We start from the raw sequence: 57,671 nt of genomic DNA on the forward strand, positions 1-57,671 counted from the left end.
GCCCGATACAGGCGCCGTGAGTCGCTCCGGAGAAACGCCCGTCGGTGACCAGCGCGACCGACGAACCGAGGCCGCGCCCCATGATATACGAAGTCGGGGCGAGCATCTCCTGCATGCCGGGACCGCCCTTCGGTCCCTCGTAGCGGATCACCACCACGTCGCCCTCCCTGACCTTGCCGCCGAGGATGCCTTCGCAGGCCTCCTCCTGGCTCTCGAAAATGACCGCCGGCCCCTTGTGGACCAGCATCTTCGGGTCGACTCCGGCAGCCTTGACCACACAGCCGTTTTCCGCGAGATTGCCGAAGAGGATCGCCAGGCCGCCCTTTTCGCTGTACGGGTTGTCGAGCGTGCGGATGACCGTGCCGTCCGCGTCCGGCGCGGCGGCGTACTGCTCGGCCAGCGTTTTGCCGGAGACCGTCGGCGCGGAGCCGTCGATCATGCCCGGCTTCTTCGCGATCTCTTTCAGGATCGCCATGATCCCGCCGACGCGGTTGCACTCTTCGACGATATGGAATTCTCCCCGCGACGGAGCGAGGCGGCAGATGTTCGGCGTCGCCTTCGAAATTTCATCGAGGTCTTTGATATCGACCTTCAGGCCCGCTTCATTCGCAACCGCCAGCGTGTGCAGCACGGTGTTCGACGAGCCTCCCATGGCCATATCGAGCACGAGGGCGTTGCGGAACGACTTCGCGGTGACGAAATCCTTCGCCCGGGGCGGATTCTCCATCTTCGCAAGCTCGACGATCCGGCGCGCGGCGCGCCGCCAGTACTCGACGCGCTCCGGCGAATCGGCGGCGATGGTGCCGTTGCCGGGCAGCGCGATGCCGAGCGCTTCGCAGAGGCAGTTCATGCTGTTCGCCGTGAACATCCCGGAACAGGAGCCCGGGCCGGGGCAGGCCGTGCATTCGAGCTCATGGAGCTGCGCATCGTCGATCTTGTCGACCACCCGCGCCGCAACGCCTTCGAAGATCGAGTTCAAATCGGTATTGTGAGAGACGCCTTCGGTCTTTCCGGCGCGCATCGGGCCGCCGGAAGCGAAGATGGTCGGGATATTCAGCCGCATCGCCCCCATCAGCATGCCGGGGACGACCTTGTCGCAGTTCGGAATGCAGATCATCGCGTCGAACGGATGAGCGGAGCCCATGGTCTCGACGCTGTCGGCGATGATCTCGCGGCTCGCAAGCGAATATTTCATGCCGGAGTGGCCCATCGCAATGCCGTCGCAGACCGCGATCGTATTGAACTCGTACGGAACGCCGCCCGCCTCGCGGATCGCGTCGCAGATGATTTCGCCGACCTTTTTCAGGTGGCAGTGGCCCGGAACGATGTTCGTGTAAGAGTTGCACACTCCGATGTAAGGCTTCTTGAAATCCTCGTCGGCAAGCCCGGTTGCACGCATGAGGCCGCGATGCGGCGTGCGCTCCAGCCCCTTCTTCATGATATCGCTGCGCATAGCTGTTCTCCTGATGTTCCCCGAAAAGCCGCCCCCTCCGGCCACGGACCTCGGCTCTTCCGGGCCGATTGCCCGAAAGCGTCGGGTGCTTTTCCGGGCCCCTTCTCCGAAGAGACCGTGCTCGTCTCCGGCGTTCCGCGCGGCTCCGCCGTACTCACGCCTCCGGGAAAGGCATTGTTAATGTTTCAATGGCATGAACCCGCCATCTCCTTGCTGTATTTTCGCATTGTCATATAAAATACCATGAATACCGGCCGAAAGCAATCGAATGTACCGGATTTTTCAAACGTTCTCTTGACGTTGAACGGGAATCAAGATATATTAAACGCTGTTATGATGAAATAATGTGTTTTATTAATAGGAAAGAAAGAAAAGGTATGTTCGAGTCCTTAAGCGACAAGCTGCATGATGTTTTCCGCAAACTGCGCGGACAAAGCACCCTGACCGAAGCCAACATCACCGATGCAATGCGGGAGATCCGCCTCGCGCTGCTCGATGCCGACGTCAACATCAAAATCGCCTCCGAATTCATCGAGGGGGTCAAGGCCGAATGCGTCGGGCAGGAGGTCATCAAAAGCGTGACGCCGGGCCAGCAGGTCGTCAAAATCGTCAACGACAAGCTCGTCGAGCTCCTCGGCGGCGGCGCCTCCGAGCTCGAATTCAAGTCGAAACCGACCGTCATCATGCTGGTCGGCCTGCACGGCAGCGGCAAGACCACCACGGCGGGCAAACTCGCGCTGCTGCTGAAGCGGCAGGGCAAAAAGGTCCAGCTCGTCGCGGGCGACGTCTACCGCCCCGCGGCCATCGACCAGCTCGAAATCATCGGGCGCGAGATCGGGGTGCCGGTCCACGCCGAACGCACGAGCGTGAACGTCGCCGCGATCGCGGTCAACGCGGTCGAACAGGCGCGCACGGCCGGAACCGATGTGGTCATCATCGACACGGCAGGCCGGCTGCAGATCGACGAAACGATGGTGCAGGAGCTGGTCCGCATCCGCCAGGCGGTGCGGCCGGATGAGGTGCTGCTCGTGGCCGACGCCGCGCTCGGGCAGGAGGCGGTTTCGGTCGCCGAACACTTCCACCGGGCGCTCGACCTGACCGGCTTCATCCTGACCAAGCTCGACGGCGACGCCCGCGGCGGCGCGGCGCTTTCGATCCGCAAAGTGACCGGCTGCCCGGTCAAGTTCATCGGCATGGGCGAAAAGCTCGACAGCCTCGAGGTGTTCTACCCGGACCGCATGGCGAGCCGCATCCTCGGCATGGGCGACGTGGTCTCCCTCGTCGAAAAGGCCGCGGCCGAAATCGACGAGGAGGAGGCGAAGAAGCTGCAGGAGAAGCTGCGCGCCAACAAGTTCGATTACGATGATTTCCTCTCCCAGCTGCGCCAGATCAGGAAGCTCGGCGGCATGGAGAGCATTCTCAAATTCCTGCCCGGCGGCCGCCAGCTGGCCGGCGCGATGAACGAGGTCGACCCGCGTCACTTCGCCCGGATGGAGGCGGTCATCCTCTCGATGACCAAGGCTGAACGCGCGAATCCGGATCTGATGGACTTCCCGCGCAAAAAGCGTATCGCCAAAGGTTCCGGCGTCCCGGTCGAAATGGTCAGCGGGCTCGTGAAGCAGTTCGAGGGCATGCGGAAAATGATGAAGCAGAGCGGTCCGCTCGGCCGGCTTATGGCCGGCGGGAGCCTCCCCGAAAACAACGGCGTCCCGGGAACTTTCGGCGGACTCTTCGGCGGACCCGCCCCGCTGTCCCGCAAGGAGCAGGACAAAAAACGGCGGCTCGCGAAGCTGGCCAAGAAACAGCGCGCCAAACAGCGCAAGAAGCGGTAAGGAGTTCCGGACGTGTACAGTATCATCATCGCAGTCGCCGCGGCTTTGCTGACCGGCTTTGTAACCGGGCGCGACCTCGGCACCGCCTGGGGGATTGTCTGCGGCGTCGCCGCCTTCCTCATCGCGCAGCTCATCATCATGCTCGTGCTGCGCAAAAAGCTCAACAAACTCCAGCTCGGCATGCAGCAGACCATGCAGGCGGCGCAGGTGCGCATCCAGCGGCAGGTCCAGAATTTCCAGCAGCGTCCGGTCGGCAGTCCGAAGCTCATGCAGCAGAAGCTCGAAGCGATGCAGAACGACGCGCTGCATGAAACGCTGCGCCTGACCGCGGCGTTCGACCCGTACTACCGCTGGAACTGGATGCTGGCGCGGCAGATCAACACGATGAAAATGCAGCTCTACTTTCAGCTCCGGGATTTCGCCCGGACCGACCAGCTTCTGCCGAAGTGCCTGCTGATGGACGCCCGCTCGATCGCGATCAAGCTGGTCCGCATGTACAGGAACGAGGACCCGAAACTCGACAGCTTCTACCGGAAGAAGTGCCGCCGGGCAAAAGGCGAGGACGGCGCTTTCCTGGCCTGCGTCTACGCTTGGATCAAGCTCAGGCAGGATGATCCGGCCAAGGCGATCGCGGCACTGGTCGAAGCGAAGAAGAACTCCGACAACCCGGCTCTGATCGCCAATTACGAGAATCTGGCCAACAACCGGCCCAAACACTTCTCGAACGCCGCCTTCGGGGACAACTGGTACGCACTCTACCTCGAAGAACCGAAGGTCCGCCCGCAGAAGGTGCAGCAAAGGATGTACTGACGATTTGAAGCATCGCGTGGAACAGCTCAAGGCGATCAGCCGCCGTTTCCGCCCGCTCCTGCAGGACGGCACCCGTCCGGTGGAGTTCATCGGCCGGGTGGCGGCGGAAGTGCCGCCGCTGCTGCGCCACGGGATGCGCCGGCGCGATTTCCGGTACTACATGGATCTCTGCGGCGTTCAGGCGCTGCCGATCGTGCTGCTGATCTGCCTGCTGATGGGTATGGTCATGGCGGTCAACGGGCAGATCCAGCTCTCGAAGCTCGGCCAGGAGATTTTCGTGGTCGACGCGGTCGGTTTCGTGGTGCTGAAGGAGCTCGGGCCGCTCATGGTTGCAATGGTGCTGACCGGCTGGGCCGGCTCCGCGTTCGCGGCCGAGATCGGCACGATGAAGCTCGACGAACAGATCAGCGCGCTGGAGACGATGGGAATCCGCCCCGAATCGTTCCTTGTGTTTCCGAAACTCACGGCCATGCTGATTTCGATGCCGGTGCTGACTGTTTTCGGCAATGTGGCCGGCATCGTCGGCGGGATGCTCATCGGCGTCACGATCATGAAAATTCCGTTCGTGGCCTACTGGACGCGGACGATCGAGGTGCTGGATGTCACGACCTTTCTGCTCGGCACGGCCAAAAGCATTCCGTTCGCAATCCTGATCACGCTGGCGGGGTGCTACTGCGGCTTCAACGCCGCGAACAATTCGCAGGGGGTCGGGCGCGGAGCGACGAAGGCGGTGGTCGCGTCGATTTTTCTCGTGGTGGTCGCCGACGTGCTGATCACGGTGCTTTATTCGTTTATCGGTTACTGAAACGGAGCGGAAAGCTTATGGAAAAAAGAACGGGGCCGGAAATCGAAGTCAGGAGCCTGACCATCGGCTACGGCAATAAAGTCGTCCTCAAAGACCTGAATTTCCAGGTTGAGAGCGGCGAAATTTTCTGCATTCTCGGCGGCTCCGGCTGCGGCAAAAGCACGCTGCTCAAGCATATCATCGGGCTCTATGCGCCGCAGAAGGGAGATATTCTGATTCAGGGCGACAGCATCGTGCAGGCCGATGAGCGGCACCGCCGCGAGATCATGCGCCGGTTCGGCGTCACCTACCAGGGCGGAGCGCTGTTCAGTTCGATGTCGCTGGCCGAGAACGTCGCGCTGCCCCTCGAGGAGTATACGCAGCTCTCGGCGAAGGAGATCGCCCGGACCGTCGAAGAGAAGCTCAGGCTCGTCGATCTGGCCGGATTCGGCAACTACATGCCGGCCGAACTCTCGGGCGGCATGGCCAAACGGGCCGGTCTGGCGCGGGCGCTGGCGCTGAATCCGAAGCTGCTCTTCTTCGACGAGCCGTCGGCCGGACTCGACCCGATCACGTCGGCCGAACTCGACCGGCTGCTGCTGCGGCTGCGCGACCAGTTCGGTTCGACCATCGTCGTGGTGACTCATGAGCTCGACAGCGTATTCACGATCGCCGACCGGGTCATCATGCTCGACAAGGAGACGAAATCGATCGTGGCGGATGGTCCGCCCGTACTTCTGCGCGACACTTCTCCGAACGAAAAAGTGCGCGCGTTCCTGACCCGCGACGGGCTCAAGAGCGACGTTCCGCGCGAGCCGCAGATAACGGAGGTGAGCTGATATGGCAAACGATTCCTTTCAGAAAATCAAAATCGGACTTTTCGTGATCGGCGGCCTCGCGCTTCTGATTGCGATCCTCTTCTTCCTCGGCATGACCGACATCTTCACGAACAAGGCGACGGTGCAGACCTTCTTCAGCGAGTCCGTGCAGGGGTTGACCGTCGGATCGGCGGTCAAATACCGCGGCGTGCCGATCGGCAATGTGACGAAAATCTCGATCCGCGTCACCGACAAGCTCGTGCAGGTCGACATGGCGGTCGAGCTCGAGCATTTCGTCAGCGGCGGGGAAAAGGGGCAGCAGCGCAGCGACTTCCGGCGCTTCTTCCAATCCGAGCTCGAGCAGGGGATGCGCTGCCGGCTCGAATACGCCGGAATCACCGGAATGCGCTACATCGACTTCGACTATTTCGCGACGCCCGGGCAGACGCTGCCCGAGCCGCCGGCCGGAATGCTCGAACCCGGAACGCTCTACATTCCGGCGGTGCCGTCGCCGTTCCGCGACATCCTGAAGGCGATCGGAACCTCGCTCGACCGCATCTCGCGGATTCGTTTCGAGGAGATTTCGGACGGGCTCGAACGAAGCCTTTCGGAACTCTCCGGGCTGCTCGGCGACCCGGCGCTCAAATCGACCATCGTGCGCATCAACGACGCGGCGGAAAATCTGGAGCTCGGCAGCCGCACCCTCTCCCGCGTATTCAGCGAAGAGCGGCTGAACCGCCTCATGACGGTGCTGGAAGAGGATCTCGACAACGTCAACAAGCTGACCGGCCAGCTGATCCGGGAGACGCGCGACGCGAAGCTGCCGGAGAGCGCCGCCGCGTTCCGCGACGCATCGAACGCAATCTCCTTCAGCCAGGATGAGCTTGCCAACACGCTGACCAAGCTGAACCAGACGCTCGACGCGCTGACCGAGCTGGCGGACTCCCTGTCGGCCGATCCGAGTTCGATCGTCTCCGGCAAGAAGAAACCGCAGTTCAAAGGCGAATAAAGACCATGGACGCGGCGGATATCAAAGCGAAAATCGAGGCGATCATGCGGGAGGAGCCCCGTTTCGCCGAAGAAGCGTACGCCTTCGTGGCGAACGCCGTGACCTTCACGGTCGGCCGGCTGCCGGCGCACCGGCACGTTTCGGCGCTTGAACTGCTCGGCGGCGTCCGCGATTACGCCCGGGAGGAGTTCGGCGTGCTGGCTTACGAAGTGCTGTACGAGTGGGGAATCCGCAGCGCCTCCGACGTCGGGCGGATCGTCTACCTGCTGATCGGTTCCGGGCTGCTCTCCGCGTCGAAGGACGATGCGCCGGAGGATTTCGACATTGAATTCAAGCTGGCCGATCCTCCCGCCGACGCCGCCGCTCCGGCGGCGAAGCTGCCCAAAATCGATTGAAGAATAAGCGAGGTGCCATGAGATTTTATCGAAACGTCGTGTCGCGGACGCTGGAGAACGGGGTCCGGATTTTCGTGTTTCCGCAGCCCGGCACGGCGGTCGAAGTCGAATGCTTTGTCCGCACCGGCAGCATCCACGAAGGCGCCCGCCTCGGCTACGGGCTGTCGCATTTTCTCGAACACATGCTGTTTCAGGGATGCCGCGACTATCCCGGAACGGCGGCGGCCGACGCGATCGACCGGCTCGGCGGCTCGATGAACGCCTACACAAGCTACGACCACACCGCCTATCACGCGAATCTCGCCGGCCGGCACCTGCCGGAAGCGGTGCGGATTCTTTCGCGCATGGTCCGCTTCCCGGAATTCCCGGGAGCGCGTTTCGCGGAGGAACGCGAAGTGATCCTGCGCGAAGAGGAGATGGGGCGCGACAACCCGGACCGGCTGCTCTACACGCGGCTCAACGCCTCGATCTTTCAGGAGCACCCGCTCCGGCACCCGATCATCGGCTACCGCGAGCTCATCGCCGGCGTCACCCGCGACATCATGGTCGACTATTACGCCGAACGCTACACGCCGGGGCGCTGTTTCTGGGTCATCGTCGGCGACACCGAGCCCGAACGCGCCTTTGATCTCGTCGAAGCGGAGATGGCGGACTGGGAGCGGCGAAGCCTCGCGGAGCCGGCGATTCCGCCGGAACCGGCGCAATGCACGGCGCGCAGCGACGCCTTCTCTTTCGCAGATCCGCTCGCCCGGCTCGCCTGCGGCGTGCGGATTCCCGAAATCTCGCATCCGGACATCGCCGGCTGCGACGTGCTGGCCGGCATTCTCGGCATGGGAGACGGTTCGCGCCTCGTCCGCCGCCTCGAGCTCGAATCGCAGCTGGCGGTCAATCTGCGCAGCTTCAGCTGCAGCCAGGGAGCGGGCGGACTGCTGGCCGTGACCGCCAGCGCCGTTCCGGCCAAACTCGGCAAGCTCGAATCGGCGTTGAAGCGCGAACTCGAAGCCATCCGCAAAGGAGCGCTCTCGAAGGCGGAAGTAGAACGCGAAAAGACTCAGCAGTACGCCGAACACCTGCGCGAGCTGCGCGGCATCCGCGAGATCGCGGCGAACATCGGCGGCGGCGTGATTGCGAACGGCTCGCCGGATTTGAGCGACATCTATCTCGAGCGCCTCGAAAAGCTGACGCTCGACGACATCAACCGGATCGCAGCCGAATATCTCGAACCGGACCGCTTCTCCCTCGTCCGCCAGCATCCGCAGTCGCGGAAGCGGAAGGCGGCCGCCTCCGCGAAGAAGCCGCAGCTCGTTCCGCAGCTCACGACGCTCGGGAACGGGGCGCGGCTGGTCACCTTGTCCGACCGCCGTCTCCCGATCGTGGACTTCGCGCTCGTCCTGCCGGGGGGCACGATTTTCGAACGTCCGGCGGAGAGCGGCGTTTCGGGGCTCGCGGCCGACCTGCTGACGGCCGGTGCGGGCCCGTGGTCCGAAGGAGAATTCCTGACCCGGCTTGACGCATGCGGCGCCAGTTTTTCGGTCAACGCCGGACTCAATTCGTTCATGATCGAGTGCAGCTGTCCGCGCCGCCATTTCGCTGAAATGTTCAGGCTGCTCAAAGCGGCCATCGCCGCTCCCGCCTTCGGGCAGGCGGAGTTCGACCGCGAAAAGGCGAACCGCCGCGAGCTGCTGAAAAGCCGCGAAATGTCGCCGCGCGCCGCCGCCGAAGACCGCTGCCGCCGCCTGATGTTCGGCAGCCATCCCTACGGCTGGGGAACGACGGGGCTGCCGGAGCAGCTCGACGCGCTCACCCGGGAACAGGTTGCGGAATTCTACTTCTCGCGGCTGGTCCCGGAGCAGGTCATTTTCGGCTGGGGGGGCGACTGCACACCCGAAGAGACGCAGAAGTGGACGCGGGAGCTGGCCGCGGAAATTCCGTGGCGCCGGGAACGCATCGACCTGCCGCCGGAACCGGTATTTCCGGAACGGCCTCAGACGGCTGAAATCGCCCTGCCCCGCGAGCAGACCATGGTGATCCGCGCCGTGCCGGGCCCGGCGCTGAACGACGGGCGGCTGTCGATGTGCGAAATTCTGTTTCAGGCGGAAAACGGTCTCTCCAGCCCGATTTTCAAGCTGGTGCGCGAAGAGAACTCGCTCGCCTATTCGACCGGCATGCGGCTTTCGGGCGGCTTTCATCCGGGCTGGCTGCTCTTCTATGCCGTCACCACGGCGGAATCGGCGGAACGAGCTCTCGAACTGCTCGGAAGCGAGCAAAAGCGGCTGGCCGTGAACGGGCTCTCCGAAACCGAATTCGATGCGGCGCGGGAGGGAGCGGCCTTCACCGCCGCCCGCGGCGCGGAATCGGTCGCCGCCGCCCTGAACTCGACCTTGCTGTCGCTGCATTACGGGCGCGACCTCAACGAATGCTTCCGCCACGAAGCGGAGCTGCGCAACACCGGGCGCGAAGAGCTGAACGCACTCCTGGCGTCTTATTTGTCCAACCCCGCCGCCGTCCGGGTTCTGGCCGGCCGGCTGCCGAACCGGAAGGAAACAGAGAAATGAACTTCCCCCGCATCGAATCGACCGCGCTGCTGGTCGTGGATCTTCAGGAACGGCTGGTCCCCGCCATGAACAACCCCGGCCCCGTGCTGGATCGGAGCAGGCTCCTGCTCCGCGGAATGGCGGAACTCGGCGTCGACGTGCTGGTCACGGAACAGTACCCGAAGGGACTCGGCGGGACGGTTCCCGAAATCGCGGAACTCCTGCCGGAAAGCCGCCCTCCCATAGCGAAAACCGGTTTCTCAGCCTTCGTCGAACCGGCTTTCCGGACGGCGCTCGCCGCAAAGCCGCGAAAAACGCTGGTCGTCGCCGGAATCGAAGCGCACGTCTGCGTGCTGCAGACCGTCTTTGACGCATTGAACGAGGGATTCGAGGTCATTCTCGCCGCGGACGCGGTCACGAGCCGCAAGGCGGCGGACCGGGAGCTCGCGCTCAAAGCGGCGCGCCATGCCGGTGCGCAGGTGCTCCCGGCCGAAGCCGTCCTGTTCCTGCTGCTGCGCGATGCGAAACACCCGGCCTTCAAAGCCGTGTCGAAGCTGGTCCGCTGATGAAAAAGCCCGCGCTCCTTCTGCTGTGCCTTCTGCTGGCGGCGGCCGGATTCGGCGCGACAATCACTCTGGAGCCCGGTACGCCGGTCTTCCGGACCCCCGAACTGCCGTCGGAGGTCATTGCCGTGGCCTCCGCACGGACCGAGCTGCCGGAGACCGGTTCGAAGCTGGTCCTGATCCAGCGCCATCCGCTGGCGCGTTACTACCGGCTGAGCGAGGTGCGCCTGCCGGACGGCCGAAGCGGTTACACCCATCCCCGCATCCTGCTGACGCCGGACGGGAACCTCGACTTCGGCAATATGCTCGAGTGGTGGCGCTATCCGCTGGCCGTGCTGCTCTGCGGAGGGCTGGCCGCTCTGGCCGTCACGCTCTGGAAAAGGCGCAGGGAGGAGGACCCGTGGCGCCGGCTCGAACTCGGGCTGCTGCCGGTACTCCTGCGCATGACGCTGCTTGTCCTCCTCGTCAATTCCGCCCAGAACATCATCGCCGCTCCGGCAGACGAGACCGGCTACTATTCGAACCTGATCCATTTTCTGGCCGGGGATTTTTCGGAACGGTGGCACTTCACGGTCGGCACCTCGATCTTCTATCTGCCGTTCGAACTGCTTTCAGGCACGCGGCAGCTGGCCGACCTGCTGATCCCGGTATCGTGGGCGGAAGGGTTCCTGATCGCGCCGCTGTCGCTTTTCCTCGGTTATCTCATCGCGCGCAAACTGACCGGGAGCGACCGCAAGGCGTGCGCGGCCATGCTGATCTGGGCGGTCCTTCCGTTCGTCTGGCACCATCGGCCCGATTTCACCGGCAGGCTGTTCGTCGCCTTCTTCGAATTCCCGAGCGCGGAGTTCTCCTACCGGCACTACATCAACCTGATCGCCTGCGGCTTCTCGGCCATGAGCGACACGCCGTCAACCATGCTGGTGCTGCTCTGCATGACGATCCTGCTCTACTGCCGGGTCAGCCGGCGCAGCGCGGCCCTCGCGGCATTCGTGTTCGGGGTAAGCTGCATGTTCCGCATCAACAACATCCTGTTCCTCCCGGCGATTGCGGCCATTGTCTGGCTGCGGCAGCCGGAGTATCTCGCGGGAGTGCGGCGGACGCTGACCAACGCGGCGGCCGGAGCGGGGGCGTTCCTGCTCGGCTTCCTGCCGCAGATGCTGGCGAACTGGAAATTTTTCGGCAGCCCGCTGAAGTTTTCGTATACGAACTATGCGGAGGGGGCGCATACCTATCTCCACTGGAGCTTCATCGAGCTGAACAGCGCATTTTACGGAACCGTGAACCAGCTGGTCTGGATTCCGGGTCTCCTGTCGCTTCTTTTCCTGAAGGACCGCAAACTCCGGATCATACTTGCTCTCTGGGCGGTTCCGGTCATCTGGTTCTTCTTCGGCTACAGTCACGGCACCGACGACCCGATCCGCTTTATCCTGACCAGCTACCCGGCTTTCTTCATCGCGATCGCGGCCTGCGGGGTGTGGGATAAGCTCACGCGCAGCCAGATCGGCTGGCTGCTGCTGATTCTGGCGGGCTGGATCGTCTGCATTCCGAATGCAAGCTACGGTTCATTCGGCTGGTACTTCGCGGAGCCGCATCATCTGCTTTGGAGAACAGGATTGTTCCCGCCGCTGCAAGCGGCGGGAACGGCTGCCATGGCAGCCGGCTCGGTCGCGCTGTTCCTGACCAGGCGGAAACTCGGCATTTTCACCGCGCTGGCAAGCGTGCTTTACCTGCTCGGCAACGCCTACTGGCTTGCGCTCGGACTCGCTGCCGTACTTCTGCTGGCGGTATGGGACATGGCACAGATCGGGTGCCGAACCTGGAAACTCCGGCAGCCGCATGGGGAGTGAAGCGGCCGGATTCCGGTGCGGCCCTGACGGGATTCTTAAGGGCGCGGAGCGGTCAAAGAATCTGCCGCACTGCAATTCCGCCGAACTTTGCCGATGCCGGGGACGCTTCACCGCCTTGATGCACGTGCAGGCATGCACATCTTTATTTACAGTGCAAACTCTTCCGGGCGCAGCGCGTAGCCGCGAATCTGCCCCTTGTCCAGCGCGTCGTCGACAATGTAATTCACAATATAAAGCTCCCCGTCCGGAAACTGAACCCAGCCGGAATACCCGAGATCCGACAGCGGTGAACGGTCGTAATCGATCGGCATGATCCGCGCCGTCGACTCGTCGCGCCTCGATGCCAGCACCGATTCCCGATCGGTCAGCGCCCCGAAGAAATTCTGCGTCCACGCCCCCAGCCATCCCTTGCCGCCCTGCATGAAACGGTAGGTGATGAAAATCCGCCCGTCCCGCAAAAAACCGGCGACCGGACGGTGGCATCCCGGCAGCGGGAAATCGATCACCGGCCCCCAGGTCTCCCCGTTATCGTGCGAAATCGTCTTTTTGCAGTCGTACCCCATGGCGCTGTTTTCGCGGAGAAAGGCAACCAGCGTCCCCTTTCCCATCGGCAGAATCGAGACTTCGCAGAGATTCAAAGCCGGATCGAGCCCGACCGTGACCGGGTCGCTCCAGCTCTCCCCGCCGTCGTCTGAATAACGCAGGAACTGGGCGAGCTTGCCGTTCACGTGATGGTGGGCCGAGATGATCCGGCGCCCGTTTTCAAGTTCGAGCAGCTTGTCGGGAACGATGCCGCAGAGCGGCGTTCCGACCGGTCCGCTCCAGCTCTCCCCGTCGTCGGCTGAAAAGTAGAGTACGTTTTCGGCCCGGGCCGCCCGGCTCTCCCCGCCGTCGGCCGGAATCCGATCGACGACAACGACGAGCCTGCCGTCCCGCAATCGGCTGATCCTGGCGCAGTTGTAATAGTAAGGAAGCCCCCGGGTCCCCTCCGTCAGCGGCCGTTTCGGAGACCAGTGCCGCCCGCGGTCGCCGGAATCCGACAGCATGATGCGGGTGTAGTCGCGATTGCCGTGATGCGTGCACTCGCTGAAAACGCAGACCAGCTTGCCGGAACCGGTGAGCACAACATCCGGCCACGCTTCGTACATGGCCGGATCGTTACTGATGGAAAATTTCTGAATCATGGCCGATCTCTCCTGGGTTTACCATAAAGTATACCACGGTCCGGCCGATTCGGCAATCATACAAATGCGTTTAAAATAATACTTTTTTAACAAGCTGCGACGTTTCCGCCCCTACCGTCTCCGCACATCGCCGGAGTATGGTAGGGACGGGGGCGCGGCTCAGTCGAAGACGACCAGCGGGAAACGTTCGAAATTCTTCCATTCGCTGACGCCGGGCGCGAGCTGGATGAACCCTTCCCGGAGATTCCCGTCATTGTCGTTGATCAGCAGATTGAACCGGATTCCCTCGGTCAGCATGCGGTCGTCGAGGCCGAAGGCGTCGAGCTTCAGCCGGGCACGGTAGGCGGTTCTCCTGCCGGCTTCATCCCGGTGCGTCGTCAGCGTGATCGCCTTTGCGGCGGCCTTCGCGTCAAGGCCGGACGGGGATTCCCAGACAAAGCTGTCCGGCCTGCCGTTGTCGAGACGGGCCAGTCCGATCTTCCAGGCGCCGCTCCGGCCCGGGACGACCAGGGCGAACTGAATGCCGTCCCCCTTCCAGATGCCGGTCCCCTGCTCCTTCTGAACATGGACGTCGTCGGAAACCGCGGTGTAAAGCTCCAGCACGCCCGGTTCGCGGCGCAGGAAGATTGCGGCGGAGAGGTCGTCTTTCCCCTGCCAGACCAGGTCGCGCAGACTCGGGTCGCCTTCGCAGAAGGAGACGACCTGTTCCGGCCGGTCGAGCACGAAATCCGGCTTCCGGCGATACTTGCCGTCTCCGGCCGGAATCCGGGCGGCGGGGCGGAGAGGCACGGCCAGCGTACCGGAAAACGGCGTTCCCGGGATTTCATAGTCGAGCCGGACGGCCCCGGCCTTCGAGCCGCGCCGGGTCAGCCCGGTGAACTCCAGCGTCTTGCGTTCGCCGGGAGCGAGCGTGACAGCCGCCTCGCCCGGAGTGACGGCAACACCGTTCTCAGGCACAAACCGCAGCTTGAACTCCGCCCGCCTCGCCAGCGGGTTCGCCACCGTCGCCGCCAGCCGGAACGGCTGCTCCGGAACCGCCGCGCCCGCGGTGAAGGTGAACGGCGGCTCCCGCAGTTCGGAGCGGGCGGCTTTGACCAGGCGGATGACCATCGGCTCGGCGGTGATCCCGGTCAGCACGGCGCCGTCCGAAAGCGTGAGCGGCGTCGCATTGCCCATCATATCGATGCGTTCCGCTCCGGCAGCATCGGTCGAAACGGCGATGATTCCACCCGCCCGGTTCGCCTCGTTCCAGACCGCCAGCAGCCGGTCGCCGCCGTTCTCGAAGACGAAGCCGTCACACCCCTCCGGCAGCTCAAGCTCCCCGATGTATTTCGCGCCGCGGAAGTACCGGGCCAGCATATGATAGACACTGAGCACCGGCTTGGCCTGGAAATCGGTGGTCAGCAGCCCGAAATGGTGTTCCGGGTCGTTCGGCGCATAGCCGTCGTTCCGCAGGTCGTACCAGTTGTAGCCGACCGCGCCGCGGCTCCATGAGAACAACAGTTTCTTGAACAGCGCAGCGGCCTGCTCGCGCTCGGTTCCACCGATGGCGCTGACGGCGGTTTCGTTCGCATACCACGGAATCTGCACACCGGCCTTTTCCCGCAGCGGCAGCAGCCGTTCGTCGATCTGGCGCGCATAAGTCGCGTAATTCGCATGTCCGTGATAGGCGTGGACATCGAAGAATTTCCAGCCGTCGCGCATCGCCTTGAACTGAAAATCGGGATCACGCCGGCCGGGATGGCTGCCGAGCCCGGCAAAACCGCCGGTAAAGATGACAAGCTCCGGATCGGTGCGGCGAATCGTTTCGCTCGCCGCCTTCGCTAGATCGAGATAGTCCTCCACGCCGAAGTGGCTGAAGGCGTAGAGGTCCGGTTCATTCCAGATCTCCCAGATCCGGATGCGGCCCCTGAAGTGTCTCGCGGTGGTCTCGACATAGCGCTTCCACGCTTCGAGCTCAGGTTTCGCGCGGCTCCAGGCGTGATAGCTCGGCGCGTTCCGGGTCTCTTCCGGAGCGGCCCAGCGGGCGCAGAAGCCGAACATCCCCTGCACTTCGATGCCGTACCGGCCGAAGAGATCGACGATGCGGTCGAAGCGGTCGAAATCGAAACGTTCCGCCGTCGGCTGAATCTGGTTCCAATCAACGCCGGACCTCAGATACCGCACCCCGAGCCGGGCGGCCGCCTGCGCTTCGAGTTCCTGCTTCCCCGCCGCCCAGCGGTTCGGGTGCGAACACACGCCGAATGCAAAGTCGCCCTTCCGAGGCCGGTAGGGCGGGAGCTCCGGCAGAACGGCGAAACCGGCTTTGCCGCCTTGCGAATCCCCGCCGGAACGAATCGTCCAGTCGATCGTCCAGTGGCCGTTCAGCGGCAGCTTCTCCGCAACGTCGAACACCGCGCTTTCGCCGGGCGCGAGCGTCTGCTCCCGCCGGAACGGAAGGGAGGTGCCGTAAAAAGCGGTCAGTTTTCCTTCGAGGACGAACGGCAGCGGCCGATCCGCGCGATTGGTCACCCGAACCCGCACAGGATCGCCGGGAGAGAACAGCGCGAGGCGCGCCGGGAGATCGAGCCCGACCTCGAACGCTCCGGCCGGAGCGGTTTCGGCGAGAAGCGCGGCATTGTGAAGCGTCAGGTCGACGCCGCTGCCGTCGGAAACCAGCTCGATGCCTTCGAACTTCACCGCGCCCTTCCGGTCAAGAGCGATCCGGCAGAGGTTGTCGCCCGGGACAAGCGGAACGACCTCCGTCTTGAATGCGGCGCCGTCGGCGGTGCCGAGCAGCCGGATACCTGCCTTGCCGGCCGAATGGAGCGTGCAGCGGATCGCCGCGCCGGCGGGAGAGCGGTGAAAGACCAGCGAAAATTTACGTTCGCGCAGAATGATGTTCCGGGCGTTTCCCCGGACCCGCATGCCCGGCTCCGCCGGTTCGGCCGTCCCCTTGCCGGAATAGAACGAATTGTTGTAAAGCTCATACCGGTCGAAGCCGAGCCACGGGAACTCCGCCGGAACGGCAGGACAGACAGCCGGCAGAAGGCAGAACAGAAGAGCGAGAAAGCGCATAATGAGATTCCTTTCCGGGTCAATACAGATAGAGTTCCCACGCCACCTTCTGCGGGGTGACGAATTCGACATGCAGATCGAACATCAGCGCATTCTTGCCGTCATGCCGCAGATCGGGAAACGTGTCGCTCGAAACACCCATGTAATACCCGCGGTTGCGGATCGACGGGTGCGTATAGCCCTTTTCATTGGTCAGGTGGCGGCCGAGTTCGCTGACGAAGATGATCTTGCTGTTCGCAAAACGCGGCGAACGGGTTTCGGGGCGCACCATATAATTCGATGTCGTGGTCGGGGCGGCATCCACGCACTGCGACGGCTTGAAGCCGAAATTCTGCGAGAGATAGCTGAAGGCGTTCATCGCGTACGAAACCGTGTCGGAAAGCCCGTTGCTGCCGTAAACCACCTCGGTGGCTTTGCAGAACAGCGCTCCCTCCCGGGCGACTTCAGTCGCCCGGGTCCAGTCGGCCGGCACCTCGTGGCTGCCGAGGTAGGGGCGGATGCGGTGATACCAGCGCTGCTGGTTCCGCGCCTCCCCCTGCGGCTGGTCGGCGGGCGGAAAATTCTGCTGGTCGCCCGCGTACATGGCGAGCGCGGCGCCGATCTGCTTCAAATTGTTGATGCAGGCGGTTTTCGTCGCGGAAGAGCGCGCCTTCTGCAGCGCCGGCAGCAGCATGGCGGCGAGAATCGCGATGATGGCGATGACGACAAGGAGTTCGATCAGGGTGAATGAATTGCGTTTCACGATACGGCTGCCTTTCCTGGTTTCAAGTTGATGTCGGCGACACTTTTATATTCGAGAATTTCGGGTTTGATGCTGATCTGGCAGGGAGATGCAAGGTCTCCGCAAAGCTGGCGGTCGATGATGTCGAGAACGGCGGCGGCCTGCTTCGGCAGCGGAGAATCGACCGAGCTGATGCGCGGCGTCTCATCCGGAATCGAGTCGAAACCGTAACTCAGCAGGCTCAATCTGCCGGGGACGTCGATTCCGCGGCGCTCCAGGAAGGCCAGCGCCTCCCGCGCGGTGGCATAGCTGCAGACGAAAAGGGCCGAGATGCCGCTGCCGGCGATTTCACCGCAATTGCGTTCGAGATAAGCCCGCGTCTGGATGCAGGAATCGACCCCCTTCCGGATTTCCGCATCGAAAAAGCGGACCTCGCAGCCGAGCGTGGCGGCGCAGAGCCGCAGCGTCTCGGTCATGGTGGAAAGCGTGTAGCTGCGGCCTTCGCTCAGCAGGACGCCGATCCGGCGATGCCCCTTGCGGTAGAGATAGTTGGCGGCGGTCATGCCGGTCTCCATCAGGTGCGAGCCGACGCACTTGATGTTGAATACCGGCAGCGTCGAACGGCAGAGCACGACCGGACGCACCGAGCTGGTCAGAATCTGAAGCTGTTCGGCCGTGAAGCTGTCGAACCGGATCGGATCGAGAATCACCGCATCCGCTTCGAAATCAGGCAGCTGCCGGTAGATGTCCGCATCGACCGGATAGCGGACCACCTCGCAGCAGTAGCCGCGCGAAAGCGCCTCCCCGGTCATGCCGCGTTCCATCGCTTCGATCGAATGCGAGGGCCAGTCCGGGCGCAGATAGAGAATCCGCGCGCCTTTTTTCGGAGTCGCGCCGCGAATCACGAAGCTGCCGCGGCCGACATGGGAGGCGATCAGGCCGTTCCGCTGCATCCGCTTCAGGGCCGGAGCCGCCGTGAACTGGCTCACACGATACTCGCTCATGATCTCGCGCAGGGTCGGAAAGCGGGCGCCGTCTCCGAGCTGGGAGGCCCGTTCGGCCAGCAGCCGGTACAGTTGTTCGGACTTCGAAGTTTTATTCATACTTGAATCCTTTTCCGATGCAATAGAGCGAAATAAAAAAGCTGATTGCATCTTTTCCCGGATAAATTGCATTGTTTTAAGATACATTCTGATTTTATTATGATCGATTCCACCCCGAATGTCAAGAGCCGTCCCGAAAAAAGTCGTAATTTTATCTTTTCCGGAGGAGTGTCTCTTCTTCAGCCCCCAACCAAAAACAACCTGTTTTTACAGAAACCGGCAGCCCCGAACCAGATTTCATCAGGGACTCTCTGAAATATCGCGCCGGAACAGAAGTAGAACAAGGCATATTCTTTCCAACATCATGGTTTTCTGCCGGACGGACGGTAACCATTCGGACAAAAAAATTCCCGGAGGAGGACAGGGTCTGTCCATCTCCGGGAGTTTTGCGCTGCGGTCAGCGGGTCAGCAGATAGACCATCACGCCGCCCGGACGCGAAGCGGTGTCCGCCGTAAAACGGAGCCTGCCGTTTTCATAAGTCGACGGGACGCTGCCGTTCGGGGAGCCGTCGAACTTCAACGCTTCGACCTTCATCCGCGGCAGAGCAAGTTCGACGTCGGTCCGGCATTTTTCGAGCAGGATCGGCAGCTCTCCCCAGCTTTCGAGCAGGTTGCGGCGCTCGTTCGCAAACTTCTGCTTGGTTGCACCGAGGTTTGGCATCTGGATAAACAGGAGCTTTTTACTTTCGGCCAATTTCTTCCCGTCGAGCGACAGCAACGCGGCCGTCTGGTAACGGTCACCGCCGGAAAGTCTCATCACTTTGCCGGACATATTGCCGGAGAAGGTCATCCCTTCGCACTGCGGAGCGACGATCTTCAGCGTCTTCGCCTTCGAATCGAGCGTGATCTGTCCGCCGGCGCTCGTGATGACTCCGGTTTTTCCGAGCTTGCCGAGAGCGGCGCGGGCGGCGGCGGGAAGCTGCTTCTCCCAGTTGTCATTGAGTGCATCGACCTTCTGCACGCCGGGGAACGAAACGGCGGGAGAGAGCGTGCCGATCCGGCCGTAGAGGCCGAGTTCGGAGAACGCCGCCGGATAATCACCGTCATTCTCCGGAGGCCCCGCCAGCGCGCGGAGCTGTTCCGGTGTGCAGCTGAAGGCGAAGGCCGGTCCGGCCGGACGAACATAACCGCGCATGAAAAGCAGGTAAATGATGCGCTCCGCCAGCTGCGCCTGCGGATCGTTGACGATATCAAAACCATATGGCACATCGACCTTACCCATATTGTAACGCCCGTGCGACCAGGCGAACCGATAGAGAGCGTCCCAATCCTGCAGCCCGGCATAGCCGCCGATCAGCAGAGCCGCCTCGACCCGGTACGGGTTTGGGTTGCAGAAGTTGAATTCGGTGACCGTGTACGGCTTGCCGAAAATCCGTGCCGGCATCAGATACCGCGGATGTTCCGCGCGATTTGCGATGGACGACTTGTTGGAAAACGCATATGGTAAGTGCCAGTCCCGCACCGGAAACCAGGGATGATCCCAATACTGATGATTATCCACGAAATCCAGATGCTCACGTACTTCATTCATCGTGAACTTGCTGATCATATTGAGGTCGGTGACCAGCGCGGTCAGCTTCAATTCATCCTTCAGGAACCGCTTCTGCTCTTCGATGCTCCTGATCTGAAGATCGTTCAGGAACTCGATGAAAAGACCGCCGCGGGAGGCGCGATTCTCCGGCGTGTCGAGTCCTTTCTCCTTCAGGTATTCGACATACCTTTCTTCGAAAAGCGGAATAAGAGCGGGATCCCATCCCTGCCAGGTAATGACCAGCGGATTTTCGTTCACAAGATTCAGCGCATAGAGCGCCGGGTCCTCCGCATAAGTCAGCCCGGTATACGGATTCCGGTGAGTCAGCAGCCGCCGGGCGAATTCCTTCCAGTTATCCATCGCCGATTCACTGATCGGAATCAACCTCTTCAATATGAATTTCTCTGGGCTGCTGCGTCCTTCAAGCTCTTTTATATTGTCGCCCGGCTTCAGCTCGCGGCTTGCATAAAGATCGAGACAGGAATAGATTCCGTGTTTTTTCAACTCCGCGAACAGATAATCAAACTGATCGAGTGCTTTAGGATCAAAAGTCAGAGAATCAGATGCATTCGGATCAATAAGTCCGTTGTCGAAGTGATGAAAACGCACAGTATTATAACCGAGACGGGTTGCCTTAGTCACAAAATCATCGGCAAGTGCTTTGTCGAGATAGTTTGCGGTGCCGACCAGATTCGGGCCGAAGAAGCGGATCCTTTTTCCCGGGGCGTCACGAAATGAGAAATGTCCGTCCCGGTTGATTATCACCGGTCCGTACTTGCCGGCCGGTGCGTCAAGATAGACCGAAAAATCAAGCGGAGACCCCGCCGTAGTATTACCGTTATATTCGACCGGAACCCAATCTTTATTCGCAACGATATACGGCAAAGTTTCGGGCCGTCGGAGGTTCAATCGACGTTCTCCGAACGTGCCGCTGACGATCATCCAAACGGAATTACTGTCGGCCGCCGCTTTAAAAGTCAACTTTGCCGGAATGGTCCCGACAGGGAACTGTGACAGATAAAGACCGACAAAGGTTTCTGCATTTTCTCCGGTCCAGGCGACAACGCCGTTCGCAACACCATAGGGCTGGTACCAGTTGCCGACATCGCGGCCGGCAAGCACAGGAAATTCCTTTGTACTGCCGTCGGCATATTCAGCAATGAGCATACCGACCGGCATAGACGCACTCGGCGTCCAGGCAGAAGCATGCAGCAGATACAGATACTGGAACTCCTTGCCGGCTCCATCGAGCACAACGCTTTTCTCCGCCGGGAATTTCCGTTGCCGGGAGGAAAGCACAAGGCAGGAGCGTCCGTCGTTGCGTCCCGGATTGACGATATCGAAATCGACGCCAAGGGCGGAAAGCCGCCCCGGCTTCATCATACGCAGATCGTTGGTCGGCCCCTGGTCGGTCCAGCCGCCCTGCCCGTCGTTTGGCTTCTCGTCCTTGAATCCCATATTGAACACATTTTTCAAATCGGCGGGAACAGTGAACGGCGTCTCAAGCCGTATGCGAACCTTCAAGACGGCATCGTCAATTTTTCCGGCAGATGGAGTCGATCCGATCCGGAATACAAAATATTGATTATCCCATTTCCGGTCATCCTGAATCAGCAACGCAAAATCGCCTTCAACCGTGACAATCCTTCCATCGCTTCCGAATTGGAGGGAACGGACGTTCCCGTTGAAGATGCAGCTTTCTTTGTACACCTCAGGCAACTCCAACTTTTTACCGTCAACTACAACGTCACCCGACTCCCCAAGCGGCATGTTCATAGTCAAAGCAAGCGCTGAGGTTTCGACGGAGGAAGCAGCCTTGAAACGGGCATGATAGTCAATTACGCCATCAGAAACGGCAACCGCTGAGATCTTTGTCCGGAACCCGTTCCATTCCCCGGAGGTTTCGAACCGATCAGAACTGAACCGCGGAAATCCCGTATCCATCTTGAAACTGTCAGCGGCAAGAGCTTCTGCATGCCAATCCGGTGCATACCAGTTCCAACGAAGTACGCGCGTACCTATTCTCAAGTTTCCACAGTCGTCGATCACAGGGCAGGCTGGCAGCATTTCTCCGGAAACAGAAGGCAGCAATCGGAAATCTGCCGCAAGCTGCCAATTGGAAACTTCCCTCCCCATGCCTTTCGGCATCAGCCGAATGGTAAACGTCTTGAGGTTGAAAGCACGATTATCCTGAATATAAACTTTGAAATCACCACTGATCCTGATTTTCTGTTCCGGCAATACAACCATGACAATTCCAGCTTCGCGATCAAAACTGCCGAATTCCCTCTCCCCGTCAGGAAAGCAAATCTCGTCTCCATCGACATTCAAGGCGACACCGGATTGCCCGGCCGGGATATCGATTGCCAGCGCCAGAGAATTGGTTGCAATCGGAGTTGCTGCCGTTAGCGTATAATTACACCGGAACACATTTTCACCAGTCGCCGTCACATTCTCGATCACATCGAATACGCCGTCCGAACCTCCGGCCGGGAGTTTGCCGCACAGTTCATATCGGCCGCCGGAGTGCTTCGGGAACCCGGCAGCCGGCTTCAGAGCCGACTGGTCGTTTCCCTTCCATTCCGGTCCGAAATGCTGAAGAAACACCTGCACCGGACCGATGCTGAACCGTCCCTGCGGCTCGAACCGCAGGGAAGCCGGGAATCGTTCGGCCGCCGCAACGGCAACGAAACCAAGTACGGTCAATAATAATAAGAATTTCTGCATAAATACGTCGATTACTCCTGTCACAACCGAATTTATAATTCAATATGGGAGGGAGAATAGAAGCTCTCTTTCATATTCAACAATCCCACAACCAGTTATTCCCCATTGCCGCTCCGGCATCATCTTTCTCTTAATTGTTTCATAACCTGTCAGACTTTCAAATGGGCCTCTCCATTTCCATGTATTTCAGCATGTACCATGTATTCATTCAGAGATTGTCTATTTTTCTCATACCGTCGTCACCGCGGCCGTTTTCATACTCCACAGCACGGATTTTCTGTACAGAACCATCAGCACGAAAAAGCGGCCCCTCCCAATTGGGATGAACGATATACTGATCGAAATAATCCCATGGCAGCAATGTACTTCCCGCCGAACAAATGATCAACATTTCGCGCGAAAGTTTGCTCATCGGCTTCCCCAGTCCAGTGAAGCTCCAACTGGTACAAACGCTGCCAATCCTGCTATCGCGCAGAAAATAATAATCGGTACGCTGTCTACCGGGATGCATCCACGCCTCGGTATTTTCCGGTTCGAAGGGACAACGAAAAAGAACAGGCCGCAAATTCCGGTCCGTACCATCGCACTCTTGCGGGCCGCCGATATAACTGCTGATGTGCCCCAGTCCCACATTTTCACTGTCCCACAAAGTCCAGGGAGTTGCACTGCCGGAAGTATTGTTGCCTGTTTTAGGAAGCTGATCCCGGTTATCGTTTGTATACATGCATATACCAAGCCCAAGCTGCCTGACATTATTGACACATTTGGTAGTACGGGCGCTCGCCCGCGCTTTATTCAGCGCCGGGAGCAGCATGGCCGCGAGAATCGCGATGATCGCGATCACAACGAGAAGTTCAATAAGCGTGAAATTCCGGTTTCGTTTCATCGATTTGTCCTTTCTGTAAAGTAGTATCGGAGGAAGTTTCCCGCAGCAGCACGGAAAGCAGCCGGCGGTTGAATTTTTCGGGATCGGGCAGCCGGACGGCGACGGTCACTTCGCTGCCGCCGGCCGAGCGGCGGAGAAAGCCGTCCGGAGTGACTTCAAGCCGCATCCTCTCCAGTTCGGCGCAGCCGGGAGAGACCGCCAGAGCCACCGCCGCCGTGTCGTAAAGAATGCTGCTTTCCTCCGGCGGAGACGCCTCGCCCCAATATCTCCGCCAGAGCGCATACTGTTCGACAATCAAACGCGGAACCGGCTGCGGCGAATCGAGAATCCGGCGGAACTCCTCCCCGCGGAGCCGGATCGCGCCGCAATGGTCGAGCGGCGTAATCAGGAATTCACGCCACTTCGAACGGAAAAGACGCCGGGAGGCGGCGAGGTCGAGCGCAACGTTGTACTCCGCCACCGCGCCGGGCCTGCCGCCGTGCTGCCGGTCAATGGAGCCGAGCATCGCCGTCAGCCGGACCCGTTCCGCCAGCTCCGGACGCCTCGACGCCAGCTCGGCGAGATTGGTGGCCGGAGCGATTCCGATGATTGCGAGGCCGGATTCCGCCTCCATCAGCTCCAGCGCTTTGCCGATGCCGTCGGCATGGATTTCGCCCGGATAATCGGCAAGCCGGAATCCCTTCACGTACTCGTGCAGCGTTTCCGGGGAACCGTCGTTCCGGGGAATTCCGATCCCGACCGGAACGTCGCCGTATCCGGCGTCGCGCAGGAACTTCGCCGCCACCCGCGCCCGGTATTCCGTGTCGCCGGTGGAAGTGAGAACCAGTTTCAGGTCAAGTTCCGGGCTGTTCAGCAGCTGCCCCAATGCCCAGGTGTCGTCGATGTCATTCCCGATGTCGGTATCCAGAATGACCGGTATTCTACGATTCATGGTCGATCCCCGTTCCTTTCTTTCCTGCCGATATTATAGTAAAATCGGAACGCATTCACAACCGGGAATCTGGTACAAAACGATAAATAAATGGGACAAATCGCCAAAAGCGCTGGATAATGCGGAAAAATGCGCTATCTTCTCTCCATATGGAAGAATGCCGTGAACTGCCTCTGCTCTTTTATGCCTACCGGCGCAGGCTGGTAGGCAATGTCTCCGCGCACAGCCACGGCGGATGCGAGCTGATTTATCTCCTCCGGGGCTCCTGCCGGGTGGAGGGGCCGCTCGGCGTGCTCGCCGGGAGAAGCGGTCAGCTCCTCGTGATCCCTCCGGAAACCGTTCACAACCAGATCGATTCGCCGGATGAGAAAAATATTTTCTGCGTCTTTCAGGCACCGCCCGGACTCTTCGAGCAGCGCTGGCGGACAATCGACCTCGCGGGGGAAGCGTGGTGCCGGAGATGGCTCCTTGAACTGAGCAGCATGACCGAACGGAACGACTTCGAAGGAGCAAACGCCATTCTGCTCGGACTCCTGCTGCGGCTCTCCGCATTCGAAAAAAAACGCGCGGCAGCCGAACACCTGCATCCCGGGCTCCGAAAAGCGCTGGCCTTTATCTACAACAATTTCTCACGCCGCATCTCAGTGAAACAAATCGCCGAAGCGAGCGGAATCAGCGTTTCGCTGCTGCGGAAGCTTTTCGTCGATTACTGCGGAGCTTCGCCGGTACGCTATCTGCAGGACCTGCGGATTTCACGGGCGGAGGAGATGTTGAAAAGCCCCGGGCTTTCGATTTCGGAAATTTCCCTCAGATGCGGCTTTGAAAATCCCGGCTACTTCATTCGCCTCTATCGCCGGAAATACGGCGCTCCCCCCGGACGCCGCCGCCGTCCGGCAAACTGATGCGCTCCCGCGGACGCGGGAGCGCATGGAGGGATTCTCAGCGTTTGTAGAAATTTTTGTTGAGGCTGTTCGGGTTATCTTCCCAGTGCGCCACAACATATTGCCAGGGCTGCGTTTCGACATGTCCGTCAAAAAATGAAATATTGAGACGGTCGCCGTGGCGATACGCAATCGTGCCTCCGGTGGACACCACTTCCCCTTTGGTGTAATAACCATTGGTGGCGGACGGGTTCGGAGTGTAGACCAATTTGTCCGTCGCATCCATCCAGAATGCGCTCTGGCTCGGCCTCGTGATTTTGTTCAGCTTGAAAGCACAAGGCGTGGAACCGTCGCCCCATATATCGGCATACGTAAAGCCGTAACAGTTCTGGGCATATCCCCTCCCCCGGGTTGCCTGCTGCGCGGCGACGGAAACCGGACACAGCAGACCGTAGCGGTAGGAGTTGTCTTCCCTTTCCGGCGGATAAGAGCCGGGCCGCTCGTTCAGCAGTTCCCGAAAGGCGTCATTCTCATAGAATCTTCCGTATTTCGACGGACCGTTGCTGGGAACCCAGAACTCATCGTGGTTTCCGGCATAAAGCCCGCCGGCCAGGGCATATTGCTTCAAAATATTGATACAGGTGATCTTCTTCGCCGTATCGCGCGCCCGGTTCAGGGCCGGCAACAGTATGGATGCCAGGATCGCAATGATCGCAATGACAACCAGAAGTTCAATCAATGTAAACCGATTCGTCTTCATTCGGCACCTCCTGCTGATGATTGGGCTTTTTCGTTACGCTTGAAATATTTCAGCAAAACCTCCCGGCGCGGAGTCGTTCCGGCCGGTTTCATTGTCTGCGGGTTGTCGCCTTCATGCTCCAAACTCCAGCCGTTCCATTCCCGGAAAGCGTGGTAACTCCAATCCCAGCCGAGTTCCTCAAATACCTCGATGCAGTCGTTCAGGTATTTCTCCGCTCCCGGCGCCCAGGCGATGGCGGAAAATTCACCGACGTAGATTTTGCAGTTATGGCGCTTCTGAAATTCAATGACCGGTTTCAGCTCCCTGCGGATTCTCTCCCTGTCCCACATTTCCCCGTCGATTCTGCCGGGATAAGTGACGACCGGCCCTTCCCCCGCCAGGCGCTGATGCGTGAAACTGTGCGGAGCGTACATATGGACTTTATAAATGATGTTATCCATGGCCAGCGGGGAAAGATAAGCGAACGTCTCGGGTTTATCCGCCATATTGGACTCGATCATAATCGGAGTCCGCCCGTCGATTTTCCGGACGGCTTCGGCAGCCCGGCGCTGCAGATTCCAATAATCATATCCCTCCGGGGCCGGAACGGACTGAAGAGGCTCATTGACCAAATCATAAGCGTAAAGCTGAGGATGGTCCTTGAAGCGGGAAGCGATCCGTTTCCAGACTTCGATAAAGTGATCGCCGTATTTTTTCTCGGCGAACATCCGCATATTGCTGTTCAGATTACGTCCGCCGGGGAGGCAGTGCAGATCAATCACGAATTTGATGCCGGCCTCCTTCGCCCAGTCCATCGCCCGCTCCAGATCATCGAGTTTGCCGTTCAGCCATCGGTCATACTCTTCGAGATCAAGCTCCGTGCCCACCTTGCCCCAGTTGCGCGACAACTGGGCGCGAATCAGGTTGACGTTCCACTCTTTCAGCGTCCTGATGTCCTCGTACCTGATGGTTCCCGGAGACATCACGCCGCGCAGGCGGCAGTGGCCGGCGATTTCGGCCGGGTAGCGCACCTTCCAATCGAGATTGACGCGCTGTTCCGGCGTGAAAAGCGTTCCCGCCTGGAGCGTGGAAAGGTCGAATTCCACACGGCCGTGGCTGTTCTGCAACCCCATGATCAGCGTACCGGACGTGGCGCCGGCCGGAAACGTTTCTGAAAATGACGTCCACTGCCAGCCGTCGCTGTCGCCATACATGCCGTTGCCGCCGGGCCAGCGGAAATCACTTTCCGGCGACGGCTTATATTTCAGCATGAATTTGATTCCGTTGTAGGCCTCGGGCGGCCTGGACACGCCGATGCTGCGATATTTTACCAGAAAAGTCACTGTTTTTCCCCGATACGGAGTCATATCGACGACTCTCTCCATACAGCGCTGCTGCGTGCCTTTCCCGGCCGGAACGTCTGTGATCAGAACATTCCCTTCCGCACGGCTGAATTCATCACTGGCACGCCAATCGGACGGCCGGGAGAGATCAGGGCCGATCGCGCTGACTCGGGCCTCCGCTCCCCGCGTGCCGAGCACCGCCAGCATCAGGGCGGCAAGAATAACGGTTGTTTTTCTCATGGAACTCCTTTCTGATGAAATAAAATGATCAGGAATGACACTCGGCGATGCTTCTGTCGCCCGTCACCGCGGCGGCGAGCAGCTCCGTAACAACCGGCAAGTCCCGCTTCCGCACTGCCGAAAGCAGGGCGCGAACGGCACGGCTCCCCAGCTGCCAGTCATCCGGCACACAGCGGACCAGGGCGCCGTCCCGTTCCTCTTTCGCGGAATCGAAACAGGCCAGCGAAATATCCCGCGGGCAATATACGCCGTAATTCGCCAGTTCGTTCCTGACGGCAACGGCACTGGAATAGTTCAGAGTGACGATGATGCCGGCACGCTCTGCGGAAGCCATGTATTCCCGAACGAACGGAAGGGCGAAATCCCCCTCGAAAGGTTTCCTCCGGTAGGAAAGGATATCCCGCGAAGAGAGTTCGAATTCGTCGAAAGCATCTTCCATCCCCCGCTTGATCTCTTTCCGGACAAAACCGGCGGACTGCCCGTCCAGAAAGACCATTTTCCGGTGCCCCGCCGCCAGAACCTTCCTGGTGATGATGCGCGCGGCATTCCGGTAATCGGACGAGATGAAATTCGCCTTGCCTTCAAGATTTTCAGGAATCGAGGAGACAAACACCAGCGGAATTCCCCGGGCCGCGACTTCCGCCCAATATGCTTCGTCCGCTTCCGCCCCCCAGACAATCAGCCCGTCCATATATCTGCTGCTGTGAAGCTCCAGGAACTCGCGGCTGTCGCCGATCGTCCGGCGGTTGGAAATGAACATCAGGCGATATCCCTCGCGGAACAGCTCCTCTTCGATTCCGCCGAGGATGCGGCAGAGATGGCGGTCTTCGAACGCACTGCCGGCTCCGGCAATCGGAGGCGGGACCACCAGGGCCACAACACCGGTCCGCTTGGAAAACAGCCGTTTCGCATTGATGTTCGGCGTATATTCCAGTTTCCGGGCGGCATCGAAAATCCGTTCCCGGATTTCCGGAGAAACACGGCAATCGGGGCTGGAATTCAGTACCTTGGATACGCTTCCGGGTGAGACGCCTGCCAGAGAAGCAACGTCGCGAATATTGCTGTTTGATTTTCTTATCACTGCGCCTGATCTCTCCTGATTGTGATAAACATGTTTCTTATTATTCTATGACAATCAATCATAATATCATGATAACTAACAGAAAACATGTTTCTCTATATTTTAAAATATACCGACAATAGAGAAATATCAAGAGCAATTATCCGGAAAAAATGAAAATATATTCACGGAAGGTGGAAATGCGGCGGCACCGGAAAGGCACCCCGCCGCATCGCGGCGCATGAGTCGAGTCCTTACGATCCTTTCCGGCACAGGCGCAAGGCCGCAGGCATTCCGGATTTGACTGTTGTCTTGTTCCGCAGAACGATACGGAGTATCGCACAAGGACGCAAACCGAAGACCAGCCGGAAGCACGGAAACGGCTCCATGCCCGGATGCGATTCGTATTACTCGGAATCCGGCGTGGAACGGCTTTCCATTGCCTCCAGCAGCAGAACCGCATTCCAGTCGTTCTGCTTGAGTTCCCGCAGGATTCCGATCGTTTCGCGGCGGACGGTGCGGTCACGCAACAGCTGCGCATAGCGGTCCGGGCGGCAGATGTGATCCTTGCCGAACGCGGCCCATGCGTTCCAGCAGCTGTTGTGCGTCTCCATGAACAGCGAGCCGATTTTGCGGCTCAGCTTCACGAGCTCCCGGTGCCGCACCCTGCCGAACAATCCGGAGAAGAACGCGAACGCCGCAAAGCAGCGCGATTCCGCCAGCAGGCCGATAAAGCCGTGCAGATGGGCGTAGCAGCGTTTCAGCGTCTCCTCGTCGGCGGCGGTGAAGTAGGCGTCGTTCTCCAGAAACGCGATGCAGCTGTCGAAGGCCGCCAGACCGGAAACGCAATCGTCCGCACCCGGATCGATCAGCATCTGCCGGAGATAGGCGAACTCCTCGTAATCCGGCACACGTGCCGGGCATTCGTCCGTAATCAGCAGCAGCCGGGTGCCGGGCCGCAGCCAGTCCCGCTTCGAGAAGGCGTGTTCCCCGAGCTCCTCCACCCGCCCTTCTCCGGAATCCCACGGCTGCGGGACAAAGTAGCCGGTGACCCGGGCGCCGTCGGCGTCGTAGCCGGTGATGAGGCACCAGTCGTCCCCCGCAACCTGGAACGCCGGCACCGGAGTTCCCCGGTCGATCGACTGCACGACAAGATTCCGCATCCGGTCGGCCGGCAGCCCTTCGACCAGGCGGTATTCGAACCCGGCGAACGCCATGGTCCGGGCAATCGCCTCGTCGTCGCGGGTGGTTCGCAGCAGATCGGTCAGAAGTTCGGGCCGGAACTCCGGGTCCCAGACCGTGCGGCAGTTCAATCCGGAGAGCGTCAGCAATTCATGATAAACCTGTTCGTGCATCTTCCGGTGCCAGTCGTAGTCGCGACAGCGGCCGCAGCGGTCGCAGAGCTTCTCGGAACGGTTGCAGTAAAGCTCATCCTCGAATTCGTTCGGCTGCTTCAAATGCATATAAAGCGAACTGGAACACGAGACGAACCGGATCGACTCCGGGCCGCCCCACGGCGCCCCCACGGGCAAAACGCCGGATATTTCTTTTTTCACTTCATCTCCCTCGTATACCGCACAGACCGCGTGAAAATCATAATTCCGTATACTATATACCGTCTCCGGCCGGTTATCAACCCCCGGCGGAGAACATCCGGCGTAAATAGGGCGGTCCGGACGCAGCGGAACCATCCGTCCCGGACATCCGGCCCCGGTGCGCCGCTCTTGACCCTACGAATGGTTAATTTTCCGAATTTCTTTCAAAGCGCTATTGACATTTCTCTGTAATTTTGGTATAATATTGGAAACTCTACGTAAGGTTCACAAAAAAAACAGAACGGATCATGCAGAAACGAATCAGTCAGCGGGAGATTGCGCGACTGGCCAATGTCCGGCAGGAGACGGTTTCGGCCGTCCTGAATCCGAACAGCCGCGGCAACACCCGGGTCAGCGCCGAGTCGCGCGAGCGCATCCTGAAGATTGCGGCGGAACATAACTACCGCCCGAACCTGCAGGCGCGCATTCTGCGCGGCGACAGCGGCAGCAACCTGGTCGGCGTTCTGATCAACGCGCAGATCAGCCAGTTCTTCTACGATCTGCTGCTCCCGCTCGAAGTCGAGCTGCGGAAGCGGCACAGGCGCATGATCATAGGCCAGCTCGGCAACGATGCGGCGGAGGCGGAGTCGGTGCTTCAGAACTTCATCGACTACAACCTCGACGGCGTGATCGTGCTGCACCACGACATCAGCGACGGCAGGCGGCTGTTCAACCATTACCTGCCGCTGCTGCCGGAGACCGTCTTTCTCGAAGTGCCGCCCGGAGTTTCCGGCGCCGCCGCCGTCTCGATCGATTTCGCCAACGGCGTGCGCGAGGCGGTCGCCCATCTCGCCGCCGGGGGGCGGCGCCGCATCGCACTCTGCATGAATGACCTGCGCTTTCTCTCCATGCAGATGCGGCTCGAGGGGTACCGCCGGGGGCTCGAGGAGGCCGGCCGGCCGTTCGATGAATCGCTGATTTTCATCCGCGAACCCCGGCCGGATTATACATTCGCGGAGCTGATTTCCGACGCGGTCGATCTGCTGGCGGTACGCGGAAAGGCCGACGCGGTGATCGCCGGCAACGACGAGTGGGCGCTCGCGCTGCTCCGCGAGATGAACCGGCGCGGGCTGCCGGTCCCCGGCAAAGTCGCGCTGGTCGGTTACGGCAACATCCTGAATATCTGCCGCTCCACCACACCCGAGCTGACCAGCATTCATCACGGCATGGAGGAGCTGGCCGTGAAGCTGGCAGCCGCGCTGGAGAAGCCGGGAACCCAGTTTCCCCCGGTGCTTTCGCACCTGGTGGTCCGCCAATCGTCGATCTGATCCGGCAGAATCCCGGACCGCAACGGATAAGAACCGGAAACCAAACGTTTCATTTTTTCAGCCACAAGGAGAACCGAAAGCATGAGAAAGCGAAGTAAATTCACCCTGATCGAACTGCTGGTCGTAATCGCGATCATCGCAATCCTGGCTTCGATGCTGCTGCCCGCCCTGACCCGGGCGCGGGAGACGGCCCGGGCCTCCACCTGCCTGAGCAACCAGAAGCAGACGGCGCTGGCCATGCAGATGTATGCGTCGGACAACCGGTCGCAGATTTTCCTGAACTCCTCGGACAACCGCACCTTTGCGACTCCCCTTCTGGGTTTTCCGCTGATCGCGCCGGCGGAACAGGCTCCGGGCTGCCCCTATCTGGGGACGATCAAAACGGCGGTCTGCCCGGTCGGCGGCATGTCGGAGAACGACCGGCTCTGGAACTATGCGACGCCGGAGAAATGGGTCTGGTTCCAGTCCACCTACGGAACCAGCCACCCCGACGATTTCACGGCGGAGGAATACCTGAACGCGATGCGCCGGGTCAGGATCGGGGAAAACGATTATAATTTCGTCACGCTGAAAGGCGGCAAAATGCTGCCGCTGGCCGCCGACTCCTTCTCCAAGTGGCGGGAGGGCGGTTCGCCGTGGTATGTCATGCGCTCATGGGACTCCGACAACCTGTTTACCGCCCGGCACGGCGGCCGGGGAAACATCGTATACAGCGACGGACACGCGGCGGCAGCCTCCGGCGGGCAGGCGATCGAAGCGGGGTTCCACCACTACTTCGACGCGAATCTGGTCATGCGGGTCAACTGAGCGAGGGGAGTAAAATGAGACGATTCCTGATTCTGTTTCTCGCCGTCTGCACCGCCTGCGCGGCATGGGCGGCCCCCCGGATCACGCCGGACGGCGAAATCCTCTGCGGCCCCCTGCGGCTCCGGCTGGCATGGTTCGACGGCGAATGGCGCATGACCGGGCAGGAGCGCGGAACGGTGTTCCCGGCGCCCGGATATCCGCTGGAGCAGCCGGAACTCTTTGAGCTGGAAGGAACCTTGCGGCTCTTCCACGATGCGGGGGAGCTCCGCCTGACGGAGAGAGTCGAGCTGCTGCCCGGCGCCCTGAAATACCGGGCCGCCCTGCGCGGAAAGCCGGGAATGCCCTGCCGCTCCGCCGCGTTGATTCTCGAACTGCCGGTCGCGGAATTCGGCGGAAAGACGCTGAAGGCGGACGGGCGGCCCGTCACGCTCGATGCCGTTTCCCCGGCGGCCGCCTATCCCGAACTCCGTGCGGAACGGATCGCAATCCCGCTGCCGGAAGGCGAGCTGGTCATTTCGGGAAAACTCACCGGTTATCTTCAGGATGAACGCAATTACGGCGGGAATTTCTATTCGCTGCGGCTCCTCGGCACACCGGAACCGGGAGCGGAAACGGCGTTCAGCTGGGAGCTGCGCTTCGACGGAATCGAAACCGGCGTCACCCTGCGGCCGGCAGACAAAGCGGAGATATTCCCGGTGGACATCAGCCGGGCGGCCAATATGGCATGGCGCGACGAAACCGCGGGAGACGGCAAGGGAGGCTGGACCGATCAGGGGGAAAACGACGTCCGGGACCTAACGCCCGGGCGGCAGGTTTTCTTCGACGTCCCGTTCGAACTCCTGGACCCCGGGCGGAACGGCGGAAAAAGCTGTATGGTGTTCTCGGGCCCCGACCGCGAATATCTGCTCAAATCCGCCCGGATCGACGGAATCGGCAGGCGCGGCGAACGGCTGTACTTCCTGCATGCTCTGAGCTGGGCTCCCGAAGACGTCCGCACGGTCGCCACCGTCGAAGTCGCCTACACCGACGGCACCGCCGAACGGCTGGAGGTCAAATCCAACCGCGACGTCTGCAACTGGTGGAGCCGCGTGCGCGCCGACAACGCGCTGATCGCATGGCGCGGACGCAATCCGCAGTCGGAGACGACCCTCTATCTCTCCGGCTTCGCCCTCGATCCGGCCAGAACGGTCGAATCGCTGAAGCTGACGCCGGCCGGCAGCGCGGTCTGGATGGTCGCCGGCATTTCGATCGGCGGCGAAGTGCCCGCCCTGCGTCCGCAGATCCGCCGGAAAATCACGGCGGGGAAGGAGTTCCGGCCGTTCGAACAGCAGTTCGAGGTGGAGAAGGATTCCGCGCTGGACTTTTCGTTTCTGAACCATGTTCCGGCCGGAAAATTCGGCCGGGTCGTCGCCGCGGGGGACCATTTCGAGTTCGCGGAACGCCCAGGCGAACCGGTCCGGTTCTACGGCGTCAATCTCTGCTGGTCCGCCCACGAGCTCACGCATGCGCAGTCGGACCTTCTGGCGGTGCGGCTGGCCCGGCTCGGCTTCAACAGCGTGCGGATTCACCACTACGACATGATGCTGACCGAACGGGCGCAGAACCGGCTGGAGTTCGACGCGGAACGGCTCGACCGGCTCGACTACCTGATCGCCAGGCTGAAGGAGGCCGGCATCTATGTGACCATCGACCTCTACACCACGCGCATACCGGCCCGGGAGGATGTGCCGGACATCGAAATCCGCAGCCTGCACGATTTTCGCGCCGCCCTGCCGCTGGTGCCGAGCGTCCGGGAAAACTTCAAGGCGTTCGCCCGGAAGCTCCTGACGCACCGCAATCCGTATACCGGAAACGAATACCGCCGGGAGCCGGCGATCTTCTCGATCTGCGTGGTCAACGAAAACCTGCTGCCGGCCCCGTGGAAGGAGCATCCGCAGCTGCCGGCGCTCTACCGCAGGGCGTTCGCCGACTGGTGCGCCGGAAAGGGCATCGCCGTGCCGGCGGCCTTCGACGACTCCCCGGAGTTCCGGCGCTTCCTGCTCGACCTTCAGCAGCAGACCTACGACCGGCTTTCGGGCTTCCTGCGCGACGAGCTCGGCGTCCGGGCGCTGCTTTCGGACAACAACAACGGAGAGTCGATGAGCCAGACGCCGGAACGCGCCACGCTCGATTACACCGATTTCCACGGTTACTGGGAACACCCGGTCTTCATCGAAAAACCGTGGAGCCTGCCGCACTATTACACGCAGGAGAGCGCCGTCCGGCGCGAAGCGGCGGTGCCCCGTCTCGGCATGGCCTGCCGGATTCTCGGGAAACCCTACATGATCACCGAAACGGACTACTGCTTCCCGAACCACCAGCGCGGCGAAGGAGGGCTGCTGCTCGGCGCCTATGCCGGATTCCAGAACTGGAGCGGCATCTACCGGTTCGCCTACTCCCACTTCAACACGGCGATGTTCGAACCAGCCGCATGCACGATGTTCGACTCGGTCCGCGACCCGGTCAATCTGTTCGCGGACCGCATCGGAGCGCTGATGTTCCGGAGATTCGACGTGCAGCCCGCCCGGAGAAGCGTCCCGTTTCTGTTCACCTCCGACGATTTTCCGGGCTACGCGGTTTATCCGGCTGACTACACCCGCGCCGGGCTGCTGACCGGGATCGGCTCGCTCGACGCCTCGCGCGGACAAACCTTCGCCGGACTCGAAGGGCCGGCGGTCGTCACCGCCCCGGCCGGAAAGGCGGCGGGCGTGAAAACGGTCGTGGCGGTCGATGACAAACTGCTCGCCGGCCTGGCCGCCGCCGGAGCAATCACACTGCCTCGGAACGGCGTCTACCGCAGCGACACGGGGGAAATCACGCTCGACTCGGCCAGCGGAACGCTGCGGGTCGTGACTCCCCGCACCGAAGGGTTCGTGCTTCCGGCCGGACAGGCCGGCAAAGGGGAGCTGCTCGAACTCGCCGCGCCGGACACCTTCACCAGCTGCGTGCTGACTTCGGCCGGGATGGAACCCCTGGCCGAATCCGGAAAACTCCTGCTCTTTCAGCTCACGGACGTGATGAACAGCGGCATCACGTTCCGCGACTCGGAAAACACGGTTCTCGAGGATTACGGCACCCTGCCGCTCCTGCTGCGCCGGGGCCGGATCGGCGCGGCGCTGCGGCGCGGTGCGGAGAAGGCCGTCAAAGTCCGGGCTCTGGACATGGCCGGGCGCCGCACGGCGGAGCTGCCCGTGTCGGAAAAGGCGGGCCGCTGGCATTTCACACTCGACAACTCAATCACGGAAGAGGCGGTGCTCTGCTATGAAATCGAACGGATTTTCTGAGGCGCCCGCCAGGCGCGCCCCCGACGTATTCAGCCACTTGATCGAACGGCTCTGCCCCGCATACCGGAACCGGATCACCGCGGAACTCCGCCCGGAAGAAAAGGACGGCTTCCAGCTCGCCGATGCCCCCGGCGGACGCATCCGGATTTCGGGAAACACGCCCGTTTCGCTGGCCGCCGGGCTGAATTATTACCTGAGGGAGCGCGCCGGAGTCCACCTCTCCTGGTGCGGCGACCGGCTGGTGCTCCCTCCTGAGCCGCCCCCGGTCAGCACCGAGGTCCGCCGGGAGTTTCCGCTGCCGCTGCGGCCCTGCCTGAATTACTGCACCTTCGGCTACTCGATGGTCTGGTGGGAGTGGCCGCGCTGGGAACGCGAGATCGACTTCATGGCGCTGAACGGCATCAACATGCCGCTGGCCGTCACCGGGATCGAGGCTATTTACCTGCGCACGCTCCTGCACTTCGGTTTGAGCCGGGAGGAGATTCTCGCCTTCCTCTCCGGCCCGGCTTTCCTGCCGTGGCAGTATATGAACAATCTGGACAGCCACGCCGGGCCGCTGCCGTCGCCGTGGATCACTTCGCATCTCGCGCTCGGCCGACGCATCCTCGAACGGGAGCGGGCCTGGGGGATGAAACCGATCCTGCCCGGTTTCAGCGGACACGTGCCGGAGGCGTTCGCCCGGCTTTATCCCCGGTGCCGCTTCATCCGCAGTGAAGGGTGGTGCGGCTTCGCCCCGGTCGTAACGATCGATCCGGCCGACCCGATGTTCGCCGAGGTCAACGCCGTTTTCCTGCGGGAGCTGACCGGCGCCTTCGGCACCGACCACTATTACAGCATCGACCTTTTCCACGAACAGAGGCTCGACCGCTGTTCGCCGGACCATCTCGCCGCCTGCGGCCGCTGCGTCTCCGCGGCGCTGCTGGCCGCCGATCCGGAGGCGGTCTGGGTCATGCAGGCGTGGAGTGAACGGCCGGAGATCATCCGGAACATCCCCGCCGGACGCCTGCTGCTGCTGGACATCGGCAAGGAGCGGCTGAAGGCGACCGGCGGACTCGACGGCAGGCCGGTCGTCTGGGGGACGATCCACAGCTTCGGCGGCCAGACGGAGATCGGCGGCGACCTGGCGGCGATTCCGCGGGAAATCGCCGAACAGCGCCGGCGGTTCCCGAATCTGGCCGGCGCGGGGGCGTTCCCCGAAAGCATCGGCAATAATCCGGTGCTGTTCGAACTGGTTTTCGACTCCGCCCTCTGCGGCGGCGAGCTTGATCTGGAGCAATGGGTGCGGGGATATCTCCGACGGCGCTACGGCCGCGAATCCGCCGCGGCAGTTCAGGCCTGGCGCTTCCTGCTCCGGGACGTCTACACGGAACGGCGCGGGGACCCGATCTTTGCCGCACGCCCGGCGCTGCGGCCCGACCGGGCCAACGCCTGGGCCGGCTTCAATCCGAACGACGTGCCGCTGCACTTTTTCCCGGCCTGGGAGAAGCTGCTCGAGGCCGCCCCGGCTCTGGGCGGCTCGGACGGCTACCGGTTCGACGTGATCGACCTCGGGCGCCAGGCGCTCTCCGCCTTCGGGATGCAGCTGCACCGGAGATGCCGCACCGCATACGAAGAGCGCAATGCCGGGGAGTTCCGCCGCGCCGCCGACCGCTTTCTGGAACTGTTGAACGACTGCGACGCCCTGCTGGGCAGCCGGCCGGAATTCCGGCTCGACCGCTGGATCGCCGACGCGCGGCGGTGGGGAACCGGCCCGGCGGAGAAGGCGTATTACGAATGGAACGCACGGCTGCTCGTGACGCTGTGGGGACCGGTGGATTCGCCGGAACCGCTCTTCGATTACTGCTGCCGGGAGTGGCACGGGCTGCTGCGCGACTATTACGGCGTGCGCTGGGCGATGTTCTTCGATTACGTCACCGGGGAACTCCAGGCGGGCAGAAGCTGCGGCGAAGCGAAGCTGCCGCGCGTCGAAGGGCGGATTGCCCTGAAAGCCAACGCCTTTTACCGGGAGCTCCACCGGTTCGAACAGGCGTACGTCCGGCAGATTTCCCCGGATCGCCCTCCGGAACCCTGTCCGGACGAGCTTGCCGCGGCGCGCAGGATGTTCGAAAAATACGCACCCCGGCTTGCCGACTATCCCGTCGCCGCGCGGCGGAAAACCGGCAGCCGCCGGCCCGCCGACGTACCGGCCGGTTTTGCCGGCGACGGCGCAGTGCTGCTGTAACGCCGGTTCGCTCCTGCTGAAAGGCGGCTTCGCTCCCCGGCGGAGCCACCCCCGCCAGGCTGTCGGGAAAGCTGCCCATTTCCATGATCATAACGGCAAAACGGCAAACTTTTCCGATTATTTCATAACAACTCTTGACATTGCGGTTCTTGTTTGGTATAATATTGTCAAACACAACGTCAACCGGTTGACACAAGGAATGGAAATTGTCGAAAAGAGCCACGATACAGGATGTCGCAGATTACCTGAAAGTCTCCAAGAGCGCGGTTTCTCATGCTCTCTCGGGGCGGCGGCGAGTCAGCCCGGAACTGTCGCGGCGGCTCAACGCCGCCATTGCCGAGCTGGGGTATAAGCCGAATTTTGCGGCAAAGGTGCTGACGACGCGCTCCACCGGGCTGATCGGGGTTGTGGTCAACGAGCTCGAGAATCCGAACACGGTCACATTGCTGAATGAACTGTCGCGCGAGCTTGGAAAATCGGGATATTCGATTACTCTCTGCCTCTGTGAATCGAGGGAGGTTCAGGAAGGCTGCAAACTCATCAGCCGGATTTCGAACGGCATGGTCGATGCGATCATCAACATGCTCCCACAGCTTACGAATGAGGAGGTTCTCGCCGCAGCAGCCGATACGCCCGTACTGACCTACCGGCGCCATAAGCATTCTCCGATCATCGTCGATTACGGGCGCGGCGTCATGCAGGCGCTCGATTACCTGACCGGGCTCGGCCACAGGCGCATCGGGCTTATCTCCGTCGTGAAACTCTGTTGCGGCGATGCGGACCCGCGCGAAACCGCCTATCGGGAATACATGATCCGGAAAGGGCTCCTCGATCCGGCACTGATCTTTCCCGGCGCGGGAGACAATGCCAGCGGGTACGCCGGAACAGCCTCTCTGTTCACCCTCCCGGAACCGCCGACCGCCATCTTCGCCGGGAACGACCTGACCGCCTCCGGCGTGTTCCAGTGGGCGCACGATCACTGCCGGCGGCTGCCGGAAGAGCTCAGCGTGATCGGATTCGACAACAGTCCGCTGGCCGCAACGCTCTATCCGCGTCTCACCAGCGTGGACATTTTCGCCCCGCGGATCGCCGTGCACACCGCGCGAGTGCTGCTCTCCATGATCGGGAGGGAACAGCAGGAAGTTCCCCCCGCCGTAATTCATCCCGAACTCGTCGTCCGCGATTCCTGCAGCACGCCCGTCATGAAAAATGCCGTCCAGACGGAACCATAAAGCCGGAGAAGAATAATGAACAGAAGCAAATTCACCTTAATCGAACTTCTTGTCGTAATCGCCATCATCGCGATTCTCGCCGCCATGCTGCTGCCGGCGCTTCAGCAGGCGCGCGAGAGTGCGATGAAAAGCTCCTGCCTCGGCAACCTCAAGCAGATCGGCCTTGCGATGAACATGTACACCGACGCCGGCAAAGGGATCATTCAGATCATCGACTGGCATAAGATCGAATCATTCACGAAACTGTTGAACGGCATCGAAAAAGACGAATATGCCGCCGGAATGGTCTGCCCGAAATCCCATGCCCGTCTCAATGGGAACAACAAGCTCAACAAGTCGTATGGTATCAACAGCTGCGGTCACCTGATCGACGACCGGTTCGTCCGGGTTCGCCGCGTGACGAGCGACAAGACGAAGGAGTCGTACGTCATGTCACGGGTCGCGACTCCATCGCAGAAGCTCATGATCGTCGATGCGATCGACTGGTGGGTCAACCCCTATACGAGCCGTCCCTCCAACTACCTGACGAAAATGGAGGACTCCAACAATATGGAGATCGGCTATCGCCATCCGACCGGAGCCGGCGCCAATGTGGTGTTCTTCGACGGTCACGCAGAAGGAATGCGCGGCGGCGAGCTCGACTTCAATTTGAACAACGACGAGAACAAAAGACGCTGGGCGACTTACATCAGATGAAGAAACGCTGCACTCAACCCGGGAAACCGGCGGCTTTCCTGGCAGCCATGCTGCTGTGCTTCGCCGCCGCCGCCGAAATCAACCTGCTGAAAAATCACGGCTTCGACGCACCGGGCGCCGAAGTGCCGGGCCGGGTGCCGTACTGGAAATCGACCGGCGGCGTCTCCCTCCGGCAGACAGGCGGCGCGCTCGAACTCGTCACGTCGCCCGATGCGCCGCAGATGCGCGTGGAGCAGTTCCTGCGGCCCGCCGCCGGTTGGGGAACACTCCGCTTCAGCTGCAGAATCGACATCGACCGCATCGAACCGGTCGGAAACGCCCGCTTCGGCGTGGTTCCGAGCATCATGTTCTTCGGTGCGGACCGGAAAATTCTCGGTACGCTCGGATTGGACAATCTTCCCGGAAAGGGGTCCGGTCTTCATGAATACTCGTGTGTCTTCGCGCTGCCGCCCGGAACCGCGCAGCTTGCCGTACAGTTCCGAATCAATTCCGCAGCAGCAACCGCACGCGTCACCAGGCCGGTACTCGAGGTACTTGCCGCTCCCGGCGAAGCGGTTGACGCCCCGGCGCCGGCCGGCCGCACGGTCGACTGGGGCAAAGAGCCGGTTGTCCCGTACGGCAGTGACCGCGGCGAGATCGTCCTGAACGGGCTCTGGCGCTTCCAGCCGATTGATCCGGCACTGAACCGCGACAATCCGGCCCCCAAGGGGTGGGGGTTTGCAAATGTTCCCGGCATCTGGAATGTCAACAGCCGTGTCCCCGGCCTCGCCGCATACGGCGGCGGTCCGCTCTGGAAAAGAGCACCGGAAAACGCCGCCGCCGCCTGGTTCCGCCGTCCGCTCGATATTCCGGCGGACTGGCAGGGACGGCAGATCGAACTCGAATTCGAACGAGTCGGCACTGTTGCCGAGGTCTGGCTCGACGGCGTCCTTTGCGGCAGAGTGCAACATCCGGGCGGCGCGGTCGATATTTCCGCCGCCGCAAAACCGGGCGAACGCTCGCAGTTGACCGTCCGGGTGCCGGCTGTGTCCGACGTTACGGAAATCCTTGAAATCGAAGGCGCCGCCGCCGATCAGTTCTACAAAAAGCAGGTCAAGCTTGAGGGCAAGGGACTGACCGGGGATGTTGTGCTCCGAAGCCGTCCGGCGGGCGGCGGCTATCGGGGAGTCTTTATTCAGCCTTCGGTACGCGAAAAAAAACTGAAGCTCGAAATTGAGTTTGCGGAGCTGGACAAGGCGGCCGACTGGACGATCACCGCCCGCGTCCTGAAGCCGGACGGCTCCGAAGCAAAGCGCTTTCCGGCGCATACCGTTCGCCTGATGCCCGATCCGGCCGGAGAAGCCGTCGTTCGGCTCGACTGCCCCTGGGCCGACCCGGAGCTCTGGGATCTCGACCGTCCGAACCTCTATAACCTTGAGCTTGCACTGACCGGAAACGGCCGGACCGAAACAGTTCTCGAACGGTTCGGGTTCCGCGAATTTCACATCGAGGGGCGGGAGTTCTTCCTGAACGGGCGGAAGTTCAACCTGCGCCCGATGGTGCTCTCCGGCTGGTCCAGCCCGACTTTCACGCTCGAAGGGATGCAGGGGGCGATCGAAGGCTGGCGGAAGGCCGGCTTCAACATCCACGAAGTCTGGCCGCAGGAGGATTTCCCCGGCAAGCTCGTCTATCCCGAACGCGCCTGCCTCGACTATGCCGCCGAAACCGGCTGGCCCGTGATCGCCGATCTGCCGTCGATGCGCTCCATGCGCCTGACCTTCCTCTCCGACGCGAAAGGCGCCGCCGAGTGGCAGGAGCGGGTCAAAGCCAAGCTGCGCAAATACCGCAACAACCCGGCGATCCTGATGTGGGTCCACTCGGTCAACTCCTTCAACGGGATCAACGACCAGGATCCGCACTATATCGGGCAGCCGGAAAAATTCTTCGCGGACGGCATCGGAATCACGAACGCGCTCCCGGCCGGGCGGCGCGTCTCTGAAATCCTGCGCAAACTCGACCCGACCCGACCGAAATTCTCCCACGCCGGACAAATCGGCGATGTCTACACTGCCAACAACTATCTGAGCATGATTCCGCTTCAGGAACAGGAAGAGTGGCTCTCTGATTACGTGCAGTTCGGAACCCGCCCCTATCTCGCCGTGGAGTTCGGCTTCATCGGCGGTTTCGATTTCCGGCGCGGCCGTTCGGCCTATCGTTTCACGAACAAGACCGAACGGCAGATGACCGAACATCTTGCGGCATTCTACGGCCGGGAAGCATATGAGAAGGAGTCGATGCAGGCCGCTTGCGACAACCGCAATGCATTCATCGGAGGCCAGCTTTACCGCAGCACCGATGCGTTCGTGCCCGACAAGCTTGCGCTTGATCTCTTCGCCCGGATGAACCGGCAGGTGTTCCGCAGCTGGCGCACGGCGGGATGCAGCGGCGGCATGATTCCGTGGATGATCAAAGACGGTTACGACCTCGGCCGTCTTGACAAATCGCTGCTGCAGAAATCCACAGCGACCGTAAAATCCCCGCCCTTCCGGCCCGGGCGCCGCGGTTTCTACCGCCCTTACCTGACGCGCGAAGAACGCTACTGCATCGGGCCGGAGGCCGCGGTGCCGAATGTCGCGGGGAAAGCACTCACAGAAGTCAATTCCGCAACACTCGCATGGCTCGGCGGGGCGAAAATTCCCGGCGACCGGGCGGACTTCACCGAAAAAAGTCACAGCTTCTACGGCGGAGAAACGCTCCGCAAACAAGTCGTTCTTCTCAACGATCTGCGGCAGGCAGCCGATTACAGCTATGAGCTGCGGCTGGTCTGCGACGGAGAAGAACTGGCGATGCGGCGGGGAACCGGAATCATCGATGCGGCGGGCAAGCTGCTGCTGCCGGTGGAATTCAAATTGCCGGCGACCGGGAAAAAACGCGATGCGGAGCTCCGGCTCTCCGCCCGAATCAGCGGGAACACCCATAGCGATATGTTCAAGCTGCGCATTTTCCCGCCACGCCCGAAACCGGCGGAACCGGAGATTTCCGTATGGGACCCCAAAGGCGATACGACAAAATTTCTGATCTCGGCAGGTTACCGTGTACAGGCGGCGAAAACCCCTCCCGCACCTCCTGCACTGCTGGTGATTGGCCGTGACTGTCTTGCTGACGGCCGGTCCCTTCCGCCGAACTTCGGAAAATTCGTCGCAGACGGCGGAACGCTGCTCGTCATGGCGCACCGAAGCTATGGTGACGAGTTCCGTTACGGCCGTTTTGTCCAGCGGCAGGTATTTCCGGTCGACGACACATCGCCTGTCATTGCGGGGCTGGATCGTGAGGATCTGCGCGACTGGCGCGGCTCCGGCACGCTCATCGAAGCATACCCGAAAACAACCACCCTCAAACAGCTTGAATGGGGCTGGCACTGGGGCAACCGCGGTTCGGTTGCAAGCCGCACCATCGAAAAGCCGCATCACGGCGGCTGGACGCCGCTGCTGGAGAGCGACTTCGATCTCCAGTACACGCCGCTTATGGAACTTGCCCGCGGAAAGGGCGGAGTGATTGTCTGCCAGCTCGACTTTGAGGACAATCTCGCCGATCCGGCGGCAATGCGGCTGTTCGACAACCTGATCGGCTACGCGAGAAACCGAAAATTCATCCCGCGCAGTTGCCGCACCGTCTATCTCGGCAGTACGGACGGGCAGAAACAGCTGAACTCCTTCGGGCTTGTATTCAGGAAGGCCGACACAATTCCCGGCGATGCCGACCTCATCCTCGTCGGGGCGGGAGCCCGGACAACTCGTTCCGAACTCGAAACGGCCGTGAAGCGCGGCGCGAAGGTTGCCGTGCTCGGCCCGGAGCCGGCAATCAGGCTTTTCGGCCTCGACCTGCAGAAGAAGCAGGAGTTCCGCGGCTCTCTGAATCCGCCCTCCTGGCCGGAAGCGGCGGGAATGTCGGCCAGCGACCTGCGCTGGCGCTCTCCGCTTGATGCCGAACTGCTGAAACCGGTCCCGGGACTCGAAATCGGCGCGGATGGGCAGCTCGGACGGATCGCCCTTCCCGGCGGCAGCATCATCCTTTCGCTGCTCGACCCGGAACGGCTCAATACGGTGAAGCATCCCTACTGGCGGTTCACGCGCTGGCGGCAGACCCGGGCGCTGAATCAGCTGCTTGCCAATCTGGGCGGAGTGTTTGAAACGGATAAACTCTTTCCTTCCGAAACACCGTCCGTTCCGACGCGAATCGATTTCGCCGACCGCTGGCACGGCAAACTCCTTGTTCCGATGAACAAGGCCCCCGCACCGCTGAAGGATCCGGGATTTTCCGCAGAAGCGAAGGAGGCGGTCAAGCCGGAATTCGATGACTCGTCATGGCCGCTTGCGGATCTGCCGTTCATCTGGCAGCGGCAGGCATGGAACGACCCTGAATGGGGAGACCGGAACGGCGAAGCCGTATTCCGGCGTGAAATTCATCTTCCTCCGGAGCTTGCCGGAAAACCGCTGAAGCTCGATCTCGGCGTCATTGACGACGGAGACGACACTTTCTTCAACGGCAAACTCGTCGGGCGAACCGGCGATTACCGGGCATTCCGCAGTTACACGGTTCCGGGGCACTTGGTGAAGGCGGGACGCAACGTGATCGCCGTACGCATCTTCGACAACTTTGGAGACGGCGGCTTCACCAGTTCGGCAAAGACATTCCGGATTCCGTTGCAAAACGATATCGTCGGTTTATATCACACTGATTATCAGGACACGGATTTCCGGAACGCCGACCATCCGCACCGCTATCACCGCTGGTAAGCGCAGCGCACCGGTTCGCGCCCCGCCCGACCTGCCCATCGGCCTTTCGAACGAAAATGCCGGCTTTGCTTTTATTCCGCTCCCGATTGCAGCACCTTTTCACCACGGCAATGCCGGTTATTTGTCCGGTGCGCATCATTATTTCATATTTATCACAAAACCAGCCTTGAATTCACATTTTATTGACATATATTAAAATAAAATCAACATTATTTTATTCTCAGGCAATCGGGGAGCTCCCATGTCAATCGCGGTCGGCTATGCGTTCTGCTGTCTGTTCTTCGCGGCGCTGAATGATTTCGTCTTCAAGCTGTTCGCCAGGAAGGAGCGGTCGCGCGGACTTTTCGTCGCCGTCGCCGGGAGCGTCTGGTTCGCGCTGCTCGCATTCCTGCCGTGGAGTCCGGAGAGCGATTTCGGGGCGACGCTGCTCTGGGGAGCGGTTTCGGGAGCGCTGTCGGTCACCTCGAATCTGCTGCTCATCGAGGCGATGTCGCACAACAGCGCCGGGATGTGCGCGACGATCTTCCGGCTCAATCTTGTGCTGGTCGTGCTTTCGGCCGCGCTCCTGCTCGACGAGACGCTCACGCTTCTCCAATGGTGCGGCGTGCTGCTGGCCGCGCTCGCCGTGCTCGCCTTCCTGCCCGCCGGCGGGGACGCAAAGAAACTGCGGAATGCCGGGCTCATTCTCGTGCTGGCCGCGGCGGCGTTGCGCTCCGGCATGGGGATCGCATACAAATACGGCTTCACGCAGGGGGCGGACCGGAACGGCATCATCCTGATCAACAGCATCTTCTGGATCGTCTGCGGCGGATTCTACGCGCTGTTCCGCGAAAAAGCGGCGTTCCGGCCCGAGCGCAAGGTGCTGCGTTACGGGCTTCTCTCCGGCTTTCTGCTGGCCGGAATCGTGGTCTTTATGGCGCTGTCACTCGAACAGGGCAGCGCAAGCGTGGTCCTGCCGGTCGCCCAGATGAGCTTCCTCGGCACCTTCCTGCTCAGCGCGCTGCTGCTGAAGGAAAAGCTGAGTCTCTGCAAGGCTGCCGCGCTGCTGTCGGGCTCGGCGGCGATCATTCTGCTGACCGTCGGCGGCTGAACAACGATTTTTGCAAAAAAATCGGAATTGCCGGTTGCATTTGTCCGTTTCGGCATCATGTTAAAGATAATGAAATGCTTCCCCCCTCCGCATGTACGGCAGTGGGTTTGAAGCAGCGTTGGATAACATGTAATCCCTGTTCAGTTTCACCTCAACAACCCAAAGGAGTCGAAACGATGGAAAAGGTCAGAATCGGAGTCATCGGCTGCGGTTATATGGCGCAGACGGCGCACATTCCCTGCCTGGCGATGAATCCGGCGGCGGAACTTGCCGCCGTGTGCAGCCGCCGCGTCGAAGTGGCGGAGGCGGTCGCGCGCCGCTGGGGTGTGCCGTTCGCGTGCGGCAGCGAAGAGGAACTGCTTTCCCGCGAACTCGACGCCGTATTCGTGCTGACGCCGGTGCAGTGGCACCTTGCGAACGTCGGGGAAGCGCTGAAAGCCGGCAAAGCCGTCTTCACCGAAAAACCGGCCGCGATGTCGGTGGAGTCCGCCCGGAAGCTTGCCGCCGCGGCCGCCGCGGCCGGGAAAGGGGTCTCGGTCGGCTACATGAAGCGGCATGATGCGAACCTTGCGGAGCTCCGCAGGATTCTGGACGAAAAAAAGTGGGGGAAGCTCCTGTTCCTCCGCGCCCACGCTTTCATCGGCAGCCACTGGAACGCCGCGATCGACAGCCTCGTGCCGGTGGTCCGCGCCACCTCTCCGGCCCCGGCTTTCGACGCCGCGCCGCTCGACCCGGGCCCGGCCTTCCTCAAAGCTCCGCGCGACGCGAAGTTCTACTCGTTCGACAACCCGTACTACGGGCTGCTCGACACCGGCTGCCACTCGATCAACCTGCTGCGCTTCCTGGCCGGGACGGAGCCGAAGGTGATCTCCGCCTCCGAGCGCGGCGGCGCCAAGTTTGCGGAGCTTGATTTCGGCGGCGTCACCGGGACCTTCGAATTCTGCGTGAACTTCAACATGCGCCGCTGGGACGAGGTGACCGAGCTCTGCTTCGAACGCGCGTCGATCCGCATCCTGACGCCGCCGCCGCTTGAGATGCAGTCCTCCTCCACGGTCGAAATTTACGATGAAGCCGGCGCGCTCTCGCGGCGGTTCACGCTCGAAAACAACCGCCAGTGGTCGTTCCGGCTCCAGACCGATGCGTTCGTGGAAAAGGTCCGGGCCGGAGACAACTCCGCCGCCGACCTCGCCGACGCGGAAAAGGACATCGCCGTCATCGAAGCAATCAGCCAGGCTCTTCATCAATAAAGAAAGGACAGACTCATGAAAAGCGCATTCCACACCGGCGTAAAAGAGATCACGATCCGCGAGACCCCGGTGCCGACGCCGGGTCCCGGCGAATACCTCGTCAGGATCAAAGCCTGCGCCATCTGCGGCTCAGACACCTGGTGGGCCAGCCCGGCCTCGGACACGGAGCCGGTGCACGGCCACGAGTCGGCCGGCGTCATCGAAGCCTGCGGCCCCGGAGCGACCCGGTACAAGGTCGGCGACCGGGTCGTCTGCTACGCAATCCGCGGCTGCGGCAGCTGCGAAAACTGCCGGAACGGGATTCCGACCCGCTGCGCGTCGAGCCAGTTCGTCGAAGGGGGCTTTCAGGAGTATTCGCTCTTCACGGCCGATCTGCTCTTTCCGTGTCCGGAGGGGATTGACTTCGTCACGGCGTCGCTGCTGTCGGATGCGATCGGAGTACCGCTGCGCGGGCTCCGGCGGCTGCCGCCCGCACCGACCGATTCGGTCACGGTCTGGGGGCTCGGCCCGCTCGGGCTGCTGCAGGTGCTCTTCCTGCGGGCCCGTGGAGTGAAGCAGATCATCGGGCTCGACACGGTCGAGGCGCGACGGAAGAAGGCGCTCGAACTCGGCGCGGACTTCGTGCTCGACCCCGCCGGCTGCGACGTGGTTGCCGAAGTTGCAAAGCTCTGCGGCGGCGACGGGGCCGACAAGGCCTACACCTTCGTGCGGAACGCGCAGGCGACCGAGACGGCCGTCAGGAGCACGAAGAAAGGCGCCGGAATCTGCACCTTCGTCGGGCTCGAAGGAAACTTCAACCTGCCGGAGTGGCTCGAACGGACGATGGTCTGGTCGTTCTACTTCACGCCGGACGAGTATTCCGACAACGTCCGTTTCCTGCAGGAGCACCGGATCGACCTCAGGCGGGTCGTCTCCGACGTATTCCCGCTCGACCGGATCGGCGAGGCTTTCGCAAAACGCTTCGCGGACCGGGAGCATTCGACGAAGATCGTCATTACAATGGATTGAATCGCGTCTCCGGGTGCCGGAAAATCCCGTTCCGGCATTCCCAACCGGAAAAAACCGAAAATTTCCGGAAAATAATTGAAAAATGGTTTGATTTTAAATTTTTTCAGCTTATAGTAAGAGGTGTTCCAGGTTTGATTTGTTCAGGCTCCTATACGCAATTTCTCCTCTTCATAATTACTCCTCTAAGCGTCTGAAGAAACAAACCTGGAACCCTTTTTCTGTTCCCGCGCCCGTTCCCCTTCCGGAACGGGCGTTTTTTTGTTGACAAGGCGGCTGTCGGGGTGTACGTTATCAGAAACGAAGGGAACAGACGCATCATGACCACTCCGACGATCCTCATCGACGCATACAGCCAGATTTTCCGTGCCTACTACGCCATCCGCCAGCTGAACAACTCCAGGGGGGAGCCGACCAATGCGGTCTTCGTCTTCGCGCGCATGCTGCTGAAGCTTGAGAAGGAGTACCCGTCTGACGCGGGTGCGCTCTGTTTCGACTGCGGAAAGGTGCAGTTCCGGCTCGAACTCGCGCCGGAGTACAAGGCGAACCGCCCGGAGATGCCGGAGGAGCTGCGCGTCCAGATTCCGGTGATCCGGGAGCTGGCCGCCGCGTTCGGCTGGCCGCTGCTGCAGGAGCCGGAGTACGAGGCGGACGACCTGATCGCGGCCTTCGCCCGCCGCGCCGCCGGGCCGGTACTCATCGTCAGCTCCGACAAGGACCTTTCGCAGCTCGTCGACGCCGAAGTGAAGATGCTGGTCCCGGCGCCGAAAAACGGCTTCGAGGAGCGTGATGCTGCCGGGGTGAAAGCGAAGTTCGACGTGCCGCCGGAGCTGATCGTGGACTATCTCGCGCTGATCGGCGATGCGTCGGACAACATTCCCGGCGTTCCCGGCGTCGGCCCCAAGACCGCCGCCCGGCTCCTGAACGCGTTCGGCCCGGCCGAGAGCTGGCTGGACGACCCCGCCCGCATCGGGGACCCGAAGCTGCGCGCCAGACTCGAAGGGCAGTTCGACGTGATCCGGAAAAACCGCAAACTCATCGCGCTCAAGGACGCCCTGCCCGACCGCTTCGATCCCCCCGCCCCACACCTGCGCCGCACCGCGCCCGACTGGGCGAAAATCCGCGAAATCTGCGAAAGAATGGAACTCAGGAGTGTGCTGAAGGAGCTGCCGGAGCCACCGGCTGCCCCGGCCCGGCCGGAGGCGGCGGAGGACGATCTCTTCAGCTTCCTCGCCTCTCCCGCTCCCGAAACGCCGAAGCCGGAGCCCGGAATGGAACAGGGCGAACTCTTCTGAGGAGTGTTCTCCGGAAAGCGCATCAGCGCATTTTCTCTATGATCTCCGGCGCAAGCCACGAAGGGCGGTTCCGGTATTCGCAGGCGAATGCGATCAGGTTTAGGGGTGGTGCATTTTCAGGTGCCCATTAGTGGTGCATTTTGGCCGCCCGCTGACAGCTTATTAAGCTGAACAAAGAAGTGGAGGATCTGGAAGCGCGTATTGAATAGCTGAAAACTCAACGTGAGCGGACAGCAAAAGATCCGGCGCCGCGATTGGAGGCTGAATTTCGAAAACTCCGGCGAATATCGGAACTGTTCAAGATGGATTCACAGGATAAGTCCGGAGTGAGTCTGAGCGTGAAAACTTACGTGAAAAGCGTAACAATCAGTGCTGACGGAGAGTATACTATCCTGCTGAATGACAACCTTTTAAGCAGTACGTCCAAAAACAAAAATGGCAGCCCCGCAAGGATTCGAACCTCAACTAAATGAACCAGAATCACTTGTGCTACCATTACACCACGGGGCTGCATCAAATTGCGGCTTTTTGTCTGCCACGCTTTTTAATATAGTCGGCCATTGCCGGAATGCAAGCTCAAAATATAAGATTTCCGGATTTTTTTCATATTTCGTCCCCCTCCCGGCAAACATCCGGACCGCGTTCTTCTTTCCCTCTCAGGGAACGGTGCGAAAACGTTCCTTTTTTCCGGCCGCGGGGAGAAAAAAGGTTGCAATTCATTTTATCCGGAATTATTGTATAAGGAAGAGGTTTTATCTGCATAGGTTCCGGCGGCGTTGCAGGTTCGCCGGGCGGCTCAACCGAGAAAGGTTTTATGAAACGGCGCATCTATTCGCTCGCTGCCGCGGCAACGACGTTCGTGTTCTGTTCGTGTACAACGCCGTGGGTGACGAACACCCCCCGTTCGGCAGTTGAACAATATTTGCTCTCCGCCACGATCGAACGCGGCGTCAAATGCGTGGATTTCGGCAAATTCGCCGGAAAAAAGGCGTTTATGGATTACGATTATTTCGCACCGCAGGTCGACAAAGCTTATGCGCAGGGCGTTCTGGAGATGCAGCTCTCCCAGGCGGGAATCGTCATCACCCGGAAGCAGGAGGAGGCCGACGTCATCGTGCAGCCCCTCTGCGGAGTGCTCGGCACCGATTACAGCAAGTTCTTCATCGGCACGCCGCAACTGCCGATTCCGGTGCCGAATACGGACGTATCGTTCGCCATTCCGGAAATTCCGATTTTCAGCAAATATACGCGGAACGCCTACGGCCGTTTCTCATTCAACATCTTCAACGCCGCCGACCGCAAGCTGCTGGACTCGTTTGCCGAAATCAATTCGAGCGCGATCTACAACAACTGGATCATTCTGCTTGTACCGTTCTCGTCACACAATATGTATATGGAAGACTCCAGCAAAGCCGAAACCACGGTTGACTTTTTCGAATAAAATTTACGGCAAAGACTCCGGCGGACGCGCAGAACCCGATTCCGCACGTCCGCTTTTTCCCGTCCTCAGAAGTCACCCTTTCAGCAAATACTCGATGTCGAAACGGTGCCCGGCACTCTCCGGGTGGCGGTCCGGCAGAAGCTTCACGGTCACCTGATGGGGGCCGTCTCCGGCAGCGTGCAGAATCTTTTCAAGCGCGATGTGGCCGCCGCGCCAGGTTCCGCCGGGCGGCATTTCGAAAAAGCCCTCCAGAACCGTCTCTTCCCCGCCATCGACCGAAACCGAAACGCGGCCGAACTCCCCGGCGTATTTGCGGTACCCGATCAGCAGCGTCGGACCGGAAAATGTGAATGAAAGCTCCGCGCCCGGTTCGGAAGCCGTCCAGCGGCGGTAGCCGCGGACCGAATCGGCGATCTCCCAGCCGCGAACTGAATCGACCTCGAACTCCTCCGCCCGCACCACCCGGCCGCCTTCATATTCCGCGCAGCGCGGGTCGAGCGGCGCCTTCAACGGAACCGCCTCGACCGGCTGTCCGAACAGAAGGCGGGTCACCAGATCGGCGATCAGCCGGTGGCCGACATCGTTCGGATGGATGTTGTCGGGGGAAACCGCACTCCACGCCAGATTGCCGCCGCTCAGCTCCGGCCAGATCGCGTCGTGATACGAGATCATGGCGAGGTCGTAATGACGGCAGACCGGCAGCTGAATCTCCTGCATCGAAACGCCATCCTCGCGGAGCGTGAAAATCACGACGATCAACGCATCCGGAGCGGAGCCCATGCACTGGCGGACAAGCGCCTCGAACGAAAAATCCCGGTCCGGGTTGTTGACGTCGTTGACGGCGTACTCGATCGTGATGAGGTCCGGCCGGTGCCGGAGCAGGTCCTCCCGGCAGCGCATGGCGCCGAACCGGGTGTCGGTCGCCCCGACTCCGGCGTTGACGAGACGGCAGGCCGTGCGGTTCTGAATGGCGTGCGCAATGCAGCTCACATAGCGGCTGCCGGGACTCGACGCCGCGGCTCCCTCGGTGATCGACCCGCCGATCGCCCCGTAGACGACCGGCCTCCCCTCCGCGACCATGCGGCGGAACCGGAGCAGCCGCTCCGGGCTGCCGGCCGAAACCAAAGCGCGGCGATAAAGTTCATCCGAAAATTCGATTGCATCCATCTTGACCGTCCCCGTTGAAACCGATTGGGATTCATCCCTTTGCCGGAACCGAATTTTTCGTTTTTCGGCCCTCACGCCGATATAATAAAGCACCGCTCCGCGGCAAATCAAGCGCGCCGCGGCGGAACATCGGCTGAAAATACCGGAATTTTCCGGCGGATCGAGTGAAGTTTTCCCGATTTTCGACTTGCATTTGCCGCCGGAACGGTCTATATTAAGAAATATCAGCGGGGTGTGGCTCAGTCTGGCTAGAGCGCTGCGTTCGGGACGCAGAGGCCGGAGGTTCAAATCCTCTCACCCCGACCATTTCCTATTCTTTCCTGAATTGCATATCCGCTTTATGAATGGGTTAGGAATGCCTGACATATTGAAGCTGCTCCGCCGTCTCGGTTTCGATGCTTCCGCTGACTTCCCGCGGCCGCTGGGCGGCGGGCTGTCCCATCAAACCTGGGCGGCGGCGGCCGCGGAGGGAACTTTCGTGGTGAAGCGGCTCAATCCGGTCGTGATGAAGCGGCCGGCCGCACCGGGGAATTTCCGCCGGTCGGAGCTGCTGGCGCGAACGCTTGCGGACGAAATTCCGGCGATAACGGCCCTCCGGTTCCACAACGACGTCCTGATCCCCTTTGAAGGCGGAATTTACATGGTTTTTCCGTTTCAGCCGGGACGCATTCTGAACCGGGATGAAATCACTGCCGGTCATTGTGCGAAAATCGGGGCCGTCCTCGGGAAAATCCATCGCCGGAACATCCGGCCCGACGCCGAGAGCGCCGGAATCGAATGCCCCCTCCACTCATGGCCTCTCCCCGCCGGGCAGGAACGAACCGCCGTCCGGCTGAAGCAGGTTAATCTGCTGGCCCGTCAGGCGCTGGAAAAACTCAAACGGAATGCCGTCATGAGCCACCGGGATCTCGATTCCAAGAACGTTTTATGGAATCGCGGGGAACCGTTCATCATCGACTGGGAGGCCGCCGGGCCGGTACCTCCCGCACTGGAGCTCTGGGAGGCTCTGCTGAACTGGGGACGCGACGGCGGGGGAAAGCTCCGGCCGGACCGGATCGCGGCCCTGCTGGACGCCTATCGGCAATGGAACAGCCTCCCTCCCCCCGACTGGGAAAGCGTCGGCCACGCCGGATATGCCGGCATGCTCGGGTGGCTGAACTACAACATCGCGCGTTCGTCGAATCCGGCCCTGTCCCCGGAGGAACGGCAGCTCGGGGCTGAACAGACCGCAATCACGCTGAAAGAGATCATCGAATACGAGGAACAAGCCCCGCAGCTCCGGCGGCTGATTGACGGATAAAATCAGATCCGGAGAAGGGCATATGGAATTATGCCGTATTCGGAAAGCCACTGTGTCACAGGAAAGTCGGGGAATTGAAAAATACCCCAGTCCCCTGTCCGGAGACCGATACGGGAAAAAAGACGAAAGCCGCCTTCATCCGACTGGAAAAATAAAGGACCGGAGGACGGCGATCCGTTCTCCGGTTCCGTTCAGATCCGGACGTCATTCGGCGCGAAGCACCGTAATCGGGTTCTGCTGCGCGGCCTTGTAGGCCGGATATGTGCCGAAAATCACGCCGGTAATGCTCGAAATGGCCAGCGCGAGCGCGATGCTCCAGGCCGAGTAGATGGTCGGCATTTCGGTATAGTAGGTGATCGTCCGGCCGATGCCGACGCCGAGCATGATTCCGAGCACGCCGCCGGTCGAGGTCAGGAACACGGTCTCGATCAGGAACTGCAGCAGGATATCCGACTTCTGCGCGCCGAGCGCGCGGCGCGTGCCGATCTCCTTGCGCCGCTCATAGACGCTCGCAAGCATGATGTTCATGATGCCGATGCCGCCGACCACCAGCGAAATGCCGGCGATCGAACCCATGACGATCGTAAAGATGTTCTGGGTCTGCTCCATCTGTTTCAGGAGCTCGAGCGGCACAACCATGCCCCAGTCCTTCGTATCGGAGTGGGTCTTCTCCAGATAACCGGCCACACGCTTCGAGGTGTTGTCGATATAGCTGGTGTCATTCACCTTGACCAGAAACAGATCGTATTCGATCCGGGTGATCTTGTGGTTCCGGCCCTCCCGGTAGAAGGTATAGTCCTTGCAGAGCGCCCGCGCCGTGGTCATCGGAATCAGAATCATGTCATTCTGGCTGCCGACCTCCGGATACTGCGTGCCGTATTCGTTGTCGATGATGCCGATGATGCGGAACACCATGTCCTCGACCCGAATCGTGCTGCCGACGATATCCGTGTTTCCGATCGAAAAGAGCTTGCGCTTGACGTTCCTGCCGATCACGCAGACGTATGCGTTGTTCTTGAAATCGGCCGGAGTGAACCAGCGCCCCTTGTCGACCCGCCCCAGCGAATCCTGCAGGAACTCGTAGTCGCAGCCGACCAGCTTGATATCCGTCCGGTCCAAACCTTTCAGGACCTTTTTGCGCGCATCGAAAACACCGGTGATGCGTTCGACATTGTCCATCTTCAGAATATTGTTCACGTCGCGTTCGTTCAGCCCGTAGCGTTCCATCACGCTGGCATTGTCCGAGCCTTCGCTCCGGCCGTCCACCGGAGGCCGCTTCGAAAACAGAATGATCTTGTCGATGCCCATCGCCTCGATCTGGGCCAGTGCCGACTGCTTCGCGCCCTCGGAGATCGCGAGCATCGCGATCACGCTGCCGACGCCGAAAATCACGCCGAGCGAGGTCAGAATCGAACGGACTTTATGCAGCAACAGATTGTGCAGCGAAAGTTTGAAGAGGTCCCGGACCAGCATCATTTCGACACCTCGCCGATCTCGGCTTCCGCCGTTTTGCGCTGCGCTTCGACCTCGGCGACCATCTTCTTCTCAAGCGCCTTGACCTCCCACTCGAACAGCGTATCGTCGATCCGCCCGTCGCGCAGGCGGATGATCTTGTCGTAATGCGGACCGAGCGCCGGGTTGTGGGTCACCATGACGATGGTCACCCCCTGCTCCCGGTTCAGCTGGTGGAACAGCTTCATGATCTCGTCGCTGGTCTTTTCATCGAGGTTGCCGGTCGGTTCGTCGGCCAGGATGAAAGCCGGATTGTTCGACAACGCCCGCGCGATCGCGATGCGCTGGCATTCGCCGCCCGAAAGCTGCGTCGGCCGGTGGCCGAGCCGGTGACCGAGCCCGACCCGCTGGGCAAGCTCGAGCGCCCGCTTGCGCCGGATCCGCCCCGGCACCCGGCCGTAGACCATCGGAACCTCGACGTTCTCCTCCACCGAAAGGTGCGGGAACAAATTGAAGCTCTGAAAGATGAAGCCGATCTTCCGGTTCCGGATCGTCGCCTGCTCCACATCCGAAAGCTGGCCGACCTCGATATCCTCGAGGAAGTACTCTCCGCCGGTCGGCACGTCGAGCATGCCGAGAATATTCAGCAGCGTCGACTTGCCGGAACCGGAGGTCCCGATGAAGCCGACGAATTCTCCGCGCTTGACCGTCGCATTGATCCCTTTCAGGACGGGAACCTGCAAATCCCCGGTAAAATAGGTCTTGCGGATATCGATCAGCCGGACAATGTCCTCCGGCCTGGCCGCTCCCGCCGCATTATCCGCCATTATTTCGAATCCTGTGTTTTCTGGTACGGACGGTACAGATAGACCACATCGCCCTCCTCGAGCCCGCTCGTGATCTGGACGAAGTTGTCGTTCGATTCCCCGATGGTCACATCGACCTCCTTCGGGCCGGTGAGGCTGCCGCGGTAGACGAAGAAGCGGTCGTTGTCCTCGAACACCGCCTCGACCGGAACGAACAGCGTGTTCGGAATGGTCTTGGTCACGATGTTGATCTGCACACTCATGCCGTTCACGAGCTTCGGCGACTGCTGGTCGAGTTTGATCTTCGATTTGTAGATCTTCGGCGACGAGGAGTCCCAGACGACGAGGTTCACCGGCAGCGTGTCGATGTGCGACACCGCGCCGCCGAACTTCTCGCCCGGCAGCGAATCCGGCGAAATGACTGCGCGGTCGCCGACCTTGACCTTCGAACGGTACTGCTCCGGCAGGTCGAAATCCACCACGAGATTCGACATTTCCGGAATCGTGATGAGCACCTGCCCCTTGTTGATGTCGATGCCCGGTTTCACGTCGAGGTTGCCCCAGCGGCGGTCGGGGTCGGCGTAGATGACGACCCCGTCCACCGGCGCGCGCAGCTCCATCATGGTCATGTAGTCTTTGTAGCGCTTCAACTGATCGCCGGTCCGCTTGATCCGGCGGCGGTAGTTCTCGATCGACTTGTCGGACTGGACGATCTTCGACTCGGTCGAAATCTTGACCTTCCGCAGATTCAGCTTGGCCTGCTCGTACGCGTTGAACAGACGGGTCAGCTTGCTCGGATTGTCATAGCGGCGGAACACCCGGAGATTGTCCTCCGCCGTGTTGAGCGCGTTCTCTTTTTCATCGATCTTGGTCTGCGCATCCTTCAGCAGTTTGCGCTTTTTGTCGTCGGCGTTCTCATCCTTGGTCACCTTGACCTCGGTATCCCGCGTGGTGGTGTATTCGCTCTGGGCGGTTTCAAGCGCAGCCTCGGCGTTCACCACGGCCAGATCGAGCTCGTCGCGCTTGCTGGCGCGCTCGAAACGGCGGTATTTGCGCATCGCATCGTCGGCCTGCAGCAGACTCTCTTCCGCCGCCTGCAGATCGGCGGCATTCGTGCTGATCTGGATCTTCTTCGACTCAATCGCCAGATCGAGCTCTTTCTTCAGGTTGTCCAGCTCGATCTCGAGATTCTCGATCTGCTCTTTGAGCTCGTCGGTTTCAAACTTGGCCAGCAGATCGCCTGCCTTGACCTTGCTGTTCTCGTCGATGACCCAGAGCAATTTGGTCCGGTAATTGGCCTGAAGCGCAAGCTTGTGCTTCTGGCTCGCGTTCACATAGCCGCCCTGAAGCAGCCCGATGATCAGGTCGTCGCGCCGGACCTTGAAGGTACGGTCCATATCCGCACTGTCACTGGCCAGTCTGGCCGCATTGTCGTCCTGCCGGGCCTTGAGACGCGGCCGGACCACCCCGAACCAGACACCGGCGGCCAGGCCGCAGAACACAGCGAGAACGACCAGCCATACGATTTTTTTACGGCTGAACTTCATTTTCACTTCCCGTCGGTTGCGGCGGAATCGGAATTCGCCGGTTTTTCGGTTTCAACGACTTCGGCAGGCGCCGGTTCGGTCACCTCCGGCGTTCCGGCGCCCTCCTTCGGTTCGACCGTCACGCGGACGGTCGGTTTCTCCGTCAGGAGCCCGGGCGCGGACTGCGCCGCCTTCGGTTCCGGCTTCTCCTCCGGCTCCATGATGAACACTTCGGAGTCGAACGGCCTGATCGTCTCGGCGCCCGTCTCCGCGGCGTCATCGACGGCGACCGGAGCGGCCTTGAACTCCCTGCGGCGCTGCTGTTCCCGGCCGGGCAGCGCACCTTCGATCTCATCCTTGAACTTCTTGAGCGACGCGTCATGCGACGGGAAGCTGTCGGAGTGGACGACGATCTGGTTCAGCTTTTCGCTGACCTTCGCATTGCGGTCGAAGTCGTAAAACACGCCACTGGCCACCTGTTCCGGGGAAATAATGTGGATCTTCAGGAAGAAAATCAGCTGGGTGACCTCCTTCGACTCGTTCTTGCCGGTGAAAAGCTCGCCGATGTACGGCAGATCGGAGAGGATCGGCACGCGCTGCTGCTGGAGCGTATTGCGGCTGTTGTAAAGCCCGCCCATCATGACCACCTGCTTGTCCTGCATCCGGAGATGGGTTTCGACGCTGCGCGCCGAGATCACCGGGACCGAATAGGACGAGTCGCCGCTCGACACGCTTTCGTAACGCAATACGTTCGAAACCTTCGGATAGACCCGCAGCGTCACGTTGTCGCGGTTGATCATACTCGGTTCGACCTCGAGCGTCACGCCGACGTTTTTGAAGGTCGTGCTCAACAGCACGTTGTTGCCGGACGAAGTCGCCTCCTGGATCGGGATCTCCTCGCCGGTGATGATACGGCTGACTTCGTTGCGCGAAATCAGAATGTTCGGGCTCGACAGCACCGACGCATCCTGCGCGGT

Annotated in this window: 42 protein-coding genes and 2 tRNA genes (2 of these 44 cut by a window edge); 26 read left to right on the forward strand and 18 right to left on the reverse strand. The window is 61.0% G+C overall.

All coding sequences use genetic code 11. The features are described 5' to 3' along the window. On the reverse strand, positions 1-1,453 hold the 5' portion of the coding sequence (gene ilvD, locus FYJ85_RS01630; protein WP_154416779.1) for a dihydroxy-acid dehydratase. It extends 233 nt beyond the left edge of the window; the window shows 1,453 of its 1,686 coding nt (coding positions 1-1,453); it begins with the start codon at positions 1,451-1,453; its stop codon lies off the left edge, out of view. 377 nt (positions 1,454-1,830) lie between these two features. On the opposite strand from ilvD, the gene ffh reads away from it, so the two are divergent. Genes ffh through FYJ85_RS01675 form a run of 9 tightly spaced genes read left to right on the forward strand, consistent with a single transcriptional unit; the run spans position 1,831 to position 12,045 of the window. Further along, positions 1,831-3,285, forward strand: coding sequence for a signal recognition particle protein (gene ffh / locus FYJ85_RS01635; RefSeq protein ID WP_106053260.1), 1,455 nt, complete (start codon positions 1,831-1,833; stop codon positions 3,283-3,285). Positions 3,286-3,297: 12 nt separating this feature from the next. Further along, positions 3,298-4,095 carry a hypothetical protein gene (locus tag FYJ85_RS01640; RefSeq protein ID WP_154416780.1) on the forward strand — a complete coding sequence of 266 codons (798 nt, stop codon included), beginning with the start codon at positions 3,298-3,300 and terminating at the stop codon, positions 4,093-4,095. A 4-nt stretch (positions 4,096-4,099) separates the two neighbouring features. Beyond that, positions 4,100-4,900, forward strand: coding sequence for an MlaE family ABC transporter permease (locus FYJ85_RS01645; RefSeq protein ID WP_106053262.1), 801 nt, complete (start codon positions 4,100-4,102; stop codon positions 4,898-4,900). A gap of 17 nt (positions 4,901-4,917) precedes the next feature. Beyond that, positions 4,918-5,718, forward strand: a complete 801-nt coding sequence (locus tag FYJ85_RS01650) for an ABC transporter ATP-binding protein (RefSeq protein WP_106053263.1) — start codon at positions 4,918-4,920, stop codon at positions 5,716-5,718. A 1-nt stretch (position 5,719) separates the two neighbouring features. Then, the gene (locus FYJ85_RS01655) at positions 5,720-6,706 is read left to right on the forward strand and encodes an MlaD family protein (RefSeq protein ID WP_154416781.1); all 987 of its coding nucleotides are present in this window, start codon (positions 5,720-5,722) and stop codon (positions 6,704-6,706) included. Between the two features lie 5 nt (positions 6,707-6,711). Then, positions 6,712-7,101 (forward strand): Minf_1886 family protein, encoded by a 390-nt coding sequence (locus FYJ85_RS01660; RefSeq protein WP_106053265.1) that lies wholly within the window; start codon positions 6,712-6,714, stop codon positions 7,099-7,101. A 17-nt stretch (positions 7,102-7,118) separates the two neighbouring features. Continuing rightward, complete coding sequence (locus FYJ85_RS01665; RefSeq protein WP_154416782.1) at positions 7,119-9,656, forward strand: M16 family metallopeptidase; 2,538 nt, start codon at positions 7,119-7,121, stop codon at positions 9,654-9,656. Then, positions 9,653-10,201: a hydrolase gene (locus FYJ85_RS01670; protein ID WP_154416783.1), complete on the forward strand. Its 549-nt coding sequence runs from the start codon at positions 9,653-9,655 to the stop codon at positions 10,199-10,201. The genes FYJ85_RS01665 and FYJ85_RS01670 overlap by 4 nt, the downstream gene beginning before the upstream one ends. Continuing rightward, positions 10,201-12,045 carry a hypothetical protein gene (locus tag FYJ85_RS01675; protein WP_154416784.1) on the forward strand — a complete coding sequence of 615 codons (1,845 nt, stop codon included), beginning with the start codon at positions 10,201-10,203 and terminating at the stop codon, positions 12,043-12,045. Before FYJ85_RS01670 ends, FYJ85_RS01675 begins: the two co-directional genes overlap by 1 nt. 146 nt (positions 12,046-12,191) lie before the next feature. Here FYJ85_RS01675 and FYJ85_RS01680 read toward each other — a convergent pair whose 3' ends face one another. From FYJ85_RS01680 to FYJ85_RS01700, 5 genes are all read right to left on the reverse strand, one after another. Next, positions 12,192-13,229, reverse strand: a complete 1,038-nt coding sequence (locus tag FYJ85_RS01680) for a sialidase family protein (protein ID WP_106053269.1) — start codon at positions 13,227-13,229, stop codon at positions 12,192-12,194. A 159-nt stretch (positions 13,230-13,388) separates the two neighbouring features. Further along, positions 13,389-16,286, reverse strand: a complete 2,898-nt coding sequence (locus tag FYJ85_RS01685; RefSeq protein WP_206212919.1) for a GH39 family glycosyl hydrolase — start codon at positions 16,284-16,286, stop codon at positions 13,389-13,391. Positions 16,287-16,305: 19 nt separating this feature from the next. Then, positions 16,306-17,028 carry a DUF1559 family PulG-like putative transporter gene (locus FYJ85_RS01690; RefSeq protein ID WP_288514830.1) on the reverse strand — a complete coding sequence of 241 codons (723 nt, stop codon included), beginning with the start codon at positions 17,026-17,028 and terminating at the stop codon, positions 16,306-16,308. Continuing rightward, a complete protein-coding gene (locus FYJ85_RS01695) occupies positions 17,025-18,110 on the reverse strand; it encodes a substrate-binding domain-containing protein (protein WP_206212920.1) in 1,086 nt (361 codons plus the stop codon). The genes FYJ85_RS01690 and FYJ85_RS01695 overlap by 4 nt, the downstream gene beginning before the upstream one ends. 397 nt (positions 18,111-18,507) lie before the next feature. Next, positions 18,508-20,895 carry a glycoside hydrolase family 5 protein gene (locus tag FYJ85_RS01700; protein ID WP_154416787.1) on the reverse strand — a complete coding sequence of 796 codons (2,388 nt, stop codon included), beginning with the start codon at positions 20,893-20,895 and terminating at the stop codon, positions 18,508-18,510. Between FYJ85_RS01700 and FYJ85_RS01705 the strand changes: the two genes are divergently transcribed. Together FYJ85_RS01705 and FYJ85_RS01710 are read left to right on the forward strand one after the other, a co-directional pair. Beyond that, positions 20,848-21,435, forward strand: a complete 588-nt coding sequence (locus tag FYJ85_RS01705) for a hypothetical protein (protein ID WP_154416788.1) — start codon at positions 20,848-20,850, stop codon at positions 21,433-21,435. The two genes, FYJ85_RS01700 and FYJ85_RS01705, sit on opposite strands and share 48 nt — an antisense overlap. Before the next feature lie 180 nt (positions 21,436-21,615). Continuing rightward, complete coding sequence (locus FYJ85_RS01710; RefSeq protein ID WP_154416789.1) at positions 21,616-22,050, forward strand: hypothetical protein; 435 nt, start codon at positions 21,616-21,618, stop codon at positions 22,048-22,050. A gap of 526 nt (positions 22,051-22,576) precedes the next feature. On the opposite strand, the gene FYJ85_RS01715 is transcribed toward FYJ85_RS01710, so the two are convergent. Both FYJ85_RS01715 and FYJ85_RS01720 read right to left on the reverse strand, forming a co-directional pair. Next, on the reverse strand, positions 22,577-23,254 hold the full coding sequence (locus FYJ85_RS01715; RefSeq protein ID WP_154416790.1) for a prepilin-type N-terminal cleavage/methylation domain-containing protein: 678 nt from the start codon (positions 23,252-23,254) through the stop codon (positions 22,577-22,579). Further along, positions 23,223-24,185, reverse strand: a complete 963-nt coding sequence (locus FYJ85_RS01720; RefSeq protein ID WP_154416791.1) for a nucleoside hydrolase — start codon at positions 24,183-24,185, stop codon at positions 23,223-23,225. The genes FYJ85_RS01715 and FYJ85_RS01720 overlap by 32 nt, the downstream gene beginning before the upstream one ends. 149 nt (positions 24,186-24,334) lie before the next feature. Here FYJ85_RS01720 and FYJ85_RS01725 point away from each other — a divergent pair, with 149 nt between their 5' ends. After that, positions 24,335-25,087, forward strand: coding sequence for an AraC family transcriptional regulator (locus tag FYJ85_RS01725; protein WP_206212921.1), 753 nt, complete (start codon positions 24,335-24,337; stop codon positions 25,085-25,087). A 37-nt stretch (positions 25,088-25,124) separates the two neighbouring features. On the opposite strand, the gene FYJ85_RS01730 is transcribed toward FYJ85_RS01725, so the two are convergent. From FYJ85_RS01730 to FYJ85_RS01745, 4 genes are all read right to left on the reverse strand, one after another. Then, the gene (locus FYJ85_RS01730) at positions 25,125-25,826 is read right to left on the reverse strand and encodes a prepilin-type N-terminal cleavage/methylation domain-containing protein (protein ID WP_154416793.1); all 702 of its coding nucleotides are present in this window, start codon (positions 25,824-25,826) and stop codon (positions 25,125-25,127) included. Beyond that, on the reverse strand, positions 25,823-27,388 hold the full coding sequence (locus FYJ85_RS01735; protein WP_154416794.1) for a glycoside hydrolase family 5 protein: 1,566 nt from the start codon (positions 27,386-27,388) through the stop codon (positions 25,823-25,825). The genes FYJ85_RS01730 and FYJ85_RS01735 overlap by 4 nt, the downstream gene beginning before the upstream one ends. 28 nt (positions 27,389-27,416) lie before the next feature. Beyond that, positions 27,417-28,469, reverse strand: a complete 1,053-nt coding sequence (locus FYJ85_RS24255; protein ID WP_106053280.1) for a LacI family DNA-binding transcriptional regulator — start codon at positions 28,467-28,469, stop codon at positions 27,417-27,419. Between the two features lie 386 nt (positions 28,470-28,855). Continuing rightward, complete coding sequence (locus FYJ85_RS01745) at positions 28,856-30,004, reverse strand: hypothetical protein (RefSeq protein ID WP_154416795.1); 1,149 nt, start codon at positions 30,002-30,004, stop codon at positions 28,856-28,858. Between the two features lie 287 nt (positions 30,005-30,291). Between FYJ85_RS01745 and FYJ85_RS01750 the strand changes: the two genes are divergently transcribed. From FYJ85_RS01750 to FYJ85_RS01800, 11 genes are all read left to right on the forward strand, one after another. Further along, complete coding sequence (locus FYJ85_RS01750; RefSeq protein WP_154416796.1) at positions 30,292-31,311, forward strand: LacI family DNA-binding transcriptional regulator; 1,020 nt, start codon at positions 30,292-30,294, stop codon at positions 31,309-31,311. 81 nt (positions 31,312-31,392) lie between these two features. Further along, complete coding sequence (locus FYJ85_RS22895; RefSeq protein WP_206212922.1) at positions 31,393-32,118, forward strand: prepilin-type N-terminal cleavage/methylation domain-containing protein; 726 nt, start codon at positions 31,393-31,395, stop codon at positions 32,116-32,118. Between the two features lie 14 nt (positions 32,119-32,132). Next, complete coding sequence (locus FYJ85_RS01760; protein ID WP_206212923.1) at positions 32,133-35,441, forward strand: cellulase family glycosylhydrolase; 3,309 nt, start codon at positions 32,133-32,135, stop codon at positions 35,439-35,441. Continuing rightward, complete coding sequence (locus FYJ85_RS01765; RefSeq protein WP_154416798.1) at positions 35,419-37,662, forward strand: alpha-N-acetylglucosaminidase; 2,244 nt, start codon at positions 35,419-35,421, stop codon at positions 37,660-37,662. The genes FYJ85_RS01760 and FYJ85_RS01765 overlap by 23 nt, the downstream gene beginning before the upstream one ends. A 206-nt stretch (positions 37,663-37,868) precedes the next feature. Next, positions 37,869-38,894 (forward strand): LacI family DNA-binding transcriptional regulator, encoded by a 1,026-nt coding sequence (locus tag FYJ85_RS01770; RefSeq protein ID WP_154416799.1) that lies wholly within the window; start codon positions 37,869-37,871, stop codon positions 38,892-38,894. Between the two features lie 15 nt (positions 38,895-38,909). Then, a complete protein-coding gene (locus tag FYJ85_RS22900) occupies positions 38,910-39,590 on the forward strand; it encodes a DUF1559 family PulG-like putative transporter (RefSeq protein ID WP_158703946.1) in 681 nt (226 codons plus the stop codon). Then, positions 39,587-44,365, forward strand: coding sequence for a glycoside hydrolase family 2 protein (locus tag FYJ85_RS01780; RefSeq protein ID WP_154416800.1), 4,779 nt, complete (start codon positions 39,587-39,589; stop codon positions 44,363-44,365). Before FYJ85_RS22900 ends, FYJ85_RS01780 begins: the two co-directional genes overlap by 4 nt. Before the next feature lie 241 nt (positions 44,366-44,606). Then, on the forward strand, positions 44,607-45,455 hold the full coding sequence (locus FYJ85_RS01785; protein WP_154416801.1) for an EamA family transporter: 849 nt from the start codon (positions 44,607-44,609) through the stop codon (positions 45,453-45,455). A 176-nt stretch (positions 45,456-45,631) separates the two neighbouring features. After that, positions 45,632-46,702: a Gfo/Idh/MocA family protein gene (locus FYJ85_RS22905; protein WP_206212924.1), complete on the forward strand. Its 1,071-nt coding sequence runs from the start codon at positions 45,632-45,634 to the stop codon at positions 46,700-46,702. A gap of 15 nt (positions 46,703-46,717) precedes the next feature. Beyond that, complete coding sequence (locus tag FYJ85_RS01795) at positions 46,718-47,710, forward strand: zinc-dependent alcohol dehydrogenase (protein ID WP_154416803.1); 993 nt, start codon at positions 46,718-46,720, stop codon at positions 47,708-47,710. Positions 47,711-48,027: 317 nt separating this feature from the next. Then, complete coding sequence (locus FYJ85_RS01800; RefSeq protein ID WP_154416804.1) at positions 48,028-49,002, forward strand: 5'-3' exonuclease; 975 nt, start codon at positions 48,028-48,030, stop codon at positions 49,000-49,002. Positions 49,003-49,438: 436 nt separating this feature from the next. On the opposite strand, the gene FYJ85_RS01805 is transcribed toward FYJ85_RS01800, so the two are convergent. Further along, positions 49,439-49,512 (reverse strand) — tRNA-Gln (locus FYJ85_RS01805). Positions 49,513-49,816: 304 nt separating this feature from the next. Between FYJ85_RS01805 and FYJ85_RS01810 the strand changes: the two genes are divergently transcribed. Further along, the gene (locus FYJ85_RS01810) at positions 49,817-50,443 is read left to right on the forward strand and encodes a DUF6655 family protein (RefSeq protein ID WP_154416805.1); all 627 of its coding nucleotides are present in this window, start codon (positions 49,817-49,819) and stop codon (positions 50,441-50,443) included. A gap of 72 nt (positions 50,444-50,515) precedes the next feature. Here FYJ85_RS01810 and FYJ85_RS01815 read toward each other — a convergent pair whose 3' ends face one another. Further along, positions 50,516-51,610, reverse strand: coding sequence for an SGNH/GDSL hydrolase family protein (locus FYJ85_RS01815; protein ID WP_154416806.1), 1,095 nt, complete (start codon positions 51,608-51,610; stop codon positions 50,516-50,518). 228 nt (positions 51,611-51,838) lie between these two features. Between FYJ85_RS01815 and FYJ85_RS01820 the strand changes: the two genes are divergently transcribed. Beyond that, a tRNA-Pro gene (locus FYJ85_RS01820) sits at positions 51,839-51,916 on the forward strand. 49 nt (positions 51,917-51,965) lie between these two features. After that, on the forward strand, positions 51,966-52,910 hold the full coding sequence (locus tag FYJ85_RS01825; RefSeq protein WP_177995495.1) for a phosphotransferase enzyme family protein: 945 nt from the start codon (positions 51,966-51,968) through the stop codon (positions 52,908-52,910). A gap of 204 nt (positions 52,911-53,114) precedes the next feature. Here FYJ85_RS01825 and FYJ85_RS01830 read toward each other — a convergent pair whose 3' ends face one another. The 4 genes in view from FYJ85_RS01830 to FYJ85_RS01845 are tightly spaced (at most 2 nt apart) and all read right to left on the reverse strand, a layout consistent with a single transcriptional unit that may run on beyond the window. Then, entirely contained in the window at positions 53,115-54,386 is a 1,272-nt protein-coding gene (locus tag FYJ85_RS01830) for an ABC transporter permease (protein WP_106053312.1), read from the reverse strand. Next, entirely contained in the window at positions 54,383-55,189 is an 807-nt protein-coding gene (locus tag FYJ85_RS01835; protein ID WP_106053313.1) for an ABC transporter ATP-binding protein, read from the reverse strand. Before FYJ85_RS01835 ends, FYJ85_RS01830 begins: the two co-directional genes overlap by 4 nt. After that, positions 55,189-56,715, reverse strand: a complete 1,527-nt coding sequence (locus FYJ85_RS01840; protein ID WP_106053314.1) for an efflux RND transporter periplasmic adaptor subunit — start codon at positions 56,713-56,715, stop codon at positions 55,189-55,191. Before FYJ85_RS01840 ends, FYJ85_RS01835 begins: the two co-directional genes overlap by 1 nt. A gap of 2 nt (positions 56,716-56,717) precedes the next feature. Next, a protein-coding gene (locus FYJ85_RS01845; RefSeq protein ID WP_158703955.1) for a type II secretion system protein GspD crosses the window boundary here: on the reverse strand, positions 56,718-57,671 show its 3' portion. 654 nt of this gene lie beyond the right edge of the window; 954 of the gene's 1,608 nt are visible here — the last part of the coding sequence; the start codon falls outside the window, past its right edge; its stop codon occupies positions 56,718-56,720.

Source organism: Victivallis lenta (genome assembly GCF_009695545.1).
GTDB classification, from domain to species: Bacteria; Verrucomicrobiota; Lentisphaeria; order Victivallales; family Victivallaceae; genus Victivallis; species Victivallis lenta.

Bases quoted from the DNA above. Each gene is read 5' to 3' on its own strand.
- ffh (WP_106053260.1), top strand. From the start codon at position 1,831: ATGTTCGAGTCCTTAAGCGACAAGCTGCATGATGTTTTCCGCAAACTG.
- FYJ85_RS01650 (WP_106053263.1), top strand. From the start codon at position 4,918: ATGGAAAAAAGAACGGGGCCGGAAATCGAAGTCAGGAGCCTGACCATC.
- FYJ85_RS01655 (WP_154416781.1), top strand. From the start codon at position 5,720: ATGGCAAACGATTCCTTTCAGAAAATCAAAATCGGACTTTTCGTGATC.
- FYJ85_RS01660 (WP_106053265.1), top strand. From the start codon at position 6,712: ATGGACGCGGCGGATATCAAAGCGAAAATCGAGGCGATCATGCGGGAG.
- FYJ85_RS01665 (WP_154416782.1), top strand. From the start codon at position 7,119: ATGAGATTTTATCGAAACGTCGTGTCGCGGACGCTGGAGAACGGGGTC.
- FYJ85_RS01670 (WP_154416783.1), top strand. From the start codon at position 9,653: ATGAACTTCCCCCGCATCGAATCGACCGCGCTGCTGGTCGTGGATCTT.
- FYJ85_RS01675 (WP_154416784.1), top strand. From the start codon at position 10,201: ATGAAAAAGCCCGCGCTCCTTCTGCTGTGCCTTCTGCTGGCGGCGGCC.
- FYJ85_RS01680 (WP_106053269.1), bottom strand. From the start codon at position 13,229: ATGATTCAGAAATTTTCCATCAGTAACGATCCGGCCATGTACGAAGCG.
- FYJ85_RS01685 (WP_206212919.1), bottom strand. From the start codon at position 16,286: ATGCGCTTTCTCGCTCTTCTGTTCTGCCTTCTGCCGGCTGTCTGTCCT.
- FYJ85_RS01695 (WP_206212920.1), bottom strand. From the start codon at position 18,110: ATGAATAAAACTTCGAAGTCCGAACAACTGTACCGGCTGCTGGCCGAA.
- FYJ85_RS01705 (WP_154416788.1), top strand. From the start codon at position 20,848: ATGCAGCAGATACAGATACTGGAACTCCTTGCCGGCTCCATCGAGCAC.
- FYJ85_RS01710 (WP_154416789.1), top strand. From the start codon at position 21,616: ATGCCAATCCGGTGCATACCAGTTCCAACGAAGTACGCGCGTACCTAT.
- FYJ85_RS01715 (WP_154416790.1), bottom strand. From the start codon at position 23,254: ATGAAACGAAACCGGAATTTCACGCTTATTGAACTTCTCGTTGTGATC.
- FYJ85_RS01720 (WP_154416791.1), bottom strand. From the start codon at position 24,185: ATGAATCGTAGAATACCGGTCATTCTGGATACCGACATCGGGAATGAC.
- FYJ85_RS01725 (WP_206212921.1), top strand. From the start codon at position 24,335: ATGGAAGAATGCCGTGAACTGCCTCTGCTCTTTTATGCCTACCGGCGC.
- FYJ85_RS01730 (WP_154416793.1), bottom strand. From the start codon at position 25,826: ATGAAGACGAATCGGTTTACATTGATTGAACTTCTGGTTGTCATTGCG.
- FYJ85_RS01735 (WP_154416794.1), bottom strand. From the start codon at position 27,388: ATGAGAAAAACAACCGTTATTCTTGCCGCCCTGATGCTGGCGGTGCTC.
- FYJ85_RS01750 (WP_154416796.1), top strand. From the start codon at position 30,292: ATGCAGAAACGAATCAGTCAGCGGGAGATTGCGCGACTGGCCAATGTC.
- FYJ85_RS22895 (WP_206212922.1), top strand. From the start codon at position 31,393: ATGAGAAAGCGAAGTAAATTCACCCTGATCGAACTGCTGGTCGTAATC.
- FYJ85_RS01760 (WP_206212923.1), top strand. From the start codon at position 32,133: ATGAGACGATTCCTGATTCTGTTTCTCGCCGTCTGCACCGCCTGCGCG.
- FYJ85_RS01765 (WP_154416798.1), top strand. From the start codon at position 35,419: ATGAAATCGAACGGATTTTCTGAGGCGCCCGCCAGGCGCGCCCCCGAC.
- FYJ85_RS22900 (WP_158703946.1), top strand. From the start codon at position 38,910: ATGAACAGAAGCAAATTCACCTTAATCGAACTTCTTGTCGTAATCGCC.
- FYJ85_RS01780 (WP_154416800.1), top strand. From the start codon at position 39,587: ATGAAGAAACGCTGCACTCAACCCGGGAAACCGGCGGCTTTCCTGGCA.
- FYJ85_RS01785 (WP_154416801.1), top strand. From the start codon at position 44,607: ATGTCAATCGCGGTCGGCTATGCGTTCTGCTGTCTGTTCTTCGCGGCG.
- FYJ85_RS22905 (WP_206212924.1), top strand. From the start codon at position 45,632: ATGGAAAAGGTCAGAATCGGAGTCATCGGCTGCGGTTATATGGCGCAG.
- FYJ85_RS01795 (WP_154416803.1), top strand. From the start codon at position 46,718: ATGAAAAGCGCATTCCACACCGGCGTAAAAGAGATCACGATCCGCGAG.
- FYJ85_RS01800 (WP_154416804.1), top strand. From the start codon at position 48,028: ATGACCACTCCGACGATCCTCATCGACGCATACAGCCAGATTTTCCGT.
- FYJ85_RS01810 (WP_154416805.1), top strand. From the start codon at position 49,817: ATGAAACGGCGCATCTATTCGCTCGCTGCCGCGGCAACGACGTTCGTG.
- FYJ85_RS01815 (WP_154416806.1), bottom strand. From the start codon at position 51,610: ATGGATGCAATCGAATTTTCGGATGAACTTTATCGCCGCGCTTTGGTT.
- FYJ85_RS01825 (WP_177995495.1), top strand. From the start codon at position 51,966: ATGCCTGACATATTGAAGCTGCTCCGCCGTCTCGGTTTCGATGCTTCC.
- FYJ85_RS01830 (WP_106053312.1), bottom strand. From the start codon at position 54,386: ATGATGCTGGTCCGGGACCTCTTCAAACTTTCGCTGCACAATCTGTTG.
- FYJ85_RS01835 (WP_106053313.1), bottom strand. From the start codon at position 55,189: ATGGCGGATAATGCGGCGGGAGCGGCCAGGCCGGAGGACATTGTCCGG.
- FYJ85_RS01840 (WP_106053314.1), bottom strand. From the start codon at position 56,715: ATGAAGTTCAGCCGTAAAAAAATCGTATGGCTGGTCGTTCTCGCTGTG.